46 protein-coding genes are annotated in these 42540 nt (G+C 62.7%); 29 read left to right on the top strand and 17 right to left on the bottom strand.

Going from position 1 to position 42540, the window contains the following annotated elements; genetic code table 11:
* From gatB to gatC, 3 genes are all read right to left on the bottom strand, one after another.
* Positions 1–1413: Asp-tRNA(Asn)/Glu-tRNA(Gln) amidotransferase subunit GatB (gatB, locus tag ACK1VC_RS15465; RefSeq protein ID WP_449117981.1), on the bottom strand; the 1413-nt coding region annotated here is incomplete at its 3' end.
* Between the two features lie 11 nt (positions 1414–1424).
* Positions 1425–2876, bottom strand: a complete 1452-nt coding sequence (gene gatA / locus ACK1VC_RS15470; protein WP_016485018.1) for an Asp-tRNA(Asn)/Glu-tRNA(Gln) amidotransferase subunit GatA — start codon at positions 2874–2876, stop codon at positions 1425–1427.
* 15 nt (positions 2877–2891) lie between these two features.
* A complete protein-coding gene (gene gatC, locus ACK1VC_RS15475) occupies positions 2892–3179 on the bottom strand; it encodes an Asp-tRNA(Asn)/Glu-tRNA(Gln) amidotransferase subunit GatC (protein ID WP_016485019.1) in 288 nt (95 codons plus the stop codon).
* A gap of 205 nt (positions 3180–3384) precedes the next feature.
* On the opposite strand from gatC, the gene mreB reads away from it, so the two are divergent.
* The 8 genes from mreB to tldD all read left to right on the top strand — a co-directional run bounded on the left by mreB (position 3385) and on the right by tldD (position 14495).
* Positions 3385–4422 carry a rod shape-determining protein MreB gene (mreB, locus tag ACK1VC_RS15480; protein WP_003255163.1) on the top strand — a complete coding sequence of 346 codons (1038 nt, stop codon included), beginning with the start codon at positions 3385–3387 and terminating at the stop codon, positions 4420–4422.
* 226 nt (positions 4423–4648) lie between these two features.
* A complete protein-coding gene (gene mreC / locus ACK1VC_RS15485) occupies positions 4649–5644 on the top strand; it encodes a rod shape-determining protein MreC (RefSeq protein ID WP_231995309.1) in 996 nt (331 codons plus the stop codon).
* Positions 5644–6132, top strand: coding sequence for a rod shape-determining protein MreD (mreD, locus tag ACK1VC_RS15490; RefSeq protein ID WP_191087308.1), 489 nt, complete (start codon positions 5644–5646; stop codon positions 6130–6132). Before mreC ends, mreD begins: the two co-directional genes overlap by 1 nt.
* A gap of 33 nt (positions 6133–6165) precedes the next feature.
* Positions 6166–6777: a Maf family protein gene (locus ACK1VC_RS15495; RefSeq protein ID WP_016485022.1), complete on the top strand. Its 612-nt coding sequence runs from the start codon at positions 6166–6168 to the stop codon at positions 6775–6777.
* 54 nt (positions 6778–6831) lie between these two features.
* Positions 6832–8289, top strand: coding sequence for a ribonuclease G (gene rng / locus ACK1VC_RS15500; RefSeq protein WP_016485023.1), 1458 nt, complete (start codon positions 6832–6834; stop codon positions 8287–8289).
* Between the two features lie 82 nt (positions 8290–8371).
* Positions 8372–12193 (top strand): YhdP family protein, encoded by a 3822-nt coding sequence (locus ACK1VC_RS15505; RefSeq protein ID WP_102689431.1) that lies wholly within the window; start codon positions 8372–8374, stop codon positions 12191–12193.
* 8 nt (positions 12194–12201) lie between these two features.
* On the top strand, positions 12202–13053 hold the full coding sequence (locus tag ACK1VC_RS15510; RefSeq protein WP_060517611.1) for a carbon-nitrogen hydrolase family protein: 852 nt from the start codon (positions 12202–12204) through the stop codon (positions 13051–13053).
* A 2-nt stretch (positions 13054–13055) separates the two neighbouring features.
* On the top strand, positions 13056–14495 hold the full coding sequence (gene tldD, locus ACK1VC_RS15515) for a metalloprotease TldD (protein ID WP_016485026.1): 1440 nt from the start codon (positions 13056–13058) through the stop codon (positions 14493–14495).
* A 124-nt stretch (positions 14496–14619) separates the two neighbouring features.
* Here tldD and yjgA read toward each other — a convergent pair whose 3' ends face one another.
* Positions 14620–15141 carry a ribosome biogenesis factor YjgA gene (yjgA, locus tag ACK1VC_RS15520; RefSeq protein ID WP_016485027.1) on the bottom strand — a complete coding sequence of 174 codons (522 nt, stop codon included), beginning with the start codon at positions 15139–15141 and terminating at the stop codon, positions 14620–14622.
* Between the two features lie 109 nt (positions 15142–15250).
* Between yjgA and pmbA the strand changes: the two genes are divergently transcribed.
* From pmbA to ACK1VC_RS15550, 6 genes are all read left to right on the top strand, one after another.
* Entirely contained in the window at positions 15251–16597 is a 1347-nt protein-coding gene (pmbA, locus tag ACK1VC_RS15525; RefSeq protein ID WP_095115789.1) for a metalloprotease PmbA, read from the top strand.
* A gap of 125 nt (positions 16598–16722) precedes the next feature.
* The gene (locus tag ACK1VC_RS15530) at positions 16723–17124 is read left to right on the top strand and encodes a hypothetical protein (protein ID WP_023046946.1); all 402 of its coding nucleotides are present in this window, start codon (positions 16723–16725) and stop codon (positions 17122–17124) included.
* On the top strand, positions 17117–18493 hold the full coding sequence (locus ACK1VC_RS15535; RefSeq protein WP_191087310.1) for a class II fumarate hydratase: 1377 nt from the start codon (positions 17117–17119) through the stop codon (positions 18491–18493). Before ACK1VC_RS15530 ends, ACK1VC_RS15535 begins: the two co-directional genes overlap by 8 nt.
* 45 nt (positions 18494–18538) lie before the next feature.
* Positions 18539–19000, top strand: coding sequence for a hypothetical protein (locus tag ACK1VC_RS15540; protein WP_023046947.1), 462 nt, complete (start codon positions 18539–18541; stop codon positions 18998–19000).
* 1 nt (position 19001) lies between these two features.
* Positions 19002–19613, top strand: coding sequence for a superoxide dismutase (locus tag ACK1VC_RS15545; RefSeq protein ID WP_023046948.1), 612 nt, complete (start codon positions 19002–19004; stop codon positions 19611–19613).
* Between the two features lie 11 nt (positions 19614–19624).
* Positions 19625–20518 (top strand): ZIP family metal transporter, encoded by an 894-nt coding sequence (locus ACK1VC_RS15550; RefSeq protein WP_016485033.1) that lies wholly within the window; start codon positions 19625–19627, stop codon positions 20516–20518.
* Between the two features lie 44 nt (positions 20519–20562).
* Here the strand turns inward: ACK1VC_RS15550 and ACK1VC_RS15555 are convergent, their stop codons facing one another.
* From ACK1VC_RS15555 to ACK1VC_RS15600, 10 genes are all read right to left on the bottom strand, one after another.
* Complete coding sequence (locus ACK1VC_RS15555; RefSeq protein WP_016485034.1) at positions 20563–20835, bottom strand: HPr family phosphocarrier protein; 273 nt, start codon at positions 20833–20835, stop codon at positions 20563–20565.
* A gap of 19 nt (positions 20836–20854) precedes the next feature.
* A complete protein-coding gene (gene rapZ / locus ACK1VC_RS15560) occupies positions 20855–21709 on the bottom strand; it encodes an RNase adapter RapZ (RefSeq protein WP_016485035.1) in 855 nt (284 codons plus the stop codon).
* A 2-nt stretch (positions 21710–21711) separates the two neighbouring features.
* On the bottom strand, positions 21712–22176 hold the full coding sequence (gene ptsN, locus ACK1VC_RS15565; protein WP_016485036.1) for a PTS IIA-like nitrogen regulatory protein PtsN: 465 nt from the start codon (positions 22174–22176) through the stop codon (positions 21712–21714).
* Between the two features lie 12 nt (positions 22177–22188).
* Positions 22189–22497 carry a ribosome hibernation-promoting factor, HPF/YfiA family gene (gene hpf / locus ACK1VC_RS15570; RefSeq protein ID WP_016485037.1) on the bottom strand — a complete coding sequence of 103 codons (309 nt, stop codon included), beginning with the start codon at positions 22495–22497 and terminating at the stop codon, positions 22189–22191.
* 79 nt (positions 22498–22576) lie between these two features.
* Complete coding sequence (locus ACK1VC_RS15575; protein ID WP_024717623.1) at positions 22577–24070, bottom strand: RNA polymerase factor sigma-54; 1494 nt, start codon at positions 24068–24070, stop codon at positions 22577–22579.
* A 177-nt stretch (positions 24071–24247) separates the two neighbouring features.
* The gene (gene lptB, locus ACK1VC_RS15580; protein WP_003255132.1) at positions 24248–24973 is read right to left on the bottom strand and encodes an LPS export ABC transporter ATP-binding protein; all 726 of its coding nucleotides are present in this window, start codon (positions 24971–24973) and stop codon (positions 24248–24250) included.
* Entirely contained in the window at positions 24974–25498 is a 525-nt protein-coding gene (gene lptA, locus ACK1VC_RS15585; RefSeq protein WP_016485039.1) for a lipopolysaccharide transport periplasmic protein LptA, read from the bottom strand. It lies immediately after the preceding gene.
* The gene (lptC, locus tag ACK1VC_RS15590; RefSeq protein ID WP_016485040.1) at positions 25485–26057 is read right to left on the bottom strand and encodes an LPS export ABC transporter periplasmic protein LptC; all 573 of its coding nucleotides are present in this window, start codon (positions 26055–26057) and stop codon (positions 25485–25487) included. The genes lptA and lptC overlap by 14 nt, the downstream gene beginning before the upstream one ends.
* A gap of 8 nt (positions 26058–26065) precedes the next feature.
* Positions 26066–26590 (bottom strand): KdsC family phosphatase, encoded by a 525-nt coding sequence (locus ACK1VC_RS15595; RefSeq protein WP_016485041.1) that lies wholly within the window; start codon positions 26588–26590, stop codon positions 26066–26068.
* 11 nt (positions 26591–26601) lie between these two features.
* A complete protein-coding gene (locus ACK1VC_RS15600) occupies positions 26602–27576 on the bottom strand; it encodes a KpsF/GutQ family sugar-phosphate isomerase (RefSeq protein WP_016485042.1) in 975 nt (324 codons plus the stop codon).
* A 248-nt stretch (positions 27577–27824) separates the two neighbouring features.
* Here ACK1VC_RS15600 and ACK1VC_RS15605 point away from each other — a divergent pair, with 248 nt between their 5' ends.
* The 13 genes from ACK1VC_RS15605 to ACK1VC_RS15665 all read left to right on the top strand — a co-directional run bounded on the left by ACK1VC_RS15605 (position 27825) and on the right by ACK1VC_RS15665 (position 38599).
* Positions 27825–28634, top strand: a complete 810-nt coding sequence (locus tag ACK1VC_RS15605; protein WP_016485043.1) for an ATP-binding cassette domain-containing protein — start codon at positions 27825–27827, stop codon at positions 28632–28634.
* Positions 28634–29431 (top strand): lipid asymmetry maintenance ABC transporter permease subunit MlaE, encoded by a 798-nt coding sequence (gene mlaE, locus ACK1VC_RS15610; RefSeq protein ID WP_016485044.1) that lies wholly within the window; start codon positions 28634–28636, stop codon positions 29429–29431. The genes ACK1VC_RS15605 and mlaE overlap by 1 nt, the downstream gene beginning before the upstream one ends.
* The gene (gene mlaD, locus ACK1VC_RS15615) at positions 29431–29916 is read left to right on the top strand and encodes an outer membrane lipid asymmetry maintenance protein MlaD (RefSeq protein ID WP_016485045.1); all 486 of its coding nucleotides are present in this window, start codon (positions 29431–29433) and stop codon (positions 29914–29916) included. The genes mlaE and mlaD overlap by 1 nt, the downstream gene beginning before the upstream one ends.
* A 9-nt stretch (positions 29917–29925) precedes the next feature.
* A complete protein-coding gene (locus tag ACK1VC_RS15620; protein WP_016485046.1) occupies positions 29926–30573 on the top strand; it encodes an MlaC/ttg2D family ABC transporter substrate-binding protein in 648 nt (215 codons plus the stop codon).
* Positions 30570–30872, top strand: a complete 303-nt coding sequence (locus tag ACK1VC_RS15625; protein WP_016485047.1) for an STAS domain-containing protein — start codon at positions 30570–30572, stop codon at positions 30870–30872. Before ACK1VC_RS15620 ends, ACK1VC_RS15625 begins: the two co-directional genes overlap by 4 nt.
* Before the next feature lie 117 nt (positions 30873–30989).
* Entirely contained in the window at positions 30990–31229 is a 240-nt protein-coding gene (locus tag ACK1VC_RS15630; protein ID WP_003255121.1) for a BolA family protein, read from the top strand.
* A gap of 23 nt (positions 31230–31252) precedes the next feature.
* Positions 31253–32518 carry a UDP-N-acetylglucosamine 1-carboxyvinyltransferase gene (gene murA, locus ACK1VC_RS15635; protein ID WP_016485049.1) on the top strand — a complete coding sequence of 422 codons (1266 nt, stop codon included), beginning with the start codon at positions 31253–31255 and terminating at the stop codon, positions 32516–32518.
* Positions 32519–32609: 91 nt separating this feature from the next.
* On the top strand, positions 32610–33245 hold the full coding sequence (gene hisG / locus ACK1VC_RS15640) for an ATP phosphoribosyltransferase (RefSeq protein ID WP_016485050.1): 636 nt from the start codon (positions 32610–32612) through the stop codon (positions 33243–33245).
* Positions 33246–33379: 134 nt separating this feature from the next.
* Entirely contained in the window at positions 33380–34705 is a 1326-nt protein-coding gene (gene hisD, locus ACK1VC_RS15645; protein ID WP_023046950.1) for a histidinol dehydrogenase, read from the top strand.
* Positions 34706–34707: 2 nt separating this feature from the next.
* Complete coding sequence (hisC, locus tag ACK1VC_RS15650; protein WP_016485052.1) at positions 34708–35754, top strand: histidinol-phosphate transaminase; 1047 nt, start codon at positions 34708–34710, stop codon at positions 35752–35754.
* A 257-nt stretch (positions 35755–36011) separates the two neighbouring features.
* Positions 36012–36662 carry a FadR/GntR family transcriptional regulator gene (locus ACK1VC_RS15655; RefSeq protein ID WP_191087311.1) on the top strand — a complete coding sequence of 217 codons (651 nt, stop codon included), beginning with the start codon at positions 36012–36014 and terminating at the stop codon, positions 36660–36662.
* Between the two features lie 13 nt (positions 36663–36675).
* Positions 36676–37956, top strand: coding sequence for a CynX/NimT family MFS transporter (locus ACK1VC_RS15660; RefSeq protein ID WP_060517603.1), 1281 nt, complete (start codon positions 36676–36678; stop codon positions 37954–37956).
* 157 nt (positions 37957–38113) lie between these two features.
* On the top strand, positions 38114–38599 hold the full coding sequence (locus tag ACK1VC_RS15665) for a nuclear transport factor 2 family protein (protein ID WP_016485055.1): 486 nt from the start codon (positions 38114–38116) through the stop codon (positions 38597–38599).
* On the opposite strand, the gene ACK1VC_RS15670 is transcribed toward ACK1VC_RS15665, so the two are convergent.
* Complete coding sequence (locus ACK1VC_RS15670; protein ID WP_016485056.1) at positions 38578–39450, bottom strand: hypothetical protein; 873 nt, start codon at positions 39448–39450, stop codon at positions 38578–38580. The two genes, ACK1VC_RS15665 and ACK1VC_RS15670, sit on opposite strands and share 22 nt — an antisense overlap.
* Positions 39451–39505: 55 nt before the next feature.
* Between ACK1VC_RS15670 and ACK1VC_RS15675 the strand changes: the two genes are divergently transcribed.
* Entirely contained in the window at positions 39506–39790 is a 285-nt protein-coding gene (locus ACK1VC_RS15675; RefSeq protein ID WP_016485057.1) for a GIY-YIG nuclease family protein, read from the top strand.
* Here the strand turns inward: ACK1VC_RS15675 and yejK are convergent, their stop codons facing one another.
* Positions 39791–40798, bottom strand: a complete 1008-nt coding sequence (yejK, locus tag ACK1VC_RS15680) for a nucleoid-associated protein YejK (RefSeq protein ID WP_016485058.1) — start codon at positions 40796–40798, stop codon at positions 39791–39793.
* A gap of 370 nt (positions 40799–41168) precedes the next feature.
* Between yejK and ACK1VC_RS15685 the strand changes: the two genes are divergently transcribed.
* Positions 41169–41450, top strand: coding sequence for an HU family DNA-binding protein (locus ACK1VC_RS15685; RefSeq protein WP_023046954.1), 282 nt, complete (start codon positions 41169–41171; stop codon positions 41448–41450).
* 51 nt (positions 41451–41501) lie between these two features.
* Here ACK1VC_RS15685 and rlmF read toward each other — a convergent pair whose 3' ends face one another.
* Positions 41502–42455: a 23S rRNA (adenine(1618)-N(6))-methyltransferase RlmF gene (gene rlmF, locus ACK1VC_RS15690; protein WP_016485059.1), complete on the bottom strand. Its 954-nt coding sequence runs from the start codon at positions 42453–42455 to the stop codon at positions 41502–41504.
* Positions 42456–42540 lie beyond the last annotated feature (85 nt).

Raw genomic sequence — 42540 nt, forward strand, 5'->3', positions numbered from 1 at the left:
CACCTGCCCCGGGTTGGCCTTGCCTTTGGAGGCTTTCATCGCCTGGCCGACAAAGAAGCCGAACATCTTGCCACGCTTGGCCTCGTCGGCCGCACGGTACTGTTCGACCTGCTCGGCGTTGGCCGCCAGCATCTCGTCCAGCATCTTGTCGATGGCACCGGTGTCGGTCACCTGCTTCAGGCCTTTGCTTTCGATGATGCTGTCGGCATCGCCTTCACCGGCAGCCATCGCCTCGAATACGGTCTTGGCGATCTTGCCGCTGATGGTGTTGTCGCGGATGCGCAGCAGCATGCCACCCAGGTGCGCGGCGCTGACCGGTGCCTGGTCGATCTCGATGCCCAGCTTGTTGAGCAGGCTGCCCAGCTCGACCATGACCCAGTTGGCCGCCAGCTTGGCGTCGCCACCGATTTTTACCACTTCCTCGAAGTAGTCCGCCTGTTCGCGGCTCGAAGCCAGCACGTTGGCGTCGTAGGCCGACAGGCCATACTGGCGCTGGAAGCGTTCGACCTTCTGCGGCGGCAGCTCCGGCAGGCCGGCGCGGATGGTTTCGAGGAAGCTGTCCTCGATCACCACCGGCAGCAGGTCCGGGTCGGGGAAGTAACGGTAGTCGTTGGCTTCCTCCTTGCTGCGCATGGAGCGGGTTTCATCTTTGTTCGGGTCGTACAGGCGAGTTTCCTGCACCACCTTGCCGCCGTCTTCGATCAGGTCGATCTGGCGCTGGATTTCGCTGTTGATCGCGCGCTCGATGAAGCGGAACGAGTTGACGTTCTTGATCTCGCAGCGGGTGCCGAACTCGGCTTGACCCTTCGGACGAATCGACACGTTGCAGTCGCAGCGCAGCGAGCCTTCGGCCATGTTGCCGTCGCAGATGCCCAGGTAGCGCACCAGTGCGTGGATCGCCTTGACGTAGGCCACGGCTTCCTTGGCGCTGCGCATGTCAGGCTCGGAGACGATTTCCAGCAGCGGGGTGCCGGCACGGTTAAGGTCGATGCCGGTGGAGCCGCTGAAGTCTTCGTGCAGGCTTTTGCCGGCGTCTTCTTCCAGGTGCGCGCGGGTGACCCCGATACGCTTGATGGTGCCGTCTTCCAGGGCGATATCCAGGTGGCCCTTGCCGACGATCGGCAGGTCCATCTGGCTGATCTGGTACCCCTTGGGCAAGTCCGGGTAGAAGTAGTTCTTGCGCGCGAACACGTTGCGCTTGCCGATTTCGGCATCGATGGCCAGGCCGAACATGCACGCCATGCGCACGGCTTCCTGGTTCAGCACCGGCAGTACGCCGGGCATGCCCAGGTCTACCAGGCTGGCCTGGGTGTTCGGCTCGGAGCCGAAGGTGGTGGCGCTGCCGGAGAAGATCTTCGACTGGGTGGCGAGCTGAGTGTGGATTTCAAGCCCGATCACAACTTCCCATTGCATGTGTGAACTCCTCAGAAGCCGTTGGGGGCACGGGTGTGCCAGTCGGTCACTTGCTGGTAGCGGTGCGCGACGTTGAGCAGGCGGCCTTCCTGGAAATACGGCGCCAGCAGCTGCACGCCGACCGGCAGGCCGTCGACGAAGCCAGCCGGCATCGACAGGCCCGGCAGGCCCGCCAGGTTGGCGGTGATGGTGTAGACGTCTTCGAGGTAGGCGGCGACCGGGTCGCTGCTCTTGGCGCCAAGCTTCCAGGCCGGGTTTGGCGTGGTCGGGCCGAGGATCAGGTCGACATCGTTGAAGGCGGCCATGAAGTCGTTCTTGATCAGGCGGCGGATCTGCTGCGCCTTCACGTAGTAGGCGTCGTAGTAGCCGGCCGACAGGGCGTAGGTGCCGACCATGATGCGGCGCTGCACTTCAATGCCGAAGCCTTCGCCACGGGACCGCTTGTACAGGTCGGTGAGGTCTTTCGGCGCTTCGCAGCGGTAACCGAAGCGCACGCCGTCGAAGCGCGACAGGTTGGATGAGGCCTCCGCCGGAGCGATCACGTAGTAGGCCGGGATGGCGTGCTGCATGTTCGGCAGGCTGATTTCCTTGACCACCGCGCCGAGCTTTTCCAGCTCTTTGACGCTGGCCTGGACCAGCTCGGCGATACGTGGATCGAGGCCGGCCCCGAAGTACTCTTTTGGCAGGCCGATGCGCAGGCCCTGCAGCGAAGCGTTCAGGTTGGCGCTGTAGTCCGGCACCGGCTCTTCGATGCTGGTGGAGTCCTTGGCGTCGAAACCGGCCATGCCTTGCAGCAGCAGGGCGCAGTCTTCGGCGGTGCGGGCCAGCGGGCCGCCCTGGTCGAGGCTGGAGGCGTAGGCGATCATGCCCCAGCGCGACACACGACCGTACGTCGGCTTGAGGCCGGTGAGGTTGGTCAGTGCTGCCGGCTGGCGGATCGAACCGCCGGTGTCAGTGCCGGTGGTGGCTGGCAGCAGGCGCGCGGCCACGGCAGCGGCCGAACCGCCCGACGAACCGCCCGGGACGTGTTCGAGGTTCCATGGGTTTTTCACCGCGCCGTAGTGGCTGGATTCGTTGGCCGAACCCATGGCGAACTCGTCCATGTTGGTTTTGCCCAGGGTGACCATGCCGGCTTCAGCCAGCTTGGCGACCACGGTGGCGTCGTAGGGTGCCTTGAAGTTGTCGAGCATCTTCGAGCCGCAACTGGTGCGTACGCCGTTGGTGCAGAACAGGTCCTTGTGGGCGATGGGCGCACCCAGCAGCGCGCCGGTTTCGCCTGCGGCGCGACGGGCGTCGGCGGCACGCGCCTGGCCCAGGGCCAGGTCTTCGGTGACGCTGATGAAGCTGTTGATCTGCGGGTCGAGTTGCTTGACGCGCGCCAACAGGGCGCCAGTCAGCTCTTCGGAGGAAAACGACTTGTCGGCGAGTCCGCGGGCGATCTCGGCCAGGGTCAATTGATGCATGGCAGGCTCTATCCCTTACTCGATGACTTTGGGAACCAGGTACAGACCGCTTTCGGTCGAGGGCGCGATAGCCTGGTAGGCATCGCGCTGGTTGCTTTCGGTGACCTGGTCGGGGCGCAGGCGCTGGCTGGCTTCCAGCGGGTGGGCCAGGGGCTCGATGCCAGTGGTATCGACCGCTTGCATCTGGTCGACCAGCCCGAGGATGCTGTTCAGGGCTTCGGTAATGCGTGGCAGTTCGCCATCATTCAGCCCCAGACGGGCCAGATGGGCGATCTTTTCCACGTCGCAGCGTTCAAGCGCCATGAGGATCTCCAAGGGAAACAAAGAACGGAATTTGGGTCCGCGGTGAGGAACATGTCAGCTTTCTGGCGGTCCAACGGCCGCGATCATCGGCTGGCGTGCTCGGAAAAACAGCCAATTTAACATATTGGCTCCTTGCCCAAAATCCCTGCCATTGTTAGAGTTTGCCGCACTTTTTTACCCACGCTTTCCCCAGGGTCACTTTCCCATGTTCAAGAAACTGCGTGGCATGTTTTCCAGCGATCTTTCCATCGACCTGGGTACTGCCAACACCCTTATTTACGTGCGTGAGCGCGGTATCGTCCTGAATGAGCCCTCGGTTGTTGCCATCCGTACCCATGGCAATCAGAAAAGCGTCGTCGCCGTCGGTACCGAAGCCAAACGCATGCTGGGCCGTACGCCTGGCAACATTGCTGCCATTCGTCCGATGAAGGACGGCGTCATCGCCGACTTCAGCGTTTGCGAAAAAATGTTGCAGTATTTTATCAACAAGGTTCACGAGAACAGCTTCCTGCAGCCAAGCCCGCGCGTGCTGATCTGCGTACCGTGCAAGTCGACCCAGGTAGAGCGCCGCGCCATTCGCGAGTCGGCCCTGGGTGCCGGTGCCCGTGAAGTGTTCCTGATCGAAGAACCGATGGCTGCTGCCATCGGTGCTGGCTTGCCGGTTGAAGAGGCCCGCGGTTCGATGGTCGTCGATATCGGTGGTGGTACCACTGAAATCGCGCTGATCTCCCTGAACGGCGTGGTCTATGCCGAATCCGTCCGCGTTGGCGGCGACCGCTTTGACGAGGCCATCGTCACCTACGTGCGCCGCAACTACGGCAGCCTGATCGGCGAGTCCACTGCCGAGCGCATCAAGCAGGAAATCGGTACCGCCTACCCGGGCGGCGAGGTACGCGAAGTCGATGTGCGTGGCCGCAACCTGGCCGAGGGCGTACCGCGTGCCTTCACCCTTAACTCCAACGAAGTGCTCGAAGCGTTGCAGGAATCGCTGGCGACCATTGTCCAGGCCGTGAAGAGCGCCCTGGAGCAATCGCCGCCCGAACTGGCTTCGGACATCGCCGAACGTGGCCTGGTGCTGACCGGTGGTGGTGCGCTGCTGCGCGACCTCGACAAACTGCTGGCCCAGGAAACCGGCCTGCCGGTAATCGTCGCCGAGGACCCGCTGACCTGTGTCGCCCGTGGCGGCGGTCGCGCCCTGGAGATGATGGACAAGCACGCGATGGACCTGCTCTCCAGCGAGTGATCCCACTCGCTGTTCACGAGCGCCCGGTTTACAGGTACTACGCACAGTGCTACCTGTATGTGCTGGGCTGGCGCCCGTTAAGGGCGCCGTATCCGTCAACCCGCAACCAGGCTGGTGCGTTGTCCCATGTCCAATGACCTCCTGAGTCGTCCACGAGGAACGGCCCATTAAACCGCTTTTCTCCAAGGGCCCTTCGCTGGGCGTTCGCCTGCTCGTTCTGGTGGTAATGTCGGTCGCGTTGATGGTTGTCGACGCGCGCTTTGACGTGCTCAAGCCCGTGCGCAGCCAGATGGGGCTGGTGCTGATGGAGTCGTACTGGATCACCGACCTGCCGCAACGTGCGTGGCAAGGCGTGGCCGGCCAGTTCGGCAGCCGCACCGAGTTGATTGCCGAAAACGAAAAGCTCAAGACCGAAGCGCTGCTGTTGCAGGGGCGCCTGCAGAAGCTGGCAGCCCTGACCGAGCAGAACGTGCGCCTGCGTGAATTGCTGAACTCTTCGGCGCTGGTCAACGAAAAAGTCGAAGTGGCCGAGCTGATCGGTGTCGACCCCAACCCGTTCACCCACCGCATACTGATCAACAAGGGCGAGCGTGACGGTGTGTTCCTTGGCCAGCCGGTACTCGATGCGCGCGGCCTGATGGGCCAGGTAGTCGAGCTGATGCCCTACACCTCGCGGGTGCTGCTGCTGACCGATACCACCCATAGCATCCCGGTGCAGGTCAACCGCAACGGCCTGCGTGCCATCGCCAGTGGTACCGGTAACCCGGAGCGCCTTGAACTGCGCCATGTGGCCGATACCGCCGACGTGAAGGAAGGCGACCTGTTGGTCAGCTCCGGCATGGGCCAACGGTTCCCGGCCGGCTACCCGGTGGCGACGGTCAACGAGGTGATCCACGATTCCGGGCAGCCTTTCGCCATCGTGCGCGCCATCCCCACCGCCGCGCTCAACCGCAGCCGCTACATGCTGCTGGTATTCAGTGACCGGCGTACCCCGGAGCAGCGCGCTACCGACGCCGCCATCGCCCAGGAAGAGGCGGACCGCAAGGGCACCTCGGCCCTCGGCCAACCGGCCAGCACAGGTGAGCAGGGCACACCGGCCAGCAATACGCCTGTGGCGCCAGCCACACCCGCAGCGCCGGCCGCCCAGCCAGCAGCCCCGGCAGCTACCCCTGCCACGCCTGCCGCAGCGCCTGCCGCACCCGCTAACACCCGGAGACAATGATGGCTGCTTCACGCCGCAACAACGGCTGGGTCATCTGGCTGACTTTCGCCATCGGCCTGCTGCTCAGCGTCTCGCCCATGCCGCAGTTCATGGAAGTGTTCCGCCCCATGTGGCTGGCTTTGCTGGTGTCGTTCTGGACCCTGGCGGTGCCGGGCAAGGTCGGTATGACCACGGCATTCGTGCTGGGCCTGGCCGAGGACGTGTTATACGGTACTCTGCTGGGGCAGAACGCATTGATCCTCACCCTCATCACCTTCCTGGTGCTGTCCCTGCAGCAGCGCCTGCGCATGTTCCCCATGTGGCAGCAGAGCCTGGTGATCCTGGTCATATTCGGCATTGCCCAACTCATCCAGTTGTGGCTCAGCGCGCTGACCGGCAACCGACTGCCGACCCTGGCGCTGGTCTGGTCGGCGGTTATCAGTGCCTTGCTCTGGCCATGGGTCAGTTTCGCCCTGCGCGACCTGCGCCGACGCTTGCATATCAACTGACGGCGACGCCGCAACTGACAGGGAGATGTCTGCATGAACCCGCTATACCTGGCCTCTGGCTCGCCCCGCCGTCGCGAATTGCTGACCCAGATCGGTGTGCCCTTCACTGTCGTCAGTGCGCCCATCGATGAAACCCCGCTGCCCGGTGAAAACGCCCCGGCCTACGTTGAGCGCCTGGCCCGGGCCAAGGCTGCTGCCGGTCTGGCCCGTGTCGAGGGCCCGGCAGTGGTGCTGGGGGCAGACACTGCCGTAGTGCTCGACGGGCGTATTCTGGGCAAGCCGGAAAACCGCGAAGAGGCCCTGGCCATGCTGGCCGACCTGTCGGGCCGCGAGCACCAGGTATTGACTGCGGTTGCCCTCAGCAATGGGCTGCTTACGCAAAGCCTGTGCGTCACCAGCAAGGTGCGCTTCCGGGCCATCAGCGCCGATGAAGCGCAACGCTACTGGGCCAGCGGTGAGCCTGTGGACAAGGCAGGTGGCTACGCCATCCAGGGCCTGGGCGCAGTGTTCGTCACCGGCCTTGGCGGCAGTTATTCGGCCGTGGTAGGCCTGCCCCTCAGTGAGACGGCCGAGTTGCTTGGCACGTTTGGTATCGCCTGTTGGCAATCGCCCGTGCATACGCCAGAGGTAACAAACCCGCGGTAGCCAGCACGGCGTACGCCATCCATCATTACAAAAGACCTTTGACGAGAGCCGGCCATGAGTGAAGAGATCCTGATCAACATCACCCCGATGGAGTCACGCGTGGCGGTGGTGGAAAACGGGGTACTGCAGGAAGTGCACGTCGAGCGCACCCAGCGCCGTGGCATCGTCGGCAATATCTACAAGGGCAAGGTGGTGCGTGTGCTGCCGGGCATGCAGGCGGCCTTCGTCGACATCGGCCTGGAGCGTGCCGCGTTCATCCATGCCTCGGAGATCTCCCAGCGTGAAGGCTCGGCAGTCGAGACCATCACTGCACTGGTGCATGAAGGGCAGGCCCTTGTGGTGCAGGTGACCAAGGACCCGATCGGTACCAAAGGTGCGCGCCTGACCACCCAGCTGTCGATCCCTTCGCGCTACCTGGTGTACATGCCGCGCAGCAGTCATGTCGGCATTTCGCTCAAGATCGAAGACGAAGCCGAGCGGGACCGCCTGAAGCAGGTGGTCAGCAACTGTATGGAAAGCGAAAACATCAAGGATGCCGGCGGCTTCATCCTGCGCACCGCCGCCGAAGGCGCGCGTGCCGAAGAGATCTTGCAGGACATCCGGTACCTGCGTCGCCTGTGGGAGCAGATTGGCTCGCAGATCAAGACCTGCGGCGCCCCCATGGTCATCTACGAGGACCTTGGCCTCGCCCTGCGTACCCTGCGTGACCTGGTCAACCCGAAGATCGAGAAGATCCGCATCGACTCGCGTGAAACCTTCCAGAAGACCACGCAGTTTGTCGGCGAACTGATGCCGGAGATCGCCGACCGCCTTGAACACTACCCTGGTGAACGGCCCATCTTTGACTTGTATGGTGTCGAAGATGAAATCCAGCGCGCGCTGGAGCGCAAGGTCCCGCTCAAGTCCGGCGGCTACCTGGTGGTCGATCCGGCCGAAGCGATGACCACCATTGACGTGAATACCGGTGCATTCGTTGGCCATCGCAACCTTGAAGAGACCATCTTCAAGACCAACCTGGAGGCTGCCACCGCCATCGCCCGGCAACTGCGCCTGCGCAATATCGGCGGCATCATCATCATCGACTTCATCGACATGGAAGATGAAGAACACCAGCGCCAGGTGCTGCGCACACTGGAAAAGCAGCTGGAACGGGACCACGCAAAGACCAACATCATCGGCATCACCGAACTGGGCCTGGTGCAGATGACCCGCAAGCGCACCCGTGAAAGCCTGGAGCAGGTGTTGTGCGAGCCGTGCCTGGCCTGCCAGGGCCGTGGCAAGCTGAAAACCCCCGAGACCATCTGTTACGAAATTTTCCGCGAGATCCTGCGCGAGGCCCGTGCCTATCAGGCCGAGGGCTACCGCGTGCTGGCCAACCAGAAGGTGGTCGACCGCCTGCTGGATGAGGAGTCCGGCAACGTGGCAGAACTGGAAGCCTTTATCGGTCGAACCATTCGCTTCCAGGTCGAGTCGATGTATTCGCAGGAACAATACGACGTGGTGCTGCTCTGAGGTCTTCTCGAACGCGCCGCTGGATGGCCGGGCTGGCAAAATCGCCACTACCGGCCATCATGGATAAACGACTTGGAGGGCCATGGCCATGGGACGTCTGACCCGCGTTCTTGTCGCCTTGACCCGCTGGGGGCTGGGCTTTTGCGCCCTGCTGGCGGTATTGGTGGCGCTGTATGTCAGCCTCGGCCGCGAGTTGGTGCCGCTGGTGGCCGAGTACCGTGCCGATGTGGAGCGCAAAGCCGAAGAGGCATTGGGCCTGCCGGTGCATGTCGGTGCCCTGGAAGGGCGCTGGAGCGGCCTGGCGCCGGTGTTGCGGGTACGTGACCTGCAACTGGGTGAAGGTGCAACGGCGCTGCGCCTGGACGAGGTAAAGGTGGTTCCCGATGTCTGGGCCAGCCTCACTGCCCGCGAAGTGCGTTTGGCGCGAATACAGCTGGGCGGCCTGCAACTGATCCTGCGCGAGAACGAGCAGGGTGCCTGGCACCTTGAAGGCCTGCCGAAGAAGGACGATGCGCCACTTGATCCCGCCGAACTGCTGCAGCGCCTTCGCCAGTTGGGCCGCATTGATGTGTTCGACAGCCAGGTCACTTTGCACCCGTGGCAGCGTGACCCGCTTACCCTGACGTATGTGAGTGCCGGGCTGCAGGCAGGTGCTTCGCGCCAGGTTGTGAACCTGCGTGCAACCCTGCCCGATGGCCAGCCCTTGGCGCTGAACCTGCGTAGCCGTATGTCGGCCGAGGCCTGGCGTGACGGGCAGGTAAATGCTTACCTGAGCCTCCCGCAGAGTGACTGGGCGCGATGGTTGCCCCCGCGGCTGCTGGGGCAGTGGCATGCCGACACGCTGCGAGCGGGCGGCGAGTTCTGGGTCGACTGGCGCAAAGGGCAATTGCAGCAGGCAGTGGTGCGGCTCAACGCACCAGAGCTGCAGGGCGGTTATGCCGGGCGCAAGGCCGCGACACTGAACAACCTGGCCTTGGGCGCCTGGTTCCAGCGTCAGGCTCAAGGCTTTGATGTAGTTGTCGACTCCCTGGCCATGGACATCGGCAAGACCCGTTGGGAGTCGCACCTGCAGTTGCAGCAGCGCCCTGGCGAGAACGCTGCCGATGAAAGCTGGAAGCTGCAGGCCGACCGGCTCCACCTTACGCCCTTGACCCCGCTGATCGACGCGCTGGCACCGCTGCCTGACAATGTCATGGCCGTGGTCGATGGCCTGAAGGTAACCGGCGCGTTGCGCAATGTACGGCTGGAGGCCCGGCCCAAGGCCGAGGGTGACCAACGCCTTCTGTTCGACGCCAACCTGGAGAAGATCGGTTTCAATGCATACCACGGTGCCCCGGCGGCCGGTAACGTCAGTGGCAGCATCAGCGGCGACCTGGGGCATGGTGAACTGCGCCTGGATACCGATGCGTTCATGCTGCACCTGTACCCGATCTTCGCCAAACCGTGGCACTACCAGCAAGCCAATGCGCGCCTGACCTGGGCGCTGGACAAGGAAGGCTTTACCCTCGTTGCGCCTTACCTCAAGGTACTGGGCGAGGAGGGCAAGATTGCCGGTGACTTCCTTATTCGCCTGTTGTTCGAAGAAGGCCGCGAGGACTACATGGACCTGCGTGTCGGCCTGACCGAGGGCGATGGCCGCTACACCGCCAAGTACCTGCCTGAAGTGCTAAGCCCGGCCCTCGACGAATGGCTGCGCAGCGCCATCGTCAAAGGCACGGTGGATGAAGGCTACTTCCAGTACCAGGGCTCGCTGAACCACGGCGCCGCGCCAGAGGCTCGCAGCATCAGCCTGTTTTTCAAGGTGCGAGACGCAGCCTTGGACTTCCAGCCTGGCTGGCCGCAGGTGCAGCACGTCGATGGCGATGTGTTCATCGAAGACAGCGGGGTGCGCATCAAGGCTCAGCGTGGCGTGTTGCTCGACACCAAGGTGAGTGATGTCAGCGTCGATATTCCGCATGTCGAGGGTGACCAGCACAGCCGTCTTTACCTGGATGGCGACTTCGACGGCAGCCTGGGCGATGGCCTGAAAATACTCAAGGAAGCGCCGATCGGCACGGGCGAGATCTTCGCCGGCTGGGAGGGCGAAGGGCCGTTGCAGGGCAAGCTCAAGCTCGACATCCCGCTGGCCCACGGAGAGCGGCCGAAGGTCCAGGTGGACTTCGCCACCCGCGATGCGCGCCTGAAAGTGGCCCCGCCGAGCCTGGAATTGAGCCGCTTGAAGGGTGACTTCAGCTTCGATTTTGACAAGGGTCTGAGTGGCAAGGGCATCAGCCTGCAGGCGTTCGGCAAGCCGGTGACGGCGCAAATTACCGCCGAAGGCCAGCCGGGGCAGATGCAGACGCGCATCGACGCCAATGGCCAGGTATCGCTGAAGGCACTGACCGACTGGCTGCAGTTCAAGCAGGCCTTGCCAGCATCCGGCGACATCCCTTACCAGTTGCAGCTCAGCCTGGGTAGCCGGGATAACCGGCTGAGCGTCAACTCCACCCTCAAGGGCTTGGCCATCGACCTGCCGGTACCCTTCGGCAAAGCTGCTGCAGACTCTCGCGACAGCCGGTTCAGTATGAGCCTGCAGGGCCAGGAGCGGCGTTTCGATGCGGCGTACACCGACCTTGCACGCTTTGCCTACGCCGCACCGGCCGACAAGCTGGCCCAGGGCCGTGGTGAGTTGTTGCTTGGCACCGGTGACGCCCAGCTGCCCGCTGGCCAGGGCTTGCGCGTGCGCGGTCGCCTGGAGTCGCTGGACCTGGCACCCTGGCAGGAACAGGCGGCCCGTCTTGCTGGCGACGACCCGGGGGGGAGCGCGCGACAGAACCTGCAAAGTGTCGACTTGAGCATTGGTCAGCTGAAGGCCTTCGGCATGGACCTGAACCAGGCCGTGGTACGCATGGCCCGTGGCGGTGCGGCCTGGGACCTGCGCCTCGACAGCAGGGAAGTGATTGGCAACGCTCGGGTGCCGGATGCCAAGGGTGCGCCCATGGTCGTGCGCATGCAGACGCTGCGTCTGCCCGCTGCCGACCCTGCCCAGGCTGAGGCCGAAGACGGCCCGGACCCCTTGGCCTCGTTCGACCCGCGCAAGGTGCCGGCGCTGGACCTGAGCATCGACAAGCTCTACCGCGGCGACGACCTGTTCGGCAGCGCGGCGATCAAATTGCGACCGACAACGCGCGGCGTGACCGCCAGCGACATCGACCTTGACTTCAAAGGGCTGCGCATCGACGGTGGTGGTGGCTGGGAGGGCGCGCAAGGCCGTACCAGCAGTTGGTACAAAGGGCGCCTGGACGGCAAGAACCTGGGGGATGTGCTCAAAGCCTGGGGCTTCGCCCCTACCGTGACCAGCCGTGACTTCCGCCTGGATGTGGACGGCCGCTGGCCCGGGTCGCCTGCTGCGGTGGGCCTGAAGCGGTTCTCTGGCAGCATGGACGCAGCACTGCGCACCGGCCAGTTCGTTGAAGTCGAGGGCGGCGCACAGGCACTGCGCGTGTTCGGCCTGCTCAACTTCAACTCCATCGGCCGGCGTCTGCGCCTGGACTTCTCCGACTTGTTCGAAAAGGGCCTGGCCTATGACCGGGTCAAAGGCCTGCTGGTGGCCAGTGATGGTGTCTATGTGACCCGCGAGCCGATCAGTGTGACTGGCCCGTCGAGCAACTTCGAACTGGAGGGCACGCTGGACATGGTACGCGACCGGGTCGATGCCAACCTGCAGGTGAGCTTGCCGGTCACCAACAACCTGCCGCTGGCGGCACTGATTATCGGCGCGCCGGCCGTGGGCGGCGCGCTGTTCCTGGTCGACCGGTTGATCGGTGACCGTGTCTCGCGCTTTGCCAGCGTGCACTACCGTGTAGAAGGGCCGTGGAAAGAGCCTAGAATCACATTTGTGAAACCTTTCGAGAAATCCCGCTAGGAGTGCCCATGAAGGCAGCGGTAATCCAGATGGTCAGCCAGGATGATGTGCTGGCCAACCTGCAGCGTGCCGGTGTTCTGTTGGAGCAGGCCGCCTTTGGCGGCGCTCGGCTGGCGGTGCTGCCGGAAAACTTCGCCGCCATGGGCCGCAAGGACGCCGCTGCCATCGGTCGCGCCGAAGCATTGGGTGAAGGGCCGATCCTGCCATGGTTGAAACGCACCGCCCGCGACCTCAAGTTATGGATTGTCGCCGGTACTTTGCCCTTGCCGCCGGTCGGCCAGCCCGAGGCCAAGGCTCATGCCTGCTCGCTGCTGATCGACGAGCACGGCGAGGTGGCGGCACGGTATGACAAGCTGCACCTGTTCGACGTGGACGTTGTCGACAACCGCGGTCGGTACCGTGAGTCGGATGACTACGCCCATGGCACCCAGGTGGTCGTGGCGGACACGCCGGTTGGGCGGTTGGGGCTGAGCGTATGCTACGACTTGCGATTCCCCGAGCTGTACAGCGCACTGCGCGCCGCCGGCGCCGAACTGATCACTGCACCAGCGGCTTTTACTGCCGTTACAGGCGCGGCACATTGGGAAGTGCTGATACGCGCCCGCGCGATCGAAACCCAGTGTTACCTGCTGGCTGCTGCACAGGGCGGCACCCACCCAGGCCCACGGGAAACCCATGGCCATGCGGCGATCGTCGACCCTTGGGGGCGCATCGTCGTAGAGCAGGCGCAAGGCGAAGCGGTGCTGCTTGCCGAGCGCAACATTGATGAACAAGCGTCCATCCGGGCGCGCATGCCGGTGGTAACGCACCGGCGCTTTTTCTCGCAGGGCGCGTTGCGACCTGCGCATACCTCGGAGTGACTATGAGCCAGATGTTATCCACCGTCAGCGAGCAGCTCCTGGCCCCAGGCGGCTTGACCCTGGACAGCCTGCAGAGCGTGCTGGGTGAGTTGGCCGGCCCCGGCATCGACGCCGCCGACCTGTATTTCCAGGGTCAGATCTCGGAAACCTGGGCACTGGAAGACGGCATCGTCAAAGAGGGCAGCTTCAACCTGGACCAGGGCGTGGGCGTACGTGCCCAGTCCGGTGAAAAGACCGGCTTCGCCTATAGCAATGCGATCAACCTCGAGGCGTTGACCTCGGCTGCACGCGCCGCCCGTTCCATTTCCCGGGCCGGGCAGAACGGCACGGTCCAGGCCTTCCGCAGCCAGGAAGTGACCGCCCTGTATGGCGCAGACAACCCGCTGGATGTACTGAGCCGTGCCGAGAAGGTTGAGCTGCTCAAGCGTGTCGATGCTGCCACCCGCGCCCTGGACCCGCGCATCCAGCAGGTCAGCGTAAGCATGGCCGGGGTCTGGGAGCGCATCCTGATCGCTGCGGCCGATGGCAGCCTGGCCGCCGACGTGCGCCCGTTGGTGCGCTTCAACGTCAGCGTCATCGTCGAGCAGAACGGCCGCCGCGAGCGCGGCGGGCAGGGCGGTGGCGGGCGTACCGACTACCGCTTCTTCACCGAGGAACGGGTGATGGGCTATGCCCGCGAGGCATTGCGCCAGGCGCTGGTGAACCTGGAGGCGATCCCGGCACCTGCCGGCACCTTGCCGGTGGTGCTGGGTTCGGGCTGGTCGGGCGTGTTGCTGCACGAGGCGGTGGGCCATGGCCTGGAAGGTGACTTCAACCGCAAGGGCAGTTCGGCGTTCAGCGGCCGCATTGGCGAGAAAGTGGCATCGAGCCTGTGCACCATCGTTGACGATGGCACGCTCGAAGGCCGCCGTGGCTCGCTGAGCGTAGATGATGAGGGCACCCCGACCGAATGCACCACGCTGATCGAGAACGGTGTGCTCAAGGGTTACATGCAGGACAAGCTCAACGCACGCCTGATGGGTATGGCGGTCACCGGCAACGGCCGCCGTGAATCCTACGCGCACCTGCCGATGCCGCGCATGACCAACACCTACATGCGAGCAGGGCAAAGCGACCCTCAGGAAATCATCGCGTCGGTGAAAAAAGGTATCTACTGCGCCAGCCTGGGTGGTGGTCAGGTGGACATCACCAGTGGCAAGTTCGTGTTTTCGACCAGTGAGGCCTACCTGATCGAAGACGGCAAGATTACCGCCCCGGTGAAGGGCGCGACCCTGATCGGCAATGGGCCGGAGGCGATGAGCCGGGTGTCGATGGTCGGTAACGACCTGGCGCTGGACAGCGGAGTAGGGACGTGCGGCAAGGACGGGCAGTCGGTGCCGGTCGGGGTAGGGCAGCCTACCTTGAAGCTGGATGCGATTACCGTGGGTGGGACCGGGGCTTGATAGCTTCGGGGGCTTTTGTGGGAGCGGGCTTGCCCCGCGAAGAAGGCCACATAATGGTGGCTGACACCGGCTTTGCCGGTGTTCGCGGGGCAAGCCAGCTCCCACAGGGCCCCAGAGCAATCCGTCAGCGCAAGCCGCGTTGCAGCTCGTCGAGGTCGCGGATGTACTTGAACACCTTGCGTGCGGCGGCAGGCGGCTTGTTGCGGGCCTTCTCGTGCTGGGCATGGCGCACCAGCGAGCGCAGCTGCTGGCGGTCGGTGTCGGGGTACTCGTTGACGAAGCGCTCAAGGTCTTCGTCGTTGCCGTCGATCAACCGGTCGCGCCAGCGCTCCAGGCCGTGGAAGCGCTCGTTGTACTGGCGGGTCGAGCTGTCCATCTGCTCAAGCAAGGCGTGGATGGCATCCAGGTCCTGCACGCGCATCAGCTTGCCGACAAACGACATATGGCGTTTGCGGGCGCCATGAGCGGTGTGCTTGCTGGCCTCGGCCAGGGCCTTGCGCAGCTCGTCGGTCAACGGCAGGCGGGCCAGGGTATCGGCTTTGAGCGTGGTAAGGCGCTCGCCGAGTTCGACCAGCTCATGCAGTTCGCGCTTGATCTGGGTTTTGCTTTTTTCGCCGTCGAAGGCGTCGTTGTTTGAATCAACCATGGTGGCAGTCCGCTAGAAATCGCCGCCATGATAACCAGTCGGGGGCCGCTTGTCCGGCCCGGTCGTAGAATGACCCCAAGCCGTACGCAGAATTTGAGTGGAGAGAACCATGAGTGCAGTCCAGAGCGTAGGTCCGAAAGACCTGCCAGCATTGCAGGAGCAGGTCGAGGCAATCATTGCCGAGGCGCGCCGCCAGGGGGCCAGCGCCTGCGAAGTGGCGGTATCGCTGGAGCAGGGCCTGTCCACCACAGTACGCCAGCGCGAGGTTGAAACAGTTGAGTTCAACCGCGACCAGGGCTTTGGTATCACCCTTTATGTTGGCCAGCGCAAAGGCTCGGCCAGCACCTCGGCCAGTGGCCCGGAGGCGATCCGTGAGACCGTTGCGGCAGCCTTGGCCATTGCCAAACATACGTCCGAGGACGATTGCTCCGGCCTGGCCGACGCGGCGCTGATGGCCCGTGAAATCCCGGACCTGGACCTCTATCACGACTGGGCTATCGAGCCCGAAAGGGCCATCGAGATGGCCCTGGCCTGCGAAGCGGCGGCGTTCGATGAGGACCCGCGCATCCTCAACGCCGACGGCACCACACTCAATACCCACCAGGGCTGCCGCGTGTATGGCAACAGCCATGGCTTCATTGGCAGTTATGCTTCGACCCGGCACAGCCTGAGCTGTGTGATGATCGCTGAAGGCGACGGCCAGATGCAGCGTGACTACTGGTACGACGTGAACCGCCAGGGCAACCTGCTGGCCGACCCGCGCAGCATCGGCGTACGCGCGGCCCAGCGCGCAGCCAGCCGCTTGGGCGCGCGTCCGGTACCGACTTGCGAAGTACCGGTGCTGTTTTCCGCCGAACTGGCGGGTGGCCTGTTCGGCAGCTTCCTCTCGGCCATTTCCGGCGGCAATCTCTACCGCAAGTCGTCGTTCCTTGAAGGCACCATTGGTCAACGCCTGTTCCCCACCTGGCTGACCCTCGACGAGCGCCCTCACATTCCACGGGCACTGGGCAGCGCGGCGTTTGACGGTGATGGCCTGGCGACCTATGCCAAGCCGTTCGTCGACAAGGGCGAGCTGGTGTCTTACCTGCTGGGTACCTATTCCGGGCGTAAGCTGGGCTTGCCAAGCACAGCCAACTCCGGTGGTGTGCACAATCTGTTCGTCACTCACGGTGTCGAAGACCAGGCCGCACTGATCCGCCGTATGGGCCGCGGGCTGCTGGTGACCGAATTGATGGGGCATGGCCTTAACATGGTGACGGGTGATTACTCCCGTGGTGCGGCAGGCTTCTGGGTCGAAAATGGCGAGATTCAGCACGCTGTACAGGAAGTGACCATTGCCGGCAATATGAAGGATATGTTCCAGCAGATTGTCGCGATTGGTAGCGATCTTGAAACCCGTAGCAATATCCATACGGGCTCGGTATTGATTGAGCGGATGACTGTTGCGGGTAGCTGATCTTTAGCAGAAATTTCAATGTCACTGAAAACCCGGCCCCTGCGCCGGGTTTTTTTCATCACCTTTCCCTTGAAGTGATTCTGTTTATCACTTAATAATGAATATCATTATCCAGTAACCCGGCGATGATGTTCATGAAACCCGTCCTGCGCGAACTCCCCTACCTGGAAAACTGGCGCTGGCTCAGCCGGCGCATTCGCTGTGCGCTCGAGCCCGACGAGCCGCGCCTGATCGAGCATTACCTGGCCGAAGGCCGCTATCTGGTGTGCTGCACCGAGACCTCGCCATGGACGGTGGCATTGACCTCCTTCCGCCTGCTGCTGGATACCGCCTGCGACCGCATGCTGCCCTGGCACTGGCGTTGCCTGTGCCTGGATCAGGCCTGGCGCCCCCTGCTGGTGTTGCGCAACCTCGATCGCCACGAAGAAAACCAGCGCTGGCAGCCCTACGCCCTGCAGTTGGCCAATTGCCGTCTGCTGCCCTCCATTTCTCCCGATGAATTGATGCAAGGATTTGATGATGAGTGATACCCGTATCGAGCGTGACAGCATGGGTGAACTGCAGGTGCCGGCCAAGGCCTTGTACGGTGCACAGACCCAGCGCGCGGTCGACAACTTCCCGGTCAGTGGCCTGCGCATGCCGGCCCAGTTCATTCGTGCCCTGTTGCTGGCCAAGGCTGCCGCCGCCAAGGCCAACGTCGAGCTGGAACAACTGTCTGCGGCGCAGGGCCAGGCCATCGTCAAGGCTGTCGAGCAACTCTTGGCGGAGGACTTCATCCAGCACTTCCCGGTGGATGTGTTCCAGACCGGCTCTGGCACAAGCTCGAACATGAACGCCAACGAGGTGATTGCCACCTTGGCCAGCCGCGTGCTGGGTGACGCTGTCAACGCCAACGACCACGTCAACTGTGGCCAGAGCAGCAACGACATCATCCCCACCACCATTCATGTCAGTGCTGCACTGGCCTTGCACGAGCAACTGCTGCCGGCGCTGAGCCACCTGGTACAGGTGATCGAGACCAAGTCGGCGCAAGTGCATCAGTGTGTGAAAACGGGTCGCACCCACTTGATGGACGCCATGCCGGTACGCATGAGCCAAGTGCTGGACGGCTGGGCGGCGCAGATCAACGGTGCCAAGGGGCACATCGAAGCCACCTTGCCAAGCCTGCAGGCGCTGGCCCAGGGCGGTACCGCCGTGGGTACCGGCATCAATGCCCACCCTCAGTTCGCTGCCGGCTTTGCCCGGCAGCTCAGCGGCCTGACCCAGGTCGAGTTTACCCCGGGGCAGAACCTGTTCGCCCTGATCGGCTCGCAGGACACCGCCGTGGCGCTGTCTGGCCAGCTCAAGACCACGGCCGTGGCACTGATGAAGATCGCCAACGACCTGCGCTGGATGAACTCCGGCCCACTGGCCGGCCTGGGCGAAATCGAGCTGCAAGGCTTGCAGCCGGGCTCTTCGATCATGCCTGGTAAGGTCAACCCGGTGATCCCGGAGGCCACTGCCATGGTTGCTGCCCAAGTGATCGGTAACGACGCGACCATCGCTGTTGCTGGCCAGTCCGGCAATTTCGAGCTGAACGTGATGCTGCCGGTGATCGCCCGCAACCTGTTGGAGAGCATCGAGCTGATGGCCAACGTCAGCCGCTTGCTGGCCGACAAGGCCATCGCCAGCTTCAAGGTCAACGAGGACAAGCTCAAGGAAGCCCTGGCGCGCAACCCGATCCTGGTCACTGCGCTGAACCCGATCATTGGTTACCTCAAGGCCGCCGAAATCGCCAAGACCGCCTACAAGCAGGGCCGCCCGATCATCGAGGTGGCGTTGGCGCACACCGATCTTTCGCGTGACCAGCTGCAAGCGCTGCTGGACCCGGAAAAGCTCACTGCCGGCGGTATCTGACCCTGCGTCACCGCCTTAGCGCCATCAGCGCGGAGTAGCAATGCCATGCAGCACTGGAAACGCACGACCGAAACAGCCAACCGCCTGTTCGACCAAGGCGAGCTGGTAGACGCCCGGGAACATTACCTGCAGGCACTGGCGCTGGCACAGGTGCTGTTCGAGCGCTGGCATGACGTTGACGAAGCGGTGGCCGCGTTGGTCATCGCCCACCACAACCTGGCTGACCTGCACCTGCGCCTGAATCAGCCGCACGAAAGCGCCGACTACCTGTGCGCCGCCCACCAGCGGCTGCTGCAGGCCAGCCAGGAGGCGCGTTTGCCCCAGGCTCTGCGTGACGCGGCCCTGCGCCACAGTGGGAGAACCTATACCGAACTGCTGAGCTTCATCGCCGAGTACGGTCAGTACCCACGTACCGAGCGCCTGCTCCACCGCCACAATGCCGGGGGCAGCGAGATCGCTGCCCGGCCGGACGTGGCGCCCAGAACCCATGCCTACGGAATTCACTGACATGCCCCATACCTTGCCTGCTTTGCCTTACGCCTACGATGCACTGGAGCCGCACATCGACGCCCAGACCATGGAGATCCACCACAGCAAGCACCATCAGACCTACGTCAATGGCCTCAATGCCGCCATCGAAGGCACCGAGTGGGCCGAGTGGCCCGTGGAAAAGCTGGTCGGTGCGGTCAAGCAACTGCCGGAAAACCTGCGGGGTGCGGTGACCAACCATGGCGGCGGCCACGCCAACCACAGCCTGTTCTGGACCGTAATGTCACCGCAGGGGGGCGGCGAGCCGCAGGGCCAGCTGGCGCAGGCCATCTCGTCGCAACTGGGCGGTTTCGACGCCTTCAAGGACGCCTTCACCAAAGCGGCGCTGACCCGTTTCGGCAGTGGCTGGGCGTGGCTCAGCGTGACGCCGCAGAAAACCCTGGTGGTGGAAAGCAGCGGTAACCAGGACAGCCCGCTGATGCACGGCAATACGCCAGTTCTTGGTCTGGACGTGTGGGAGCATGCCTATTACCTGAAGTATCAGAACCGTCGTCCGGAATACATCGGTGCTTTCTACAACGTCATTGACTGGGCGGAAGTGGAACGTCGTTATGTTGAAGCCCTGAAGTGAGCCGGACCGGTATGCGCTCTGAAGTGATGTCTGTCAGCAGTGTGCGCCTGTTTCGTCTGGCGCTTGGGACTTTGCTGTTGCTGACCGGCACCGCGCTGCTGGTCGCGCGCGGCCTTGCCTGGCTGGACCTGGAGCCACGCATGTTGCGCGCCCTGGAGGGCGGCGCATTATGCGCACTGGGGACGGCGCTGGGGGCGGTACCGGTACTGGTCATTCGCAACATGCCGGTGGCGCTGGCCGACACGCTGCTGGGCTTCGGCGCAGGCGTGATGCTGGCAGCCACCGCATTTTCCCTGATCATTCCGGGCCTGGACGCGGCCCGGTCCGTAGGTTTCAGCCCATGGGCCGCCGGTGGCCTGATCAGCTTTGGCTTGTTGTTCGGTGCGCTGTGCCTGTTTCTGGTTGACCTCAAGGTGTCTGGCGCCTCGCCAGAAGCACTGGTCGGCACTGGCAACCAGCCGGTGATTGCTGCGCGTATCTGGCTGTTTGTCATTGCCATCGTTGCGCACAACATCCCCGAAGGCATGGCCATCGGTGTGTCGGCAGGTGGGGGCATGGCCGACGCCGACAGCCTGGCCATGGGCATTGCGTTGCAGGATGTGCCCGAGGGACTGGTGATTGCGCTGGTGTTGGCCGGGGCGGGCATGTCGCGTTTCAACGCTTTTCTGATTGGCGCTGCGTCAGGCTTGGTCGAGCCGCTGGCCGCAGTGATCTGTGCCTGGTTGGTGAACATCGCCGAACTGCTGTTGCCGCTGGGCCTTGCCTGCGCGGCAGGGGCGATGCTGCTGGTGGTGACCCAGGAGATCATCCCGGAATCGCGCAGTAACGGCCATCATCGTCTGGCCAGCCTGGGGCTGTGCATCGGGTTTTGCCTGATGATGGTGATGGACACCGCGCTGTCCTGATTCATGATCAGGTTTACGCGTTCCCAGCAGGACCGTGCAGGCTTCTATTCGCCTTCGTCGAAGAAGTTGTTGATCAGCTCGACCAACGCATTCATCGCCTCGTTGTCCTGCTCGCCTTCGGTATGCAGGTGCACCTGGGTGCCTTTGCCGGCTGCCAGCATCATCACCGCCATGATGCTCTTGCCGTCCACCAGCGTGTCCGGCGCGCGCCCAACGCGCACCTGGCAGGGATAACGGCCAGCCACGCCGACGAACTTGGCTGCCGCCCGGGCATGCAGGCCCAGCTTGTTGATAATGGTGATTTCGCGGGCGGGCATCGTGGGGCGGATCCTTGGGCTAGAGGTCGCGGTGGCGGACCTGGACGTTTTTCAGGGATTGCTGCAGCAACTGGCCAAGGCGCTCGGTTATGTACACCGAGCGGTGGTGGCCGCCGGTGCAGCCGATGGCAATGGTAACGTAGGCGCGGTTGCTGGCGGCGAAGCGGGGGAGCCACTTGAGCAGGTAGCTGGAAATGTCGCTGAACATGTCTTCGACATCTGGCTGTGCGCCCAGGTAGTCGATGACCGGTTGCTCGAGGCCGGAGTGTTCGCGCAGTTCAGGCTTCCAGTAAGGGTTGGGCAGGCAGCGCACATCGAACACCAGGTCCGCATCGACCGGCATGCCCCGCTTGAAACCGAACGACTCGACCAGGAACGCGGTGCCAGGCTCGGGCTGGTTGAGCAGGCGCAGCTTGATCGAATCACGCAGTTGATACAGGTTCAGGTTGGTGGTGTCGATCTTCAGGTCAGCCAGGTCGGCGATCGGCCCCAAAAGCTCGCTCTCGACGCGGATCGCCTCGGCCAGCGAGCGGTTGGCATTGGTCAATGGGTGGCGTCGGCGGGTTTCCGAAAAGCGCTTGAGCAGCATGCCTTCGTCGGCATCCAGGAACAGCACATCACACTGGATATTGCGCGCGCGGGCTTCTTCGAGCAATTCGGGGAAGCGCGTCAGGTGGCTGGGCAGGTTACGTGCGTCGATCGACACTGCAACCTTCGGTTGCAGCAGTTCGGTGTTGATCAGCGCCTCTTCCGCCAGCTCCGGCAAGAGCGCGGCGGGCAGGTTGTCAATGCAGTAGAAACCATTGTCTTCCAGGACATCGAGGGCGGTACTCTTGCCGGAGCCGGACCGGCCGCTGACAATGATCAAGCGCATGTTCAGTGCTCGTTCTGTTCGTCCAGGACTACCTGGAAGAGGGCCTCGTTACTGCTGGCGCTACGCAAGCGATCACGAACTTCCTTGCGATCAAGCATGCTGGCAATCTGGCGCAGCAGTTCCAGGTGGGCATCGGTAGCGGCTTCAGGCACCAGCAAGACGAACAGCAGGTCCACGGGCGCGCCATCGATGGCGTCGTATTCGATTGGGGCGTCCAGGTGCAGCAGGGCACTGACCGGTGCGGAGCAACCTTCAAGCCGGCAGTGAGGGATGGCGATGCCATTGCCGAAACCGGTCGAGCCGAGTTTTTCGCGGGCGACCAGTTTTTCGAAGACGTCTTGCATCTCCAGTTCTGGCACTTGATCGGCGATGAGGTTCGCAACCGTTTCCAAGGCGCGCTTTTTACTGCCGCCCGGCACGTTCACGAGGGAACGGCCGGGGGTCAGGATGGTTTCAAGTCGGATCATGGATGAGGGGGATCAGCGGGCAGCTGCACCTTGCAGCAGGCTTTGCTGTTTTTCCTTGTGTTTTTTCAGTTGGCGGTCGAGCTTGTCGGCCAAGGCGTCGATGGCTGCATACATGTCTTGGTCTTCGGCATTGGCAACCACTTCACCGCCAGGAATCTGCAGGGTCGCTTCGACCTTCTGCTGCAGCTTCTCGACTTTCATGATGACCTGCACGTTGGTGATCTTGTCGAAGTGACTTTCCACGCGGGCGAGCTTTTCAAGCACATAATCGCGCAGTGGCTGGGTGACTTCTACATGCTGTCCACTGATATTGACTTGCATACAGCTTCTCCTTTATTGCCCGTGCATAAAGAGGCAGGTCTTGCACCTGCCCCACAAACGCTGTGGCGCATCTCAGGGGCTACATCAGTCGCTTGCGTTCGCTCGACGGTGCTATGCCGAGCGACTCGCGGTACTTGGCGACGGTGCGACGGGCTACCTGGATGCCTTGTGCCTCCAGTAAACCAGCGATCTTGCTGTCACTCAATGGCTTTTTCTGATTTTCCGCTGCAACCAGTTTTTTGATGATCGCGCGGATCGCTGTAGACGAGCATTCTCCGCCTTCGGAGGTGCTGACGTGGCTGGAGAAAAAGTATTTCAGTTCGTAGATGCCACGCGGGGTGTGCATGTATTTTTGCGTGGTAACCCGAGAGATGGTCGACTCATGCATCCCCACCGCTTCGGCGATGTCATGCAGCACCAGCGGCTTCATTGCTTCATCACCATGGTCGAGGAAACCGCGCTGGTGCTCGACGATCTGCGTGGCAACCTTCATCAGGGTTTCGTTGCGGCTTTGCAGGCTCTTGATGAACCAGCGCGCTTCCTGCAACTGGTTGCGCATGAAGGTGTTGTCGGCACTGGTGTCGGCGCGGCGCACGAAGCCTGCGTATTGCGGGTTGACCCGCAGGCGCGGGATGGCTTCCTGGTTCAGCTCCACCAGCCAGCGGTCGCTGTCTTTACGCACGATGACGTCGGGCACCACGTACTCGGGTTCGCTGGACTCGATCTGTGAGCCAGGGCGCGGGTTGAGGCTTTGTACCAGCTCGATGACCTGGCGCAGCTCGTCTTCCTTGATTTTCATGCGCCGCATCAGCTGGCTGTAGTCGCGGCTGCCGAGCAGGTCGATGAAATCGGTGACCAAGCGCTTGGCTTCGGTCATCCACGGAGTGTTGGCAGGCAGCTGGCGCAGTTGCAGCAGCAGGCATTCACCCAGGTTACGGGCGCCGACGCCGGCCGGTTCGAACTGCTGGATACGGTGCAGCACCGCTTCGACCTCGTCCAGCTCGATATCCAGCTCCGGGTCGAAACCGGCGCAGATTTCCTCAAGGGTGTCTTCCAGGTAGCCCTGGCCGTTGATGCTGTCGATGAGGGTAACGGCGATCAGGCGGTCGGTGTCGGACATCGGCGCCAGGTTCAGTTGCCACAGCAGGTGGCTTTGCAGGCTTTCGCCGGCCGATGTGCGGGTGGTGAAGTCCCACTCATCGTCATCGTTGCTCGGCAGGCTGCTGGCGCTGGTCTGGTAGATGTCTTCCCAGGCGGTATCGACCGGAAGCTCGTTGGGGATCCGCTCGCCCCACTCGCCATCTTCCAGGTTGTCGGCACTGACGGTGCTTTCCTGAAAGCTGTTGTCCTGGGCTTCGGCTGCCGGCTTGTTCTCGGCGTTGTCCGCCATCGGGTCGCTGTTGTCGAAGTCCTCGCCGTCTTCCTGACGTTCGAGCATCGGGTTCGACTCCAGCGCTTCCTGGATTTCCTGTTGGAGGTCCAGGGTGGAAAGCTGGAGCAGACGGATGGCCTGTTGCAACTGCGGTGTCATCGTCAGTTGCTGGCCCATTTTTAGGACGAGCGATGGTTTCATGGCTGGGGCTTAATACCTTGTTCGCCGGCGCGCATGCGCCATCCACTACACGAGGGCGCCGGGGCGCCAGATCAAGCAAGTTTTATGCCTTAAATTGTAGCGTTTGCCTAGAGCGCTGTAACAACTTTACCCGCGGTTTCACGGCTATGTGCCAGTGCTCCAGGCGCTTCCCCTGGGTCAGAGCCGGAACTCGTGGCCCAGGTAAACCTCTTTGACCAGGTCGTTGGCCAGGATGGTCTCGGCATCGCCTTCAGCGATCAGTCGGCCATCATTGACGATATAGGCGGTCTCGCAGATATCCAGCGTCTCGCGCACGTTGTGGTCGGTAATCAGCACACCGATGCCCTTGGCCTTGAGGTGGTGGATGATCTGCTTGATGTCACCAACCGAGATCGGGTCGACACCGGCGAAGGGTTCGTCCAGCAGGATGAACTTGGGTGCGGTTGCCAGGGCGCGGGCAATCTCGACGCGGCGGCGTTCACCACCGGAAAGGCTCATGCCGAGGTTGTCGCGAATGTGGCTGATGTGGAACTCCTGCAGCAGGCTTTCCAGCTCTTTGCGGCGGCCGTCGCGGTCGAGGTCCTTGCGGGTCTCGAGAATGGCCATGATGTTGTCGGCCACCGACAGTTTACGGAAGATCGAGGCTTCCTGCGGCAAGTAGCCGATGCCGGCACGGGCGCGGCCGTGCATGGGCTGGTGGCTGACATCGAGGTTGTCGATGAGCACGCGCCCCTGCTCGGCCTGGACCAGCCCGACAATCATGTAGAAGCAGGTGGTCTTGCCGGCGCCGTTGGGGCCGAGCAGGCCGACGATCTGGCCACTGTCGATCGACAGACTGACATCACGTACGACCTGCCGCCCCTTGTAGCTCTTGGCCAGATGCTGGGCTTTGAGGGTTGCCATTTACTCGGCCTTCTTCTTGGGCTGGATCACCATGTCGATGCGCTGACGTGGCTGGGTCACGTTGCCACCACGACCGGCGGTCGCCACCTGGGACTTGGTGTTGTAGACGATCTTCTCGCCTTCGGTCGTGTTGCCCTCGTTTTCGACCTTGGCGCGGTCGGTGAGGATCACGGTGTCTTTCTGCGCCTGGTACTGGATTGTCACTGCCCAGCCTTTCATCTTGTCTGGCTTGGCAGCGCTCTGTTGTTGCTCGAAGTAGGCCAGGTTGCCGACCGAGGTGACCACATCGATGTCGCCGTTGGCGGCGCGGGTCATGGTCACGGTGTTGCCTTTGATCATCATCGAACCTTGGGTGATGATCACGTCACCGGTATAGGTGGCCACGCCTTGCTTGTCATCCAGATGGGCCTGGTCGGCCTGGATGCGGATCGGCTGATCACGGTCATTCGGCAGTGCGAAGGCGCTCGCGCTTCCCAGTGCTGCGCTCAGGCTGAGCAAAAGGGGGAGGGTTTTAACGAGCCTCATACTGTCCTCTTACGTTAGAGAGCAGGTCCATCCTGCTTTCTTTCAAATACGCTTTCATTCCTTTGCCCGTAGTCGTGCCACCGGCGCCGTCGATTCTAACGGCTTGCTCGGTCTGCGCATATTGCTTCTGCGGGAACACGGTCATGCGTGAACTGGTAATGATGGTTTCACGCTGTTTTTCGTCGATGCGTGCAATTCGTACCTTGTCGATCAGCTCGACCTCGGTGCCGTCCGGGTTGACCTCGGCGCGGGTGCTTTGCACGTGCCACGGGTATTGGGTGCCGCGGTACAGGTGCAGGTCCGGCGTGGTCACCAAGGTGATTTCGCTGGTCTTCATGTGCTCGACCTTGTCGGCGGTCATTTCGTACTGCAGCTTGCCGTCGGGCAGAAATTGCACACTGTGCGCGTTGATCGCATAGTAGTCGATGGCGCTTTCGTCGACCTGGGCCACCGGCTTGTCGAGGAAGCTTTCCGGGCTGACATTCCAGTAGCCGACCGCCGCCAGCAGGGCGGCGATCACTGCTAGCAGCGCAATATTGCGGGCTTTCTTGCTGAACATGGGCAGCCTTACAGGTAGTTGGCGTTGGCAGCGTCCAGGGTACCCTGGGCCTGCATGATCAGTTCGCAGAATTCACGGGCTGCGCCTTCGCCGCCGCGTGCCTGGGTCACGCCGTGAGCGTGCTGGCGAACAAACGGGGCGGCGCTGGCCACGGCCATGCCCAATGCCACCCGGCGAATGACCGGCAGGTCGGGCAGGTCATCGCCCAGGTAGGCCACTTGATCATAGCTTAGGCCCAGTTCGGCGAGCAGGCCGTCAAGCACGACCAATTTGTCCTCGCGGCCCTGGTACAGGTGCGGGATGCCGAGGTTTTTTGCCCGGCGCTCGACCACAGGGGTTTTGCGCCCGCTGATGATCGCGGTGGCCACACCCGAGGCCATGAGCATCTTGATGCCCTGGCCGTCGAGGGTATTGAAGGTCTTGAACTCGCTGCCATCTTCGAGGAAGTACAGGCGCCCGTCGGTGAGCACGCCGTCTACGTCGAACACTGCCAGCTTGATGGCTTTGCCGCGTTGCATGAGGTCCTGGTTCATTCCATCGCTCCTTACATTACACCGGCGCGCAGCAGGTCGTGCATGTTCAGGGCGCCGGTCGGGCGGCCCTCGCGGTCCACCACCACCAGTGCGCTGATCTTGTGGTCTTCCATGATCTTCAGGGCTTCGGCAGCGAGCATGTCGGCGCGGGCCGTTTTGCCGTGCACGGTCATGACCTGGTCGACCAGGGTGGTGTGTACGTCGATGTTGCGGTCCAGGCTGCGGCGCAGGTCGCCGTCGGTGAAGATCCCGGCCAGCGTGCCGTCGGCTTCGACGATCACGGTCATGCCCAGGCCTTTGCGGGACATTTCAAGCAGCGCATCCTTGAGCAGGGTGCCGCGGGCTACCTGGGGCAGCTCGTCGCCGCTGTGCATCACGTTCTCGACCTTGAGCAGCAGGCGACGGCCCAGTGCACCGCCCGGGTGCGAGAAGGCAAAGTCTTCAGCGGTGAAACCGCGGGCTTCGAGCAGGGCGATGGCCAGGCAGTCGCCCAGCACCAGCGATGCCGTGGTGGAGGAGGTGGGTGCGAGGTTAAGCGGGCAGGCCTCTTGCGCGACGCGGGCGTCGAGGTTGACCTCGGCGGCCTGGGCCAGGGGCGAGTCCGGGTTGCCGGTCAGGCTGACCAGCTTGATGCCCAGGCGCTTGATCAACGGCAGCAGGGTGACGATTTCGGCAGTGCTGCCGGAATTGGAAAGCGCAAGGATGACATCATCGCGGGTAATCATGCCCATGTCGCCATGGCTGGCTTCGGCCGGGTGCACGAAAAACGCCGGGGTCCCGGTGCTGGCCAGGGTGGCGGCGATCTTGTTGCCGATATGCCCGGACTTGCCCATGCCGACCACGACCACCCGGCCCTTGCTGGCCAGGATCAGCTCGCAGGCTTTGACGAAATTGTCGTCGATGCGCGCCAGCAGGGCCTCTACGGCCTCGAGTTCCAGGCGCAGGGTGCGTTGGGCGGATTGAATCAGCTCGCTGGATTGGCTCATGTCGAGAAAGCAATGCCTGATGAAAAGGTCGCGATTATACGCGCAATGACGAAAACCCTCACCCCTTCGATTGCTGTAGCGAATGTCATCAAAGCCTGTCACGGGGCTGAACGACTGCTTGTCCGGCCTTGGGGCGGCACTGTCAGCGGTGCTATAGTTCGCCGCTATTCGGCCTGCCAGGGGCGCTTGTGCCTTCCTGATGGAGGCCGGCGTCCATTAGGACGAGGCTGCACTAGCAAGGAGTCTAGATGAGTGTGGATAGCGCCTACGCGGTCGAGTTGAAGGGGGTTACCTTCAAACGTGGTTCGCGCAGCATTTTCAGCAACGTCGACATTCGCATCCCGCGCGGCAAGGTCACCGGCATCATGGGGCCATCGGGTTGCGGCAAGACCACGTTGCTCCGCCTGATGGGTGCGCAATTGCGCCCCTCCAGCGGTGAGGTATGGGTTGCCGGCCAGAACCTGCCGACGCTGTCGCGCAGCGACCTGTTCGACGCCCGCAAACAGATGGGTGTGCTGTTTCAGAGTGGCGCGCTGTTCACCGACCTCGATGTGTTCGAGAACGTCGCGTTCCCGCTGCGCGTGCACACCCAGCTGTCGGACGAAATGATCCGCGACATCGTGCTGATGAAGCTGCAGGCCGTGGGCCTGCGGGGTGCCATCGACCTGATGCCTGATGAATTGTCCGGTGGCATGAAGCGCCGTGTGGCGCTGGCGCGGGCAATTGCCCTGGACCCGCAGATCCTTATGTACGACGAGCCGTTCGTCGGCCAGGACCCGATCGCCATGGGCGTACTGGTGCGCCTGATCCGCTTGCTCAACGATGCCCTGGGCATTACCAGCATCGTCGTTTCCCACGACCTGGCGGAAACCGCCAGCATCGCCGACTACCTCTACGTGGTAGGCGACGGCCAGGTGCTGGGGCAGGGGACGCCCGACGAGCTGATGGGCTCGGACAACCCTCGCATTCGCCAGTTCATGAAGGGCGACCCGGACGGCCCGGTACCCTTCCACTTTCCTGCGCCTGACTACCGCGCCGACCTGCTGGGAGCGCGTTGATGCGCAGAAAATCCTTACTCGAACGTGTTCGCCTGCTGGGCCGTTCGGCAATCGATGTGCTGGCCGTGCTCGGGCGTTCCTGCCTGTTCCTGTTCCATGCGCTGGTTGGCCGTGGCGGTATCGGCGGCGGCTTCCAGCTGCTGACCAGGCAGCTGTACTCGGTGGGCGTGTTGTCGCTGGCGATCGTTGTCGTGTCCGGGGTGTTTATCGGCATGGTGCTGGCGCTGCAGGGCTACAGCATCCTGGCCAGGTACGGTTCGGAGCAGGCAGTGGGGCAGATGGTCGCCCTGACCCTGCTGCGTGAGCTCGGCCCGGTGGTAACGGCGTTGCTGTTCGCCGGCCGTGCAGGGTCCGCGCTGACCGCCGAAATCGGCAACATGAAGTCGACCGAGCAGCTGTCGAGCCTGGAAATGATCGGCGTCGACCCGCTCAAGTACATCGTCGCGCCGCGCCTGTGGGCCGGTTTCATCTCGCTGCCGTTGCTGGCGCTGATCTTCAGCGTGGTCGGCATCTGGGGTGGCTCGTGGGTGGCCGTGGACTGGCTGGGCGTCTACGAAGGCTCGTTCTGGGCCAACATGCAGAACAGTGTTTCTTTCACTGACGACGTGCTTAACGGGCTGATCAAGAGCCTGGTGTTCGCCTTCGTCACAACCTGGATTGCCGTATTCCAGGGGTACGACTGCGAGCCCACCTCAGAAGGGATCAGCCGTGCCACCACCAAGACCGTGGTCTATGCCTCGTTGGCAGTGCTGGGTCTGGACTTTATTCTGACCGCCTTGATGTTTGGAGATTTCTGATGCAAAACCGCACCCTGGAAATCGGTGTCGGCCTGTTCCTCCTGGCCGGGATCCTGGCGCTGCTGCTGCTGGCCCTGCGTGTCAGCGGGCTGTCGGCCAGCCCGAGCAGCGATACCTATAAAGTTTATGCCTACTTCGACAATATCGCCGGTTTGACGGTCAGAGCTAAAGTGACCATGGCCGGTGTGACCATCGGCAAGGTCACCGCCATCGATCTGGACCGGGATTCCTACACCGGTCGGGTGACGTTGCAGCTGGACAAGTCGGTGGACAACCTGCCGACCGACTCCACGGCCTCGATCCTGACTGCCGGTCTGCTTGGCGAGAAGTACATCGGCATCAGCGTGGGCGGCGAAGATCAGGTGCTCAAGGATGGCGCGACCATCCACGACACCCAGTCGGCCTTGGTGCTGGAAGATCTGATTGGCAAGTTCCTGCTCAACTCCGTTGGCAAGGAACCGAAAGAAGCGCAACCGGCTAATTAAGGAGTATCCATGATTTCGATCCTGCGACGTGGCCTGCTGGTCCTGCTGGCGGCCTTCCCTCTGCTGACCCTGGCGGCGCAGTCGCCTCACGAGGTGGTTCAGGGCACGACCAATGAACTGCTGGGTGACCTCAAGGCCAACAAGGAGCAGTACAAGTCCAACCCCAGCGCCTTCTACGATGCGCTCAACCGCATCCTGGGCCCGGTGGTGGACGCTGACGGTATTTCCCGCAGCATCATGACCGTCAAGTACTCGCGCAAGGCCACACCTGAGCAGATGCAGCGCTTCCAGGAAAACTTCAAGCGCAGCCTGATGCAGTTCTATGGCAATGCGCTGCTCGAATACAACAACCAGGGCATCGTCGTCGACCCGGCCAAAGCCGATGACGGCAAGCGCGCCAGCGTAGGCATGAAGGTCACCGGTAACAACGGTGCCGTTTACCCGGTGCAGTACACCCTTGAAAACATCGGTGGTGAGTGGAAGGTGCGTAACGTCATCGTCAACGGCATCAACATTGGCAAGCTGTTCCGTGACCAGTTTGCCGATGCCATGCAGCGCAATGGCAACAACCTGGACAAGACCATCGACGGCTGGGCGGGTGAAGTGGCCAAGGCCAAGCAGGCAGCAGACAGCTCGCCTGACAAGGAAGTGAAATGAGTGAGGCCGGCGTAAGCATGGCTGAGCCAGGCGTTATGCGCCTGGCCGGCGTGCTGGACTACCGTACCGGCCCCGCCTTGCGCAAGCAGGGCAAGTCGCTGATCGACGCCTCCCGCGAGCCGCACCTGGTGCTGGATTGCTCGGCTGTCGAAAAGTCGTCGAGCGTTGGCCTGTCGCTGTTGCTTGCGTTCATTCGCGATGGCCAAGCCACCGGCAAGGCCTGCGAGGTCCGCGGCATGCCTGACGACATGCGGGAAATTGCCGAGGTCTATGACCTTGATGAAGTGCTGGCAACCTGATGGCCCGGCACGGATGATGGCCCCTCGGTCAGCGAAGCCCTCGTTGGGCTTCGCAGGCGGGGGGCTTTTTTGTATGATGGCCGACCCGTGCGCATCGGGCGCCGATTGAGGTTGAGCATGCAGGCCGTAGAAGTTAAAAGCTTCCTTGAAGAGAAATTGCCGGGTTCCCGGGTCGAAGTTGAAGGCGAAGGCTGCAACTTCCAGTTGAACGTGATCAGCGACGAGTTGGCTGGCCTGAGCCCGGTCAAACGCCAGCAGGCGATCTATGCTCACCTGAACCCATGGATCGCCAATGGCAGCATCCATGCGGTAACCATGAAATTTTTCAGCAGCGCAGCCTGGGCTGAGCGCACCTGAGCCAACTTGGCGGCGAGACTCCAATGGACAAACTGATTATTACTGGCGGCGCTCGCCTTGACGGCGAGATCCGCATTTCGGGCGCGAAGAACGCAGCCTTGCCGATTCTGGCGGCGACCCTGCTGGCCGATGGCCCGGTCACCGTGGGCAACCTGCCACACCTGCACGACATCACCACCATGATCGAGCTGTTCGGCCGCATGGGCATCGAGCCTGTGATCGACGAGAAGCTGTCGGTGGAGATCGACCCACGCACCATCAAGACCCTGGTTGCGCCTTACGAGCTGGTCAAGACCATGCGCGCCTCGATCCTGGTACTGGGCCCGATGGTTGCCCGTTTCGGCGAAGCCGAAGTGGCCCTGCCTGGCGGTTGCGCCATTGGTTCGCGCCCGGTCGACCTGCACATCCGCGGCCTCGAGGCCATGGGCGCGAAGATCGAAGTGGAAGGTGGCTACATCAAGGCCAAGGCGCCTGAGGGTGGCCTGCGCGGTGCGCACTTCTTCTTCGACACCGTCAGCGTCACCGGTACCGAGAACATCATGATGGCCGCTGCCCTGGCCAAGGGCCGCAGCGTGTTGCAGAACGCCGCGCGCGAGCCTGAAGTGGTCGACCTGGCCAACTTCATCAATGCCATGGGCGGCAATGTCCAGGGCGCCGGTACCGACACCATTACCATCGATGGCGTCGAGCGCCTGCACTCGGCCAGCTACCGCGTCATGCCGGACCGCATCGAGACCGGTACCTACCTGGTCGCTGCTGCCGTGACCGGTGGCCGCGTCAAGGTCAAGGACACCGACCCGACCATCCTTGAAGCCGTACTGGAAAAACTCAAGGAAGCCGGTGCCGACATCAACACCGGCGAAGACTGGATCGAGCTGGACATGCATGGCAAGCGGCCAAAGGCCGTCAACCTGCGTACCGCCCCGTACCCGGCGTTCCCGACCGACATGCAGGCGCAGTTCATTTCGCTCAACGCCATTGCCGAAGGCACCGGCGCGGTGATCGAAACCATCTTCGAAAACCGCTTCATGCACGTTTACGAAATGCACCGCATGGGCGCGCAGATCCAGGTCGAGGGCAACACTGCCATCGTCACTGGCGTCAAGTCGCTCAAAGGTGCCCCGGTCATGGCCACCGATCTGCGTGCGTCCGCCAGCCTGGTGCTGTCGGCGCTGGTTGCCGAAGGCGATACCCTGATCGACCGCATCTACCACATCGACCGTGGTTACGAGTGCATCGAAGAGAAACTGCAGATGCTCGGCGCGAAAATCCGCCGCGTACCGGGCTAATAGCCCGCAGGTGCAAGGATGCACCTTTCGAATTGAATGCGGCCAGGTCGATGACCTGGCCGGCAGCAGCCGCTTAAGGACCGACGTTCCAATGTTGACCATCGCGCTTTCCAAAGGCCGTATTCTCGACGACACCCTGCCGTTGCTGGCCGAGGCCGGTATTGTGCCGACCGAGAACCCGGACAAGAGCCGCAAACTGATCATCCCCACCACGCAGGACGATGTGCGCCTGCTGATCGTGCGTGCGACCGATGTGCCGACCTATGTCGAGCATGGTGCCGCCGACCTGGGTGTGGCCGGCAAGGACGTGCTGATGGAGTACGGCGGCCAGGGTATGTACGAACCCCTGGACCTGCAGATTGCCCAGTGCAAGCTGATGACTGCCGGCGTGGTCGGCGCACCCGAGCCCAAGGGCCGCCTGCGCGTGGCCACCAAGTTCGTCAACGTAGCCAAACGCTACTACGCCGAACAGGGCCGTCAGGTCGATATCATCAAATTGTACGGTTCGATGGAACTGGCACCGCTGATCAACCTCGCCGACAAGATCATCGACGTGGTCGACACTGGCAACACTCTGCGTGCCAACGGCCTGGAGCCCCAGGACCTGATCGCCACGATCAGCTCGCGCCTGGTGGTCAACAAGGCTTCCATGAAAATGCAGCACGCCCGTATCCAGAGCCTGATCGACACGCTGCGTCAAGCAGTCGAATCGCGACACCGCGGCTGACTCTCTACCGACTGCGCGCGGCTTTCGCCGTCGCGCCCGTCTATCCGCGTCATAGCCACTTTTCTCGGGTGCCCGCGCGGATGGACTGGTAGCCTAGGGTGCCTGAGCATTCGCTAATAATCGAGGCCCTCGCCATGACCGTGTCCACTGCAATTGCCCGTCTCAACGCTGCTGATCCGGATTTCGCCCGACATCTGGATCATCTGCTGAGCTGGGAGAGTGTGTCCGATGACGCGGTCAACCAGCGCGTGCTCGACATCATCAAGGGCGTGCGCGAGCGCGGCGATGCGGCACTGGTAGAGTTCACCCAGCGTTTCGACGGCGTTTCGGCCAACAGCATCGATGACCTGATCCTCGGTCGCGAGCGCCTGGAGCTGGCCCTGACCCGCATTACCCCGGTCCAGCGCGAAGCCTTGGAAAAGGCCGCCAACCGCGTGCGCATGTACCACGAACGGCAGAAGCAGGACTCCTGGCAGTACACCGAGGCCGACGGCACCGTGCTGGGTCAGAAGGTCACCCCGCTGGACCGTGCAGGCCTGTATGTGCCGGGCGGCAAGGCGTCGTACCCTTCGTCGGTGCTGATGAACGCCATTCCGGCCAAGGTTGCCGGCGTGGCCGAAGTGGTAATGGTAGTGCCGACCCCGCGTGGCGAGGTCAATGAACTGGTGCTGGCTGCCGCCTGCATCGCCGGTGTGGACCGCGTATTCACCGTCGGTGGTGCCCAGGCGGTTGCTGCACTGGCCTACGGCACCGAGAGCGTGCCGCAGGTGGACAAGATCGTCGGCCCGGGCAACATCTACGTAGCCACCGCCAAACGCCACGTATTCGGCCAGGTAGGCATCGACATGATCGCCGGCCCGTCGGAAATCCTCGTGGTATGCGACGGCCAGACCGACCCGGACTGGATCGCCATGGACCTCTTCTCCCAGGCCGAGCACGATGAAGACGCCCAGGCCATCCTGGTCAGCCCGGATGCCGCATTCCTCGACCGTGTTGCGGCCAGCATCAGCAAGCTGCTGCCGACCATGGAACGTGCCGACATCATCGAGAAGTCGATCAATGGCCGTGGTGCACTGATCCAGGTGCGTGACATGCAACAGGCCATGGACGTGGCCAACCGCATTGCCCCGGAGCACCTGGAACTGTCGGTGGCCGACCCGCAAGCCTGGTTGCCGCACATTCGCCACGCTGGCGCGATCTTCATGGGCCGTCACACCAGCGAAGCGCTGGGCGATTACTGCGCCGGGCCCAACCACGTGCTGCCTACCTCCGGCACCGCGCGGTTCTCGTCGCCGTTGGGGGTGTATGACTTCCAGAAGCGTTCGTCGATCATTTTCTGCTCCGAGCAGGGCGCGTCCGAGCTGGGCCACACGGCTTCGGTCCTGGCCCGTGGCGAGTCGCTGACCGCCCACGCCCGCAGCGCCGAATACCGTATCCTGACCCAAGAGAAGGGGAACTGAGCATGAGTCGATTCTGGAGCCCCTTCGTCAAGGACCTGGTGCCTTATGTGCCGGGCGAGCAACCCAAGCTGGCCCGTCTGGTCAAGCTGAACACCAACGAAAACCCCTACGGCCCGTCGCCCAAGGCGCTGGAGGCCATGCGTGGCGAGCTTAACGACAACCTGCGCTTGTACCCGGACCCGAACGGTGACCGGCTGAAGCAGGCGGTCGCCGAGTACTACGGCGTAACCCCGGCGCAAGTGTTTGTCGGCAACGGCTCGGACGAGGTGCTGGCGCACATCTTCCACGGCCTGTTCCAGCACGATGCGCCGCTGTTGTTCCCGGACATCAGCTACAGCTTCTACCCGGTCTATTGCGGCCTGTACGGTATTGCCTTCGAGCAGGTGGCGCTGGATGAGCAGTTCCAGATCCGCATCGAGGACTACAACAAGCCAAATGCCGGCATCATCTTCCCCAACCCCAATGCGCCGACTGGCTGCCTGATGCCGCTGCAGGCGGTGGAACAGTTGCTGCAGGCCAACCGTGACTCGGTGGTGGTGGTCGATGAGGCCTACATCGATTTCGGTGGCGAGACGGCCATCAGCCTGGTGGACCGCTACGACAATCTGCTGGTTACCCAGACGTTGTCGAAGTCGCGCTCGTTGGCTGGCTTGCGGGTGGGGCTGGCGGTAGGGCATCCGGACCTGATCGAGGCGCTGGAGCGGATCAAGAACAGCTTTAACTCCTATCCCTTGGACCGTGCTGCGATCGTTGGCGCGGCGGTGGCATTCGAAGACCGCGAGTATTTCGAGGAAACCTGCCGCAAGGTGATCGAGAGCCGCGAGGTCTTGGTCAGGCAGCTTGAGGCCAAGGGTTTCGAGGTACTGCCTTCGGCCGCCAACTTCATCTTTGCCCGCCACCCGCACCAAGATGCCGGCGAACTGGCTGCACGCCTGCGCGAGCAAGGTGTGATCGTGCGCCACTTCAAGCAGCCGCGCATTGCCCAGTTCCTGCGCATTACCATCGGCACGCCAGACATGAACCAGGCGCTGCTCGATGCGTTGAACTGACGTGATTGATGGCCCTGCGCTTCCACAGAATAGCTGCTAACTGCCTGATTTAGCAGTCGCCCTGTGGGAGCGGGCTTGCCCCGCGAACACCGGCGAAGCCGGTGCCAGGCACCGCGCCCCCTATTCGCAGGGCATGCCCACAGCCTAACGGCTGCTCTCTTCGACCCCGAACGCCTGGGTTCAAATACCTGGTGGTTTGCCCGGCTGCCCGATATCCACTAAGCTCTGTCGATTCATCGGATGATTGGTTGAGTGAGATGGGTACCGAGTTGACCAAGCGCTCTCTCGTGGAGCTGGCCGTGGAGCGCATGCGCGAGCGTATCGTGATGGGCGATTGGCAGGTCGGGCAGCGCTTGCCGACTGAGCCGGAGCTGGCCCATCAGCTGGGCATAAGCCGCAACACCGTGCGCGAGGCGATGCGCGTGCTGGCTTTCAGTGGCCTGGTGGAAATTCGTCAGGGCGACGGTAGCTACTTGCGCACGGCGCATGACCCCTTGCAGGCGGTGCAGGCAATGTCGCGCTGCACCCCGGAGCAGGCCCGGGAAACCCGCCATATCCTTGAGGCTGAAGCCGTTGGCCTGGCGGCGCTGCGCCGAACGGATACTGACCTGCAAGCGCTGCGTGATGCCTTGGCCGGCAGTGCCGGGCACTTTCACGGGGATGTCGATGAATATGTAGCGTGCGACCTGGTATTTCACCAGCGGCTGGTCGATGCCGCGCACAACCCGGCGTTAAGCGAGCTGTACCGGTACTTTGCCGGGGTGGTGGCGGCTGCTCTGAAGCACAACATGGCAACCGTGCCCCGTTGCCAATCCACGTTCGATCTGCATGGGCAGATCCTCGACGCCGTCGAACAACGTGATGCGGAGCGGGCCAAGCGCCTGAGCCGTACCCTCATCGAATCCTGACTCCGAGAAGGCCATGGCTGAATCCATAACCCATAACACCCCGCGCAACGAGCGCGACCTCGATGAGCTTTTGATCGATGCCGAAGCTGACGATGAGCAGGTTCAGCAGCAACCTGTGGTGTTGCGGCGGCCTTGGCTGTTGCTGCTTGGCCTGGTGCTGGTTGCATTGAACCTGCGCCCGGCGCTGTCGAGCATGGCGCCGGTGCTGGGGCAGGTGTCCGAGGGCCTCGGGCTTAATGCCTCGCAGGCCGGCTTGCTGACCACCTTGCCGGTACTTTGCCTTGGTTTGTTTGCCCCGCTGGCACCGGTGCTCGCGCGGCGCTTTGGCAGCGAGCGGGTGATCCTCGGCATTCTCGTCACCCTGGCGCTAGGCATCGTGGTACGAAGCGCCTTTGGGGCTGTCGGGGTGTTTCTCGGCAGCCTGATGGCGGGGGCCAGCATCGGCATCATCGGCGTCTTGTTGCCAGGTATCGTCAAACGCGACTTCCCGCAACATGCTGGCACGCTGACTGGCGTCTACACCATGGCGTTGTGCCTGGGTGCGGCGATGGCGGCGGGGGCGACGGTGCCTTTGGCCCAGCATTTTGAGGGTGGTTGGGCAATGGGGCTGGGCTTCTGGGCGTTGCCGGCGTTGCTGGCCATGTTGGTGTGGCTGCCGCAGGCGCGACGGGGGCATGGCCTGCACAAGGTGGCCTATCGCGTGCGTGGCCTGTGGCGTGACCCGCTGGCCTGGCAGGTAACCCTGTACATGGGCCTGCAGTCATCGCTGGCCTACATCGTGTTCGGTTGGTTGCCGTCGATCCTCATCGGCCGCGGCCTGAGCCCGACCGACGCAGGCCTGGTGTTGTCGGGGTCGGTGATCGTGCAACTGGTCAGCTCGCTCAGTGCGCCCTGGCTGGCCACCCGTGGCAAGGACCAGCGGCTGGCCATCGTGCTGGTCATGCTCATCACCCTGGCCGGCCTGTTCGGTTGCCTGTATGCACCGTTGTCCGGGTTGTGGGGATGGGCCGTGGTGCTGGGCCTGGGGCAAGGTGGCACCTTTGCCCTGGCGCTGACCTTGATCGTGCTGCGCTCGAAAGATGCCCATGTGGCGGCGAACCTGTCGAGCATGGCCCAGGGGGTAGGTTACACCCTGGCGTCGATGGGGCCGTTTGCGGTGGGCCTGGTGCACGACATCACCGGGGGCTGGGCGGCACTGGGCTGGATTTTTGCCGTGCTGGGCATTGGCGCCATCGTATTCGGGCTGGGTGCCGGGCGTGCTTTGCATGTGCAGGTGACCTGCGAGAAAGTTTGAGGCATGTGCTGGCACTGCCGGCGCTATCGCGGGTAAAGCCGCTTCCGCTGGCATTGCACACATTTTGCGGGCAGCGTGATCCCTGTGGGGCCGGCACTGGCATAAGCCTGCGGAGCAGATTATGGTGCTGTTTTCGAGCCCTGGACGGATCTGCCCCATGAGCGACGCCAACCGCGACCTGATCACCCGCTTCTACCAGGCTTTCCAGCGCCTGGACGCCGAGGCCATGGTGGCCTGTTACAGCGACGATATCGTTTTCAGCGACCCGGTTTTCGGCACCCTGCGCGGCAGGGATGTGGGCGACATGTGGCGGATGCTCACTACCCGGGCCAAAAACTTCACCCTGGCATTCGACAGTGTGCGCGCCGACGAGCGCAGTGGCGGCGCGCACTGGGTGGCGACCTACCTGTTCAGCCAGACCGGCCGTGTTGTGGTCAACGACATCCAGGCACGGTTTGTGATTCGCGACGGGTTGATCTGCCAGCATGACGATACCTTCGACTTGTGGCGCTGGTCGCGGCAGGCATTGGGTGTGCCGGGTATGTTGCTGGGGTGGTCACCCATGCTCAAGAACAAGGTGCGCCAGCAGGCCTTCAAGGGCCTGCGCGCTTACCAGCACAGTCAGGGCAGCGCTACAGCCTGATCGCCGTCGTGGTAGCTGAACCTGGCACCGTCCTGCAGTGACTTCGGCAGTTGTATGCGGATGACGGGAATGAAGCTGCCGTGGGTCTGGTGCCAGTCGCGTTGGTCCGCCTGAGCCTGCTCAAGCGCGCCGTATGGGCCGTCGATGTAGAAGAACGATTGGATGGGCAAGCTGCCGGAGCGTGCTTCGTCCCACGCGCCGATCATCACCTCGTTCCACGGGAATGGCATTTCAGCGGCGAACAATTGCTTGACCCGCAGGCTTTGGTGGAAAGCCTCGGCCCGCTCCGGCACCCGGGCGCGCTGGATGTCGAAGGCACATTGCTGTTTGTAGTCACCGGTTTTTCTGAACTGCGCGATCCAGTCCTCGGCCGTCAGGATGCCTTGCTCATGGCAGACGGTTTCGACATCCGCCGTCTGGCGGTTGTCGCCGCAGCCGCGGGAGCCGCGTTCCCAGGTATCGCCGTCGCTGGGCATGGCGCAGAGCATTTCATAGCGCAGGGTGCCTTTGGGCCTTTGCAGCATGGGGTGCAGGGTGAAACCGCTGCGGCCATCTTCTGCCAGGCGGGTCACCGGAATATCTGCGCGCAGGTAGGAAAACGACACCGCACCTTTGGCCTTGGAGTTGGGGCTGTGGTGCCAGGTGTGATACGCGGGCGAGGGCCGGGTCGACCTTAGCAGCACCCCGGAACAGGCATGGGCGGGTACGGCTTCGCCCTCGCATTGTGGCGGGGTCGCGTCGTAGTTGGCCTGCATTTTTTGGGCGACCTTTGCGCCGATCGAGGCGTTGGCGGTAACGGCGATGGTCGACAGCGTTGCGCCGAGCAGTATTTGCGGTAGTGTGCGGAACATGATGTAGCCCTAAAGCGTTGGGCTCACCAAATTAATCATCGAAAGAGCTGGCGTCGTGAGTGAAGAATTGCCGCAACCGGTAGCGAAACCCTGGTATGTCTACCTTGTGCGTGCCGCCAATGGTTCGCTCTACTGCGGCATCAGTGACGACCCGCAGCGGCGTTTCGTGGCGCATCAGAAAGGGCAGGGCGCGCGGTATTTCAAGACCAGCCCCGCGCAGGCGCTGGTGTATGTGGAGCAGTGGCCGAACAAAGGCGAGGCATTGCGCCAGGAGCGCCTGGTGAAGCGGCTGCGCAAGTCGGCCAAGGAGGCGCTGGTCGCCTCCTATGCAGGCAGCTGATCAGTCCTTGCGGCGCTTGAGCTGATCGACCAGCTGCGTTGGCAGGCCCTTGATGACCAAGGTACCAGCCTCTTCGTCATATTCAACCTTGTCCCCCAGCAGGTGCGCCTCGAAGCTGATCGACAGGCCTTCGGCCCGGCCAGTGAAGCGACGGAACTGGTTGAGGGTGCGTTTGTCTGCGGGGATTTCCGGAGACAGGCCGTAATCCTTGTTGCGGATATGGTCGTAAAACGCCTTGGGCCGGTCCTCGTCGATCAGGCTGGACAGCTCTTCCAGCGTGACCGGTTCGCCCAGCTTGGTCTGGGTGGTGGCGTAATCGACCAGGGTCTGGGTCTTTTCGCGGGCAGACGCTTCCGGCAGGTCTTCGCTCTCGACGAAGTCACTGAAAGCCTTGAGCAGGGTGCGGGTTTCGCCTGGGCCGTCGACGCCTTCCTGGCAGCCGATGAAGTCGCGGAAATAGTCCGAGACCTTTTTGCCGTTCTTGCCCTTGATGAACGAAATGTACTGTTTGGAACTCTTGTTGTTCTGCCATTCCGACAGGTTGATGCGCGCTGCCAGGTGCAGCTGGCCAAGGTCTAGGTGGCGCGAAGGCGTTACATCAAGCTCGGCGTTCACTGCCACGCCTTCGCTGTGGTGCAGCAGGGCAATCGCCAGGTACTCGGTCATGCCTTGCTGGTAATGGGCAAACAGGGTGTGCCCGCCGGTGGACAGGTTGGACTCTTCCATCAGCTTTTGCAGGTGTTCCACCGCCACGCGGCTGAAGGCGGTGAAGTCCTTTTCCTCATCGAGGTACTGCTTCAGCCAGCCACTGAGCGGGTAGGCCCCAGACTCACCGTGGAAAAAACCCCAGGCCTTGCCTTGCTTGGCGTTGTAACTGTCGTTGAGGTCTGCCAGCAGGTTTTCGATGGCATCGGATGCGGCCAGCTCGGCGTCGCGGGCATGCAGTACAGCAGGGCTGCCATCGGGCTTTTTGTCGATCAGGTGAACGATGCAATGACGGATTGGCATGGGATTCTCGGCGAGCTGCAAAAGTTGGCAAGTTTACCCTAGACACAAGGTGATGCAGTGGCCGTATGTTGGCAGATATGTCGGTTGTTCGTTTTTTGTTCAGTTTTCTGCGTTTTAGGCTAAAACCCCCGAAAAACCTGCATTAAATCGAAGTGCGCAGCGGATATTTATCCATTCCTGTGGTAGTTTTGCGCGGTCTTGCGCCCCTCGTGTGGCGCAGTGCTGGCAGCGTGCTGTCGTCGTGTCGAACCAAACGCCGATTTATGTATCTACATACGCAATTGGCGCGGCCCTCCACTGTAAGGGGCTGGCCCGATAACGTCGTAGTTCGCTGCATAACCATCGAATTTGATAGGGAAGGAACACCACCATGGCATTGACCAAAGACCAACTGATTGCCGACATCGCCGAATCGATCGCCGCGCCAAAAACCACCGCCAAGAACGCTCTGGAGCAACTGGGCCAGATCGTTGCCGACCAGCTGGAAAACGGCGCTGAAATCACTCTGCCAGGCATCGGCAAGCTGAAAGTCTCCGAGCGTCCTGCCCGTACCGGCCGCAACCCTTCGACTGGCGCTGCCATCGAAATCGCTGCCAAGAAAGTCGTCAAGTTCGTTCCAGCCAAAGTGCTGACCGATGCCATCAACAAGTAATTGTTGAAGCGTTGACAAAAACCGCGCCTGGCTTGCCCAGGCGCGGTTTTTTCATGCCTGGGTTTTACGCCGGGCGTGCCAGGCCTTGCGCGCGGCGTCGTCCTGGAAGCTCCAGGCGACCATGCGGCTCTGCTTCTGGCCCTGGCCCATGTCATGGATGCGCACGGCTTTGGCGCCTGCTTTGCTGAGCGCAGCCTCGATACCCGGCAGGTTGCTGGCTTTGGATACCAGGCTGGTGAACCACAACACCTGCTCGGCGTATTGCACGCTTTCGCCAACCAGTTGGCTGACAAAGCGGATTTCACCGCCTTCACACCACAGTTCATTGTTCTGGCCGCCGAAGTTCAGCACCGGCAGCTTGCGCTTGGGGTCCTGCTTGCCCAGGTTCTTCCACTTGCGTTGGCTGCCACGGGTGGCTTCCTCGCGCGAGGCATGGAAGGGCGGGTTGCACAGGGTCAGGTCGAAGCGGTCGTCGTCCTGCAGCAAGCCGCTGAGAATATGCGCGCGGTTGGCCTGCTGGCGCAGGGTGATGGCCTTGCCCAGGCCATTGGCCTGGACAATGGCTTTGGCCGAGGCCAGGGCCACGGGGTCGATGTCCGAGCCGAGGAAGCGCCAGCGGTAGTCACTGTAGCCCAGCAGCGGGTAGATGCAGTTGGCGCCAACGCCGATATCCAGCGCACGCACCTTGGCGCCCTTGGGGATTTCACCCGCATTGTCGTCGGCCAACAGGTCGGCGGCCACGTGGATGTAGTCGGCGCGGCCGGGAATGGGCGGGCACAGGTAGTCGGCGGGGATGTCCCAGTGCTGAATGCCGTACTGGGCCTTGAGCAGGGCACGGTTGAACACCCGCACGGCTTCGGGGTTGGCGAAGTCGATGCTGGGTTTGCCGTGTGGGTTGGTAATGGTGAAACGGGCCAGGTCAGGGTGGGCCTTGATCAGGCTGGGGAAGTCGTAACGGCCCTGGTGGCGGTTGCGCGGGTGCAAGGTGGGTTTGTTTTGGGTCATGCTCGGGTCCGGTGCTGCAGGTGCTGGCCAGAGGGCCGCTGTGGGCCCATTCGCGGCACAAGGCCGCGCCCCCACGATAGCGGCG

The organism is Pseudomonas sp. XP2 (assembly GCF_053557975.1).

Excerpts from the sequence above, each read along its gene's own strand:
- murA (WP_016485049.1), top strand. The coding sequence starts at position 31,253 with ATGGACAAACTGATTATTACTGGCGGCGCTCGCCTTGACGGCGAGATC.
- ACK1VC_RS15545 (WP_023046948.1), top strand. The coding sequence starts at position 19,002 with ATGCCCCATACCTTGCCTGCTTTGCCTTACGCCTACGATGCACTGGAG.
- ACK1VC_RS15660 (WP_060517603.1), top strand. The coding sequence starts at position 36,676 with ATGGCTGAATCCATAACCCATAACACCCCGCGCAACGAGCGCGACCTC.
- ptsN (WP_016485036.1), bottom strand. The coding sequence starts at position 22,176 with ATGATCCGACTTGAAACCATCCTGACCCCCGGCCGTTCCCTCGTGAAC.
- ACK1VC_RS15685 (WP_023046954.1), top strand. The coding sequence starts at position 41,169 with ATGGCATTGACCAAAGACCAACTGATTGCCGACATCGCCGAATCGATC.
- mreC (WP_231995309.1), top strand. The coding sequence starts at position 4,649 with ATGTCGGTCGCGTTGATGGTTGTCGACGCGCGCTTTGACGTGCTCAAG.
- hisC (WP_016485052.1), top strand. The coding sequence starts at position 34,708 with ATGAGTCGATTCTGGAGCCCCTTCGTCAAGGACCTGGTGCCTTATGTG.
- ACK1VC_RS15605 (WP_016485043.1), top strand. The coding sequence starts at position 27,825 with ATGAGTGTGGATAGCGCCTACGCGGTCGAGTTGAAGGGGGTTACCTTC.
- rapZ (WP_016485035.1), bottom strand. The coding sequence starts at position 21,709 with ATGCGCTTGATCATTGTCAGCGGCCGGTCCGGCTCCGGCAAGAGTACC.
- mreB (WP_003255163.1), top strand. The coding sequence starts at position 3,385 with ATGTTCAAGAAACTGCGTGGCATGTTTTCCAGCGATCTTTCCATCGAC.
- gatA (WP_016485018.1), bottom strand. The coding sequence starts at position 2,876 with ATGCATCAATTGACCCTGGCCGAGATCGCCCGCGGACTCGCCGACAAG.
- lptA (WP_016485039.1), bottom strand. The coding sequence starts at position 25,498 with ATGAGGCTCGTTAAAACCCTCCCCCTTTTGCTCAGCCTGAGCGCAGCA.
- ACK1VC_RS15505 (WP_102689431.1), top strand. The coding sequence starts at position 8,372 with ATGGCCATGGGACGTCTGACCCGCGTTCTTGTCGCCTTGACCCGCTGG.
- ACK1VC_RS15600 (WP_016485042.1), bottom strand. The coding sequence starts at position 27,576 with ATGAGCCAATCCAGCGAGCTGATTCAATCCGCCCAACGCACCCTGCGC.
- pmbA (WP_095115789.1), top strand. The coding sequence starts at position 15,251 with ATGAGTGCAGTCCAGAGCGTAGGTCCGAAAGACCTGCCAGCATTGCAG.
- ACK1VC_RS15540 (WP_023046947.1), top strand. The coding sequence starts at position 18,539 with ATGCAGCACTGGAAACGCACGACCGAAACAGCCAACCGCCTGTTCGAC.
- mlaE (WP_016485044.1), top strand. The coding sequence starts at position 28,634 with ATGCGCAGAAAATCCTTACTCGAACGTGTTCGCCTGCTGGGCCGTTCG.
- ACK1VC_RS15665 (WP_016485055.1), top strand. The coding sequence starts at position 38,114 with ATGAGCGACGCCAACCGCGACCTGATCACCCGCTTCTACCAGGCTTTC.
- hisG (WP_016485050.1), top strand. The coding sequence starts at position 32,610 with ATGTTGACCATCGCGCTTTCCAAAGGCCGTATTCTCGACGACACCCTG.
- mlaD (WP_016485045.1), top strand. The coding sequence starts at position 29,431 with ATGCAAAACCGCACCCTGGAAATCGGTGTCGGCCTGTTCCTCCTGGCC.
- ACK1VC_RS15510 (WP_060517611.1), top strand. The coding sequence starts at position 12,202 with ATGAAGGCAGCGGTAATCCAGATGGTCAGCCAGGATGATGTGCTGGCC.
- gatC (WP_016485019.1), bottom strand. The coding sequence starts at position 3,179 with ATGGCGCTTGAACGCTGCGACGTGGAAAAGATCGCCCATCTGGCCCGT.
- ACK1VC_RS15670 (WP_016485056.1), bottom strand. The coding sequence starts at position 39,450 with ATGTTCCGCACACTACCGCAAATACTGCTCGGCGCAACGCTGTCGACC.
- hisD (WP_023046950.1), top strand. The coding sequence starts at position 33,380 with ATGACCGTGTCCACTGCAATTGCCCGTCTCAACGCTGCTGATCCGGAT.
- ACK1VC_RS15655 (WP_191087311.1), top strand. The coding sequence starts at position 36,012 with ATGGGTACCGAGTTGACCAAGCGCTCTCTCGTGGAGCTGGCCGTGGAG.
- mreD (WP_191087308.1), top strand. The coding sequence starts at position 5,644 with ATGGCTGCTTCACGCCGCAACAACGGCTGGGTCATCTGGCTGACTTTC.
- ACK1VC_RS15530 (WP_023046946.1), top strand. The coding sequence starts at position 16,723 with ATGATGTTCATGAAACCCGTCCTGCGCGAACTCCCCTACCTGGAAAAC.
- yejK (WP_016485058.1), bottom strand. The coding sequence starts at position 40,798 with ATGCCAATCCGTCATTGCATCGTTCACCTGATCGACAAAAAGCCCGAT.
- lptB (WP_003255132.1), bottom strand. The coding sequence starts at position 24,973 with ATGGCAACCCTCAAAGCCCAGCATCTGGCCAAGAGCTACAAGGGGCGG.
- ACK1VC_RS15495 (WP_016485022.1), top strand. The coding sequence starts at position 6,166 with ATGAACCCGCTATACCTGGCCTCTGGCTCGCCCCGCCGTCGCGAATTG.
- ACK1VC_RS15620 (WP_016485046.1), top strand. The coding sequence starts at position 29,926 with ATGATTTCGATCCTGCGACGTGGCCTGCTGGTCCTGCTGGCGGCCTTC.
- rlmF (WP_016485059.1), bottom strand. The coding sequence starts at position 42,455 with ATGACCCAAAACAAACCCACCTTGCACCCGCGCAACCGCCACCAGGGC.
- ACK1VC_RS15535 (WP_191087310.1), top strand. The coding sequence starts at position 17,117 with ATGAGTGATACCCGTATCGAGCGTGACAGCATGGGTGAACTGCAGGTG.
- ACK1VC_RS15550 (WP_016485033.1), top strand. The coding sequence starts at position 19,625 with ATGCGCTCTGAAGTGATGTCTGTCAGCAGTGTGCGCCTGTTTCGTCTG.
- lptC (WP_016485040.1), bottom strand. The coding sequence starts at position 26,057 with ATGTTCAGCAAGAAAGCCCGCAATATTGCGCTGCTAGCAGTGATCGCC.
- ACK1VC_RS15555 (WP_016485034.1), bottom strand. The coding sequence starts at position 20,835 with ATGCCCGCCCGCGAAATCACCATTATCAACAAGCTGGGCCTGCATGCC.
- ACK1VC_RS15595 (WP_016485041.1), bottom strand. The coding sequence starts at position 26,590 with ATGAACCAGGACCTCATGCAACGCGGCAAAGCCATCAAGCTGGCAGTG.
- yjgA (WP_016485027.1), bottom strand. The coding sequence starts at position 15,141 with ATGGTTGATTCAAACAACGACGCCTTCGACGGCGAAAAAAGCAAAACC.
- ACK1VC_RS15575 (WP_024717623.1), bottom strand. The coding sequence starts at position 24,070 with ATGAAACCATCGCTCGTCCTAAAAATGGGCCAGCAACTGACGATGACA.
- rng (WP_016485023.1), top strand. The coding sequence starts at position 6,832 with ATGAGTGAAGAGATCCTGATCAACATCACCCCGATGGAGTCACGCGTG.
- tldD (WP_016485026.1), top strand. The coding sequence starts at position 13,056 with ATGAGCCAGATGTTATCCACCGTCAGCGAGCAGCTCCTGGCCCCAGGC.
- ACK1VC_RS15630 (WP_003255121.1), top strand. The coding sequence starts at position 30,990 with ATGCAGGCCGTAGAAGTTAAAAGCTTCCTTGAAGAGAAATTGCCGGGT.
- ACK1VC_RS15625 (WP_016485047.1), top strand. The coding sequence starts at position 30,570 with ATGAGTGAGGCCGGCGTAAGCATGGCTGAGCCAGGCGTTATGCGCCTG.
- hpf (WP_016485037.1), bottom strand. The coding sequence starts at position 22,497 with ATGCAAGTCAATATCAGTGGACAGCATGTAGAAGTCACCCAGCCACTG.